Here is a 42,951-nt window from a genome sequence, read left to right on the forward strand (position 1 = left end):
CGCATGCGCAGCGTGAATGGGGGCTTTCAATAACCAATCCTGCGAAGCTCGTGAAAAAGCCGCGATTGCCGCCCGGTCGAAATCGCATATTGAAGCCAGCCGAGCTTGATCGCCTCTTGCATGAACTGCATGCGGAGCGCCACGAATTGCGGAGCAGGTGGTTGCTACCGCTCGCGAAGCTTGCGCTGGAGACAGCGATGCGGCAGGGCGAATTGCTGTCACTGGAATGGAGGCACGTCGATTTCGATCAGCGCACGGCCTATCTGCCGATGACGAAAAACGGCAAGGATCGGCATGTTCCGTTGAGCAGGGCCGCGATTGCGATTCTGGAGGAATTGGAGCGCATCGACGAGCGCGTTATTCCGATCAGCCAGAACGTCGTCTTGTGTGCGTGGCCGCGAGCATGCAAACGCGCTGGAATCGAAAACTTTCACTTTCACGATCTGCGGCACATGGCAACGACGAATCTCGCGAAAAAGCTGCCAAACGTGATCGAGCTTGCATCCGTGACCGGGCATTCCAACGTTCAGATGCTGAGTCGGTACTACCACACGTCGGCGAGCGAACTGGCGAAGAAGCTCGGATAAGCCGTGATAACTTGTGTATACCGTACACACGGGAAACCTCGAAAAACGGGGTTTTCCAATGACGAAGCCCTGTTCGATTGCGTACGAACAGGGCTTGTGTCTGCTTCAAACGTCGGTTTAACCGACATTCGCTGGATGTCGATCAGATCGGCTTGGCGTTGAGGTCGGCGAGCTGCTTCTTCGCCTTGTCGATGCGATGGGTCAAGTCGGCGCGCTTTGCTGCGACCGTCTGACGCTTGGCGGCCTGCGTCTGGGCTTTGATGCGCTGTTGCTCAAGGTCAGCGACTTCGTGTAGACCGGATTGGGTCAGGATTTCGTGGTATCTCATGGGCATCGTCTCCGTCGTTGGATGCCGATATTTATGCGCCCATAAATCGTGATCGACCTGGGTCGACATTCGGTTAATTCATTCGCCGATCAGCTTCTGGAGTTGCTGAGAACAGGTAACTAGGCAACATTTCCAATAAGCTGCGATACCGGTTGGCGGCGAACGGTGATTCCAAGTCGAGACAGATATTCTCGCCAATAGCTCATGATTTCATGAGTTAATTCATGCAGTAGCAGTACCGTATCGTCTGAAAGTTTGATGCTAATATCAGGTTTATCCACTTCAACGAATTCGAATTTTCCTTTGCCGTTCGAGTAGACGTCGACGAATTTGGACCTTCTCGGACGAACAGCCATGTTGGAAGGCGGTTTTCGGTTTGTGGTCTTCCGGTCACGAAGCACAAAATGCTTGGAGCAATTGGCAATGTCTTTCACGGCGACAAGCGCAGGAATTTTGCTCCATTCGTCATGAAATGGCTGCTGGTCCTTCCGTTTGATCTTGCCAAGGTACTCGAGAACATAGTCGCGCATGGCATGCGCAGTAACGCAAAAATTAAAAAAATGGTCTGCCTTATGAACGCGACTGTGTGAATGGAGTGCTCGATATGACTCACGTTCAAGTTTTCGATAAAGCGCGGTGGGTGAAGTTAAGGAAGGTGCGAGTGTCATTTTCTAACGCCCCGAACGTATTCAGGCTGATAATAGCCAAGTTGGCAGTGATCGTGTGAGGCATATGTATGCGCGCTCGAAGCGCATTGAATGCCCTTCGCCGCTATCCTCGGGCCGCTCCCGATGCTTCGATCTCCTGATTCAATAGCACTCGGCCGTAGTCCTTGACCTGCCAGTAGCGCGCTTCCTTCAGAGAAAAGCTGATTTTCTGATTCGCCCGGTCAATGATCCACGTACAGTCAGAATATACTTCGTCGCCGTCATTGACGACCAGACGGAGGTATAGATTCTCGCCGCGTCTCTCGGCAATGCGTTGCTGCTTGTGGCCGCCGGGCGGTTCCTGAGTTACACCCTGAAAGGGAAAGCCGATCTCGGTTCCATTCAACGTCAACATTGCGCCATCCTTGCTAATCGCTACCTTAACATCCGCGTGATAGGGTTCCTCACTGCCGCACTTGAGCGTCTCCATGAGACCGACAATACTGTCGGAGGCTTCTTGCACCTGCGCATCGGTCATGCCGTCGGTTAGGGCATACATCCATTGAGCCGAAGGATCGCGGGGGGAAATATTCTTTATGGGAAAGAGCGCTAGTGCCGCGCCAACATCCTTCAAGCGATCAAACACCTCGTCGATCTCTCCGTACCGGATTTTTTCGGTTCCGTCCAGATTGAACACGATGGACACATCACGCTTGGGCTTGAGGAAATTCAACAGCGACATGTCCTTCCTCCTGGCGACGCGGTTGCCGCCTCGCTGACGTTAGTCGTAGCAAAGTAAGGCGCGTACGTGCGCGAACGGGTGTTACAGAGATCAATATCGAAAAATATACCCGATTTACAGCTGATACAGGGATTTGCGCCCGGCCCACAAGCCTTGTTCCGTCCAAGAACGCATCTCAATCACGAACGGCCTCAGCGGCCAGCCTGATCGTCGGCGACCTGGCTCTCTCTGTCGATTGTCCGAAACTGGGCCGGTCTCTGCATGTCGGAAGTCACCCGAGTAAGAGCAGGGTACGTACTTACTGGGCCATGAGCAACATGCTGAGCGGACTGCTTGGGAGGCGCAGTCCGCAGTGCTTAGGTCACTTTTTGCCGACGAACCCCGAGCGCATCAGGCTGCTTGCGCCTTCGATTTGAGCATCGAGTTCACCGGCAGCAACTGCCGCCTTGAGCGTTTCGAGCGTTGGAATCAGATCGTCCAGCGTACCGACTTCGATAGCCTGCTTACCCTTCGCAAGTTCCAGCGTCTTAGCACCGTACTTGACGAACATGTGGACGCGGCCGTTCTCCGCGGTCCACCACCAAGCACGGACACGCTTCTGCACTTCAACGCTGCGACGTTCGCCGGTTTCTGCATTTTTCACAGAACGGAACTTCGTCGGTGTAAACGACGTTCCGGCCCGTTGAGCCTTCGCCAGTTCCGTTTGTTCCCAGATCTGTGCGATCAGCCGATTACGACGCTGTACGATCTGCGGCAGCGCACCGGGTCGTTTTGCGGCGACGATCTTCAGATTTGCGATTGCGCTCATGTACTTCTCCTATGTCGTTTCGATACAGAGGAGGATGTATTCGGCCACTGGCGAAATCAACAGAATTTCTGAGTTATATCGGCTGTTTTGTCCTGGCCGTAATAAATACGGCTATGAAAAATGATCAACAACGAATTCAGGAAGAGACCCGTAGCTGGATGCTCCAGATTGCGCCGAATTTCACCCATGCGGTAACGCTCACGATGAAGCAGTCACGTACAGTTATGACCGATAAAGGGCAGACGGTCCAGCGTCTGACGCAAATTGAGGCCAGCGCGAATTTTGCTCACTTCATGAAGCGTCTGAACGCGATGGTATATGGACATGCTGCGAAGCGATACGGGAAAACTGTTCATGTAGTGCCGGTTATCGAAGGCATTGCAACTGACAAGGGGCTTCACTACCACTGCATGATGGGTAACTTTTGTGAGGGTGCTGACGACGCGCTGATCACGGCTGCGATCCGCACTGCTTGGTTACAAACCGGATTTGGCAATGTCCAGATTGACGTGCAACCGATGTATGGCGATGGCTGGATCGATTACATCACCAAGGAAGTCGGAAAGGGTGACTCCGACAACGTGGACTACGACAACGTCCATCCACGTAAACAATAAAGCAGCTTATTTGCTCTGTTGCCTAGCTGTGTCGTTGGCCTAAGTGCCCTTCGCAGCTTTCATTGCGAAGAGTCTCTGCAGGCGAGGCTCTTTAATGATTTACTACGGTTATAGATTCCGATGAATAGCTCCTCTGATAGATCCCATGAAGAACGACCAGAAGAAATTACAGACACCTGCATGTGAGCAATACGGCGAACAAGGAGCGGATAGAGCATGCGATAGGAAATAACCAGATGCACATCACATCCGCTCCTCTCCTGCTTCCCTCCTTACTTCCGATCCCACTTCAACGGCGCTCCTTGCACGGAAATTTATCCGGTCAACCGACAATTTCAGCGGCAGCACACGCGTCACTTGTCGGTTTAACCGACATCTCATTTCTGCAACAGGTCGAAACAAAAGGTTTTTGCTAAAACCTTTTGTTATCGCGTAAGCGCTTGTTTTCTCTGACATCTACGTGGTGTCATTCCTTTGTTGATCCGTAAAACTAAAGAATACATCCTCTGGACATAGATTTTGTTTGTTCAGGGGCGAAATGAAGCAGGCCAAGACATTTACGGAAAAGGAACTCAAGCAGGTACTGACCTACGTCTCGTTGCGACGCCATGCGTTGCGTAACCGAGTGATGGTGCTCCTGACGCACTGGGCTGGCATGCGTGTAGGAGAAGTCGCCGCGTTGCTTGTGCGAGATGTGCTTGATACGGACGGTTCGATCAAGTCAGAAATTCGGCTTGCTCCCGAGCAGACCAAGGGCCGACATGCGCGCACGGTTTTCCTCGGGCAGAAATTGCGGCGCGAGTTGGCCGGGTATGTTTCGAGCTTGAAGAACCCGAAGCTCGACGGCCCGCTGTTTTATACGCAGAAGCGGGCCGGGTTCACGCCCAATACGCTCTGTCAGTATTTCCACTGGCTCTATAAGGAAGCGGGTATCCACGGCGCGAGCAGTCATTCAGGTCGACGTTCGTTCATCACGAATCTGGCGAACAAGGGCGTCGGCGTCCGCGTGTTGATGTCGCTCGCAGGGCATCGAGATATTTCAACTACGCAGCGATACATCGACGTCAACGACGACATGCAGCGCAAGGCCGTGGACCTCGTGTGATGAGGCGTGCGAATCCTGCTCAGTTAGAAGCGCGTCGCCGGTTTGCGCTAGCGTTCAGGCGCGAGAACAGACCTGACCTGACGAACGTACTCGGTAACGGCTGGTCGCTCGGACAGGACATGCGCCGGATGACCGATCAGCAATATTTCGCGAAAGCAGTCCAGCTATTCAATCGGCGCATTGGCATTGCCCGGTTTGCGTCGGCCGACAAAGCAGACCTGTTCAGGGTCACGAACGTATAGAAAACCTACGGAGAAAATCTCATGGCTAGTTGCGCAGGTCGTATTCTCAACCAAGCAGGACAGCACTCTGCGACCCTCTATCGGTGCACGAAATGCGGCGCTGTCGGATGCCGCGATCATCGCTGTACGAACCACAATTGGAGCAGCAACGACGGTTGCTTGCGTTGCGGAGGTCACGGCACTATGAAGCCTGTTCCGTAAGTTTCCGGAGCGGCGGATCGAATTGTCGGTTTAACCGACAATCCAGGGGGAAGTCAGGTACCCTTGGCGGCTCTGGCGAACGCCTCGGCGAGTTTATCGAAATGCTTTAGGGCGGCAGGAGTGAGTTCGATCTGTTTGCGCCGCGAGTCGTCGGTGTCGCCAAGTGTGAGCCACCCTTTTTCACGCATCGACTTGAGTCGGGCGTGCAGTGTTGCCGGCGAACCGAGATCACTCTGTGCCATCATGTCGCGTACGGAGAGGCGCTCGTTTTTTTGCGTCATGCGAGCAACGAACTCGAGGATCTTTTCTTCGAGTGGGTCAAGCGCCGGTAGCGACGGAAGTCCGCGTAAGGCTTCGGTAAGTTGCAGAAAGCGTAAGTAGATATCAGCTGGGCGTGTCATATCGAGTCCGACGCTCCGTTGACCAGAACGCTCACACCGCCGTACGGAAAACGAAGATCGACGCGTCGGCGGTGTACATCGGAACGGGGAATTGTACTTCAATGAGCAACTGGCGCTTACGGTTGGCATCGGTCATCGGCACTGCCTTGGTTTTCGTTGTTTCGCTCTGGGTGAATCAAGAGGTGTTCACGCATTCGGAGTTCGTGCGTGGCGTGAACTGGATCTACTTGCCGTCGGGCGTCAGGCTTCTTGCGACATTGCTGCTCGGTAGCGATGGCGCTATCGGCCTGCTTGTAGCAAGCTGGCTGGTGGACTTCCTGTACTTCTTTCCTAACGATCCGATCCGCTCGATAGCTGGTGGCATAATTGCGACGGTTGCTCCCTATGCAACATATCGGCTTGCAAGAGAGCATTACGGCCTGCATGCCTCGCTGACCAATCTCACGCCGAAGCGATTGCTTATCCTAGCCCTTGCCTTTTCCGTTGCGAACCCGCTGTTGACTAACATTTGGTTGGCGTTGCGCGGGCAAACGACGAACATTGGCGAACGATTCTTTGCCATGTTCGTCGGTGATCTGTCTGGCACTCTAATCATCCTGTACACCATCAAGATACTGCTGTCGGTACTTCCAGGCGCGGCCGAGCGTCGCAACATGACGCGGAAAGACCGTGCCGATGGGGACAAACGGATCGTATCAGGATGAGCTTTGATTGATATGTTTGCCTTCCATTGCGGACAGCGCTTCCAGGAAGATTGCCTGTAAAGCGGGCAGCGTTTTGTCGAAGGCATCAGACAAGCCCTGCTGTCGGCTTAACTTTTCCAGCTTTGTCCGGTAGAGCCGGGCAGCCTCGCATCGCTCATCGATGGGAACGAGGAAGTATTCCCCACTCTGGCTTTTCGTGGATTCGATGTCCTTGGCGAGTCCTTGTTCCTGCAGATCGAAAGCGCCGCCGATCGCCTGACCTCGGCTGCATCCTAGCAGCAGATGCAGCTTGTCGAGTGAGATAGCACCTGTCGCCAGCGCGATGTCGAGGGCACTTGCTGCGAACACCGATGTATTGAGGGTTTTCGCAAGGGCGGTTGCGAAGCGTCCTTGGTACAAGGACATGAAATTGTGAAAGTGGGTGATCGCGTACATATCTTGCCGTGGGTAGTCGCGCATGGCGTGGGCCGGATTAGGGTTGTTGCGATATGAAATTTATAACGATATAAAAATTATAGCACCAGAAGAGCAAGTACAAGAGCTCGCCCAAACAAATACACTGGCTTAGTCTGTCGATGGTGTTATCGTCTGCGTCGCCTTGCTTCCATCGCAGTCAGGGCTTCCATGAAGCTTGCCTGCAAAACAGGCAGCGTTTGTTCCAGAACACCATATGGGCCCATGTCACGGCAGAGTCGTTCCAGCTTGGCGCGGTACAGTCGGGCAGCTTCGCAGCGCGCATCTATGGGCGCGAGGAAGTATTCGGCGTTCCGGCGCTTCATGGCGGCCAATCCACGTTCGTGCAGATCAAACGCGGCACCGACCGCCTGCCCGCGACTGCAACCGAGCAGCAGATGCAGCTTACCTAGCGAGATTTCGCCGGTGGACAGTGCGATGTCGAGCGCCTTCGCCGCGAACACCGACGTGCCGAGCGATTTTGCAAGGGCGCTAGCGTACCGCCCTTGATACAGTGACATGAAGTTGTGGAATCGTGTGATCGCGAACATTTAACCCCAAGCTACGTTCTTTTATATCGAAACGGCATCAAGCCCGATGCCGGGATAAAAAGAGGGTAGCGAGGGGTTATTGGGTCATCAAGAAATATCTTGGCAAAATGTCTGGTCAACAGACATTTTATATCACCGTATTACAAATAGTCGTTGGCAGACGGTTTTTCGTCGTCGAGTCGCATATCGAATCTCGAGATCACAAAGGAGCCGTCAGTGGCCTGAGAAACAAGAATCGGCATCGACTCTCCTGCCGACGGAATGCCCCATTTCCCGATGACTTTAGAAAGTTCGTCTTTTTCCATTGACTTAATATAAACGACCAGTTTGGCGGCACGCATCTGCTTCCATGCGGCTAAGAAGTTCTCGCTAATCTTTCGCGTGTCAGGCTTCGTTTCTTCTTTCTTAGGTTGGTTTTTTCTGCGTTCTGCTGAAATTTTCTGGCGAATCTTGTCAAGCCCACCCTCACTCAATACCCATGCTGCAAAGGTCGGTTCCGACTGACCAGCGTTATTGGCGCGCTGAAGAATGAGTGCGTCCGAAGAGGCTTGTCGTCGTTCTTCCCCGCGATAAATTCGAGAAATCAAATGGTACTCCGTCGTGTTTTTGCGCTTCTTCTTGAATTCTTTGGTCGTTGCTTTTTTGTATAGAGCCGCATACATACTGTCATGCAGCAGAGTGTCATCAATCTTAAAATATTTCTGACGAAGGCCAAGACATTTTGCCAGTGCTTCAATTGCAGCCTGCTGGATCTTTCCGTGATAGGTGTCCCTATTTTTTCGAACTGACTCGCCATACTTCTTAAGCGCATCGAGCTCGCTTTCAAGGAGAGGGATCAGAATTTTCTCATCGAGCGGCAGTGGTTTGTCGCTGTCAACATGATCATCTTTTGCTTGTGATACGGAGTCTTCTGATTTTTTAGATTTCTGCAATGCATATTGAAGATTCGACTTTTCAATCGCATGCTCTTTTATATCGATGGTGTTTTCGGAGATGGTGCTTGTGATGGCTTCGGCGGCGTTAATACCTTGCATGTTTCACTCCTTGTAAAGTTAAGTTAATCGTCGTTCTGTGAATCGACGAAACGAACTTTATTTCGGAGCGAGACTTGAAAATAGCGGTCCTGCCCGCGGGAGCACACCGTCAGCTTGCAGAAGTTCCCTGTTTGCGCGCAAACGTCATGCCGCCAAGCCATCCGGTAATCGTTTTCTCCGCCTGCATTTCGGACATGTTCGCGCCAGTCTTGCGCGACTCTGCGATGATCCGGTCCTTGATCGAGAGCGCTGCATTCCGCTTGCTCTTGTAGTTGCCAGCCTCAGCCAACTCGCGTGCCAGTTTGCGAAGCGGTTCGTATTGTGTCGTATCGCGCACGGAAGCACTTGACCGGTTTTGTGCCGAAATGACGCTCGCCAAGGCGGGCTCCAGCATGAAGATACCCTCAGCGAAACCCAACTGGTAGTGTGCATTGCCGATATGGGACCATCCTTCGCTGTCCCGGCCATCTCTGTGAGCGTTTTCTGCTTCCTGAGCATAGGCGCAAGCTCGACTGATTGCTCGCATGTAAATGATGAACGAATGCTTGGTGTGGTTCTTGAGCGCCTGAACTTCGATCTGCGCTGGGTTTTCGCTAGATGACAGGGCTATTGGCATGAGGACTTCGTCTCGAAAGTCCTCCGCTGACTTCTCGGGCTGAATGATGATGTAAAGCCGAAACGCCGCTTTGACGATCGCGTCGTATGCTGCTTCGATCGATTCAAAGATAGGGAAGGGTTCGCCGAATTTTCGGGTGAGTGCGATGTCAGTCATGGGGCGCGGGCGAAGTTTGAGAAGGTCGAGCGTAGTGTGGCTAAATCGGTTTAACGGCGTTCTGGCGCTTCGCTTGAGCTTGAGGCTGCGCTTGTGTCGAACAGGCCAGCTAAACGCTTGGCGGCTCGTTAAGCCAAACCGTAAGGGAGTTGTCGGTTACACCGACAATTCAGGTTACTGCTGAGTCATGTCGGGTCGATCACGTCGATTTCCGGGCCCATCGAAATCGCGCCGTTCGGGCACTCGGGCTCGCAAACGTCGCAATTGTGCGGAAAACGTCTTGTTGCTCATGGCCTGGCGTGCTATCTCGACTTTGCGCGCTGCAAAATCTGCAACACCTATGCAACTCAGCCGCAACTCAAAAACATGGATTTCGGGGAATTTTGCACGACCGTGCGGAAGGCTGAAAAGCTATAATGTATTGTTTTTTCTAGGAAAGTTGGTGGCAGCATGGCTTTGATGATTACCGACGAGTGCATCAATTGCGACGTGTGCGAGCCCGAGTGCCCGAACGGCGCGATTTCGATGGGCCCGGACATTTACGTGATCGATCCCGGCAAGTGCACCGAATGCGTCGGCCATTTCGACGAACCGCAGTGCCAGCAGGTGTGTCCGGTCGAATGCATTCCGCGCGATCCGCAGCATGAGGAATCGCACGCGCAGTTGATGGAGAAGTATCACGCGTTGATCGCCGCGAAGGGCGACGGCGCGCAGTGATGTCGCGGTGACGCGGGCGCGTCACCGTTTCTTCGGCCGGCGCAGCCGCGCGCCGGCGTCCTTCCGGTGTTCAGCCGATCATTTCACGCAAGGCCGCGACGAGCGCGTCGCATTCGGCATCGGTGCCGACCGTGATGCGCAGATGCTGGTCGATGCGCGGCGCGCGGAAATGCCGCACGAAAATCTCCCGATCCTTCAGCGTGGCCGCGAGCGTGCCCGCATCGTGCGCCGGATGGCGCGCGAACACGAAGTTCGCGGCCGACGGCACGACGTCGAAACCGAGCGCCCCGAGCGCGTGCGTGAGCCGCGTCCGGCTGTCGATCACGCGACGGCAGGTCGCGGCGAAATAGTCGGTGTCCTCGTATGCGGCCTGCGCGGCGACCTGCGCGAGCCGGTCGAGCGGATACGAGTTGAAGCTGTCCTTCACGCGGTTCAGCGCATCGATCAGATCGACATGGCCGAACGCGAAGCCGACGCGCATGCCCGCCAGCGAGCGCGCCTTCGACGTCGTGTGCACGACCAGCAGGTTCGGATGACGATCGATCAGCGTGATCGCCGATTGCGCGCCGAAATCGACATAGGCCTCGTCGATCAGCACGACCGACGACGGGTTCGCCGCCGCGATTCGTTCGATGTCCGCGAGCGGCAGCGCGCGCCCGGTCGGCGCGTTCGGGTTCGGAAACAGCACGCCGCCGGCGTCGTCGAGATAGTCGTCGACGCGGATCGAGAAATCGTCCGCGAGCGGCACGATGGCCGTCTGCACGCCGTACAGCCGCGCGTAGGTCGGGTAGAAGCTGTACGAGATGTCCGGGAAGCGCAGCGGCCGGTCGTGCTTGAGCAGCGCGTGGAACGCGTGCGCGAGCACTTCGTCCGAGCCGTTGCCGACGAAAACCTGTTCGGGCTTGATGCGGTGATGGGCCGCGACCGTCTCGCGCAGCGCACGCGCGAGCGGATCGGGATAGCGGCGCAGCGTGTCGCCGGTGTCGCCGAGTTCGCGGGCGATCGCCGCGACGACGCGCGGAGACGGCGGATAGGGATTCTCGTTGGTGTTCAGCTTGACGGGGTGTGCGAGTGCGGGCTGTTCGCCCGGCACGTAAGGCACGAGTTGCTGAACGACGTCGCTCCAGTAACGGCTCACCGCTTGGCTCCTGACAGGCAAAACAGCCAGAGTACCGCATGTGAGCGCTGCGGTGCGCAATTGCGCCGACGGCGCACGGACGCGCGGCGCGTCAGCCGGGCCGCGCGTGGTGCGGCGCCGGTGCTGCGGCCGGTCAGTTGCGATGCAGCTGCATCGTCGCGCGCTCGAGCTCGCCCTTGACGATCATCGGCATCACGGCGAGCGCGCGCTCGATCGATGCGTCGATCACGTCCTGCTCCTCGCGTCGCGGCGGCTTCAGCACGAAGTTCGCGACGTCGGGCTTCGCGCCGGCACGTGCGCCTTCCGGGATCAGATCGCGCGGATGGCCGATGCCGATACGCAGCCGCCAGTACTGCTGCGACGACAGGTGCGCGGAGATGTCCTTCAGCCCGTTGTGGCCGCCGCTGCCGCCGCCGAGCTTCAGCTTCACGGTGCCGGGCGGCAGATCGAGCTCGTCGTGCGCGACGAGGATCTGATCTGGCAGGATCTTGAAGAAACTCGCGACCGCGACGACCGACTGGCCGGAACGGTTCATGTAGGTTTGCGGCTCGAGCAGATGCACTTCCTCGCCGTGCAGGCGCGCTTTCGCATAAAAGCCGTGAAAGCGGCGCTCGTCGCGCAGCGTCGTGCCGGCCTCGCGGGCGAGCTGGTCGATCAGCCAGAAGCCGGCGTTGTGGCGCGTCGCGGTGTATTCCGCCCCGGGATTGCCGAGGCCGACGATCAGTTTGATCATGACGTTTCGTAGGCGGCAGCGCCCGCCTGGGCGCAAAAAAGAAAAACCCGCCGGGCGAGCCGCGGCGGGTTGCGTCGACCGTTTCGTGAAACGGATCGAATGGCGCGTGGGCAGCCGTTAGGCAGCCGGCGTTTCGCCTTCTGCTGCGTCCGACACGGCACCAGCCGGGACCGTCGCCGAGGCGACAACCGGGTTTTCCGCGTCGATGTGCGCGACCAGCGCGACGCCGTTCGGCAGTGCGATGTCCTTCGCGTGCAGCGACTGACCTGCTTCGATCTTCGACAGATCGACTTCGAGGAATTCCGGCAGAGCCGACGGCAGGCACTCGACTTCGATTTCCGTCGTGACGTGCGAGACGATTGCGCTCGACAGCTTCACTGCCGGGCTGACTTCGGCGTTCAGGAAGTGGAGCGGCACCTTCGTGTGCAGCTTCTTCTTCGCATCGACGCGCTGGAAGTCAACGTGCAGCACCAGTTGCTTGAACGGGTGGTATTGCACGTCGCGCAGCAGAACCTGTTGCGACTGGCCAGCGATTTCCAGGTCGAGGATCGACGCGTGGAAAGCTTCCTTCTTCAGTGCGTGCCACAGCGCGTTGTGATCCAGTTCGATCTTTTGCGGGGCAGCTTCGCCACCGTAGACGATGCCCGTGGTCTTACCGGCGTTGCGCAGGCGGCGGCTCGCACCCGTACCTTGCTGTTGGCGCTCGAAAGCGACGACTTTCATGTGATTCTCCATTTGCTGCCCGCGACCAGGCAGTAAAACGGGGCCGGCGAAATGGCGGCCCCCGATAAAGCGGACGGGGTTTCGTCTATCCCGTCCGATTGTGCAAAAAGCGAAGCGTCACCGCTTCGCTTTCTGCGCATTCGTTACGTGTCGTTCCGCGATCAGGATTCCGCGAACAGCGACATCACCGAGTCGCCGCGGCGAATCCGCGAGAACGTTTCGGCCAGCAGGCTCGCGCTCGTCAGCGAGCGAATCTTCGAGCAGGCCAGCGATTCTGCCGACAGCGGGATCGTATCGGTGACGACCAGCTCGTCGAGTGCCGATGCGGCGATGCGCTCGGCGGCGCCGCCCGACAGCACCGGGTGCGTCGCATAGGCGAACACCTGCTTCGCGCCGCGATCCTTCAGCACTTGCGCGGCCTTGCAGAGCGTGCCGGCCGTATCGACCATGTCGTCCATGATCACGCAGGTGCGGCCTTCGACTTCACCGATGATGTTCATCACTTCGGCGACGTTCGCCTTCGGACGACGCTTGTCGATGATCGCGAGATCGCAGTTCAGCTGCTTCGCGAGCGCGCGGGCGCGCACCACGCCGCCGACGTCCGGCGACACGACGAGCAGATCCGAGTAGTTCTGCTTGCGCAGATCGCCCAGCAGGATCGGCGTTGCGTAGATATTGTCGACCGGAATGTCGAAGAAGCCCTGAATCTGGTCGGCGTGCAGATCCATCGTGATGATCCGCTCGACGCCGGCGATTTCCAGCATGTTCGCGACGATCTTCGCCGAGATCGCGACGCGCGCGGAACGCGGGCGGCGATCCTGGCGGGCGTAGCCGAAGTAGGGGATGGCAGCGGTGATCCGGCCGGCGGACGCACGCTTGAGCGCGTCGACCATGATCATCAGTTCCATCAGATTGTCGTTGGCCGGCGCGCACGTGGATTGCAGGACGAAGACGTCCTTGCCGCGCACGTTTTCCTGGATCTCGACCTGGATCTCGCCGTCGGAGAACCGGCTGACCATTGCTTTGCCGAGGGGAATACCAAGGATATTGACGACTTCCTGGGCGAGCGCGGGGTTCGCGTTGCCAGTAAAGACCATCAAGCCATCATGGCTGTGGCTGCTCATCGTGCACCTGCTTCAGGCTTAGGCGGGAAATGCGGGAAAATTTTTGGCAGGGGAGGAAGGACTCGAACCCTCGCATGCCGGAATCAAAATCCGGTGCCTTGACCAACTTGGCGACTCCCCTACACTTAACTGATAACTTCGCCGGACTCGTAGGCCATCCGACAAAGCGAACCTTCATGACGCGAAAGCGAAGAGCGGATGCTCGTTCAGGCTCTCGGCAACTGCACCATTCCAACCGGTGGGCAGATTGGCTTTCACCGCTTCTGCCTCGTGCCTGCTTCGAAACACCGCAAACACGCTTGCTCCGGAGCCGGTCATCCTTGAAGGGGTCACATTATACAACCATTTGACCACCTGTGCAACTTCCGCGTACTTACTTGTCACAACTTGCTGCATATCGTTCCGGCCGAAACTGTCTGGCCATCCCGCATCGCTGTTACGCCGTGCAAGAAAGTCAGCAATTGTGACTGGCTTTGTGTCCCTTGTCAACAGCTCGTCTGAAAAAATCTCAGCGGTGGGGACATGAACTCGCGGCGTCACAACCAGGAACCAGCGAGTCGGCAATTGTACCTCAGCTAATTCTTCTCCGATACCCTCTGCGAACGCATTTTTTCCGAAAACGAAGAACGGCACGTCCGCGCCGAGTTTCACCGCGAGCGACTGCAGCTCCGCACGCGAAAGGTCGAGTTGCCACAGACGGTTCAGCGCGAGCAGCGTCGTCGCCGCATCCGAGCTGCCGCCGCCAAGGCCCGCGCCCATCGGCAGGCACTTGTCGATCTCGATGTCGACGCCCGCGACGGTGCCGGTGTGTGCTTTCAGCAGGTTCGCCGCGCGCACGACGAGATCGCTTTCCTCTGGCACGCCCGGCACGTCGGTCGCGCGTGCGACGCGGCCGTCGTCGCGCAGCGTGAAGTGCAGCGTGTCGCCCCAGTTCAGCAACTGGAACACGCTCTGCAGATCGTGATAGCCATTCGGCCGGCGGCCGGTGATGTGCAGGAACAGGTTGAGTTTCGCGGGCGCAAGGCAGTTGCGCAGCGAGCGGGTCGAATCGGTCATGCGTATGTCGGGGCTAGGTTCACGTGCTCACTGGTCGAGCACGAGCTTGATGTCGAGTGGCGGCGTCGCGCGCACGAGGTTCACGCGTTTGACGCCCGTGGCCGGCGCGTCCGCGTAGGCGAGGTAGTCGATCGTCCAGCCGTCCTGGCGGATCTGCGTGACGCGCGCGGCGTCGGCCGGATCGCGCTGCGTCTGTGCGGGCGTCGTCGGTGCGGGCGTGGGCAACAGCCAGTAGCGCAGGCCGGCGAGCGGCAACGCGAAGCCGAGCGTGTTCTGCATCAGCTCGCCGACGTCGGTCGCATATTGCGGCTGACGGTTCGGCAGCTCGAGCGACGCGGCCTGCGGTGTCGATTTGACGACGGCGAGCGTCTGGCCGAGCGGGCTGCGCAGTTCCAGCGACACGTCGTCGCCGTGCTCCTGCCAGTCGAAGTTGCCGTACACGTTCTGTTGCCGGCCGAGGCGGTCGTTGTACTGCACCGCGAAGCGGCCGTGATACGCGTGCGTCGCGGCCGTCTGCAGCACGGCGTCCGACGGCGCGTTCGCCGCCGGCGGCGTGCTCGCGCAGCCGGCGAGCGCGAGCGCCGCGCCGGCCGCAGCCAGCGCGCGCTGCGCGCGGAAAGACGGGAAAAGCATCGGGAACATCCGCATCAAAGGCCGTTGACCTGCAGGCGCTTCAGCGTCTGCACGAGCGTCTCGTTGTCGGGCTCGAGCTGCTGCGCGGCACGCCACGCGTTGCGTGCGTCTTCCTGCGCGCCGCTCTTCCACAGCACTTCGCCCAGGTGCGCGCCGATCTCGGCGTTCGGCTGCAGCTCGTACGCGCGCCGCAGCACCTTGGTCGCGCCGGCCGTGTCGCCCATCCGGTACTTCACCCAGCCGAGGCTGTCCATGATGTACGCATCGTTCGGCGCGAGCGACAGCGCCTTGTCGATCAGCTTGTTCGCCTCGGGCAGCCGCTGGTTGCGATCGGCCAGCGAATAGCCGAGCGCGTTGTATGCCTGCGGATTGTCGGGCTGCGTGCGGATCAGCTCGCGCAGCTGCTTTTCCATCGTCGCGTAGTGGCCGGTCTTTTCGGCCGCCATCGCGTAGTCGTAGCGCAGGTCGGGATCGTCCGGGAAGTCCTGGACCGCCTGGCCGAGCCGTGCCTCGGCTTCCGTGTAGCGCTTCGCGGTGAACAGGATCGACGCGTCGGTGCGCGCGACCACGGCCGCATCGCGCGGATCGCTGATCGGCAGATCGTCGAGCACCTTGCGCGCCTCGTCGGTCTTGCCCTGTTTCTGCAGCAGCTGGGCGCGCGTGATCTGCGCGGGCAAGTAGTGCTGGCTCGTCTGGTCGACCTTGTCGAGCCACTGCGACGCCTGCGCGTCGTTGCCTTGCTCGATCGCGATCTGCGCGAGGTAGATGTAGCCCTGGCCGACGTCGAGGTTCGGCTGCTTCATGCCGAGCTGCACGTACTGTTTCAGGTACGCGCTCGCATCGTCGAGCTTCTTCTGCTGGATCTTGATCAGCGCGAGCGCCATCAGCGGCGTCGGATCCTTCGAATCGAGCTTGCGCATCGACTCGAACTGCTTTTGCGCGTCGTCGAGGCGATCGTCGGCGAGATACAGCTGCGACAGCGCGAGCCGCGCATCGCGCGACTTCGGATTCTGCTGAACGTATTTCTCGAACGAAGCGATGCCGGCCGCGCGCTCCGCGGGCCCCATCTGCGACAGCATCAGCGCGGCCGGCAGGTAGTCGGGGCGGATCTGCAGCGCCTGCTTCAGCGATTGCGCGGCGCCTTCCTTGTCGTCGACCGCGAGCTGCTGCCGCGCGATCGCGAGCTGCGCCTCCGGCCGGTTCATGTCGTTCTTCAGCATGTCCTTCAGCACCGCGAGGCCGCCGACGCGGTCGGCGCCGCGCACCAGCAGCGCCTGCAGCGCGAGGATCGCCTGACCGCGCGTCTCGCCGGTCGCGCGCGCCAGCTCGCGGGCGAGCATCGGCTGCGCGTCGGCGGGCTTGCCGGCGAGCACCAGCAGCGCCGCGTCGACTTGCGACGCGCGATTCGAATCCGGCGCGTACTGGAGCCACAGATTGGCCGCCGACAGCGCGTCGGCCGGGCTTTGCGCGCCCAGCGCGATCTCGGTCGCACGCTGCGCCATGCGCGGATCGCGCGTGTCGCGGGCGAGCGCGAGGTAGGTCTGGTAGGCCGGCGCCGGCTGGTTGCGCTGGAGCGCGACCTCGGCGGCCAGCACCTGGTAGACGATCTGGCTCGTCAGCGGAACGGCCGGGAGATTCTTCTTCTCGTCCGGCATCACGTGCTCGAACGCGCCCTGCGACTGCGCGTCGTCCGATGCCGGAGCCTGCGCGTGAGCCGGGAGGGCGGTGAGGGTCCATGCGGCGAACAGCGCGGCGCCGAGCGCACGGCGGACCGGGAAGGCGCGCGCGCCGCGCGCGGCGGCGGGGCGCTTCAGAAGCAGCTTCGAGGGCAGGGTCATGGAAATCCGTTCGATGTTTCAACCGATTGTAACGCGCTCGCTACAATACACGCACGATCGTGAATCCCGTCTCAGACCCGCAAAACATGCCAGAGTTGCCAGAAGTCGAAGTCACGCGCCGGGGCATCGCGCCCTTTGTCGCGGGCCGCCGCGTCGAGCGTGTCGACGTCCGCACCGCGATGCTGCGTTGGCCGGTGCCGGCGGACCTCGCCGAGCAATTGCGCGCGCGCGAGGTGCTCGCCGTCGAGCGTCGCGGCAAGTATCTGCTGTTCGAAGTCGACGCCGGCTGGTTCATCGTCCATCTCGGGATGACCGGCACGCTGCGCGTGCTGCCGGTGGCCGGCGTGCCGGTCGCGGCCAAACACGACCACATCGACTGGATCTTCGACGAATTCGTGCTGCGCTTTCGCGATCCGCGCCGCTTCGGCGCCGTGCTGTGGCACCCGCGCGAAGCCGGCGACGTGCATGCGCATCCGCTGCTCGCGAGCCTCGGCGTCGAGCCGTTCTCGCCCGCCTTCACCGGCGCGCTGCTGCATGCGCGCACGCGCGGGCGCACGGTGTCGGTCAAGCAGGCGCTGCTCGCGGGCGACATGGTCGTCGGCGTGGGCAACATCTATGCGTCGGAGAGCCTGTTTCGCGCCGGCATCCGGCCGACGACCGCGGCCGGCAAGGTGTCGCTGCCGCGCTATGAGCGGCTCGCCGACGCGGTGCGCGCGACGCTCGCCGACGCGATCGAACGCGGCGGCAGCACGCTGCGCGATTTCGTCGGCAGCAACGGCGAAAGCGGCTATTTCCAGCTCGACTGCTTCGCGTACGACCGCGCCGGGCTGCCTTGCCGCGTATGCGGCACGCCGATCCGCCAGATCGTGCAGGGGCAGCGCTCGACCTATTTCTGTCCGACCTGCCAGCGTTGAGCTGCGCGTCGTAACCTCTTTCCGAAACTTCGAACACTTGAAGCCGCCCCGCATCGCTCCCGCTCCGTTCCCCGTCACGCCGCTGCACCGCACCTTCGCCACGCGCCTCGTCGCCTGGCAGCGCGTGCACGGCCGCCATGACCTGCCGTGGCAGAACACCCGCGATCCGTACCGGATCTGGCTGTCGGAAATCATGCTGCAACAGACGCAGGTGTCGACGGTCGTTCCGTATTACACGCGCTTTCTCGAGCGCTTTCCCGACGTCGCCGCGCTCGCGGCCGCGCCGTCCGACGACGTGATGGCGCTGTGGGCCGGCCTCGGCTACTACTCGCGCGCGCGCAATCTGCATCGCTGCGCGCAGGTCGTCGTCGCCGAGCACGGCGGCGTATTCCCGTCGACGCCGGACGGGCTTGCCGAGCTGCCGGGCATCGGCCGCTCGACGGCCGCCGCGATCGCGTCGTTCGCGTACGGCGCGCGCGCGACGATCCTCGACGGCAACGTGAAGCGCGTGCTCGCGCGGGTGTTCGGCGTCGAAGGCTTTCCGGGCGACAAGCGCGTCGAGAACGACATGTGGGCGCTCGCCGAATCGTTGCTGCCGGATGCCGCGAATGCGGCCGATGTGAGCGCGTACACGCAAGGGCTGATGGATCTCGGCGCGACGCTGTGCGTGCGCGGCAAGCCGGATTGCGCGCGCTGTCCGTTCGCGGGCGACTGCGTCGCGCAGTCGACGGGGCGCCAGCGCGAACTTCCGGCAGCCCGGCCGAAGAAGGCGGTGCCGACGCGCAAGACCTGGATGCTGGTGTTGCGCGACGGCGATGCGGTGCTGCTCGAGCGGCGTCCGCCGGCCGGCATCTGGGGCGGGCTGTGGTGCCTGCCGCAGGCCGACGGCGATGCGGCGCTCGCGGCGCTGGCGCAGGGCTTCGGCGGCGGCGGCCCAGTGCCGCTCGCGCCATTCACGCACACCTTCACGCATTTCCGGCTGGAGATCGAACCGCGCCTGAGCGACATGACGCACGGCGGTCAGGCGCAAGCGGCGGCACTCGATGCCGACACCGCGTGGGTGCCGCTCGCCGGCCTCGATGCGTACGGCGTGCCGGCGCCGGTGCGCAAGCTGCTCGATGCGTTGAGCGGGCCGCTGTTGTGACGAAACGGTGACGAGGCGGCGCGTGCGTTCAGTACGCCGCGACGCCGCTCCGCGCGCTCGCGCCGCGGCTTCGATCCGCCACGTGAAGCCGATAGAAAACCGACGCGCGTCCTGCGCTCAAAGCCATCCGTGCCGATCGAGCACGTGATGCACGGCGTCGATCCGGGCGCCGACGTCCGGAAACTCCATCAATTTCTGCCGCGCGCGCAGGTCGAGCGGCAGCAGCTCGGCGAGACGGTTGGACACCCAGCTCGGGTCGTCGAGGCGGAACGGCTCGCAAAACGGCAGCTTGTTGTCGGGCTCGGACTTCTTCAGCGCGTCGATGATCCGTTCGAGCACCTCCGCGCACGAGCCGAACTGCGCGAGCGCCTGTTCGCCTTCGAGCGGGATGTCGTCGGGGAGCGCCTGCGCGATGCCGACCAGCAGCCCGTTGCCTTCGACGCGATACGACAGCAGCTCGAAGCGCTGCGTGCCGATCGCCTGCATGTAGAGCATGCCGAACTCGCCGGTGTCGCATTCGGTGATGCGCGCCATGCAGCCGATGGTCTCGGGCACCGACACGGCGCCGTCCTGCGCCACTTCGGGGCCGCTCTTGAGCAGGCACACGCCGAACGGCGCGTCGTCGCGCAGGCACGCGCGGCACATGTCCAGATAGCGCGCCTCGAACACCTTCAGCGGCAGCCAGCCGCCGGGGAACAGCACCGTGTGCAGCGGAAACAGCGGCAGGTCGATCAGGGTCGTCGATAAGGTGGACATGGCGCGCTGGCGAGAGAGGCGGTGTCGCTAAGGTCGGTGGACGTCGGCGACGAGCCGCGACGACGCGTCGACATCCACCGGCGCGTCACGATGCCGCACGATCACGTTCGCATCGTGCGCGAGGCGCGCGGCGAGCGTTTCCGCGATGAACACCGAGCGATGCTGGCCGCCGGTACAGCCGATGGCGACGGTCAGATAGCTGCGGTTGTCCTCGCGAAAGTGCGGCAACCATTTCATCAGGAACGCATGGATGTCGTCGATCATCTGATGGACGATCGGCAGTGCGTCGAGAAACGCGATGACCGGCTGGTCGAGCCCGGTGAGCGGGCGCAGCTCGTGGTCGTAGTACGGATTCGGCAGCGCGCGCACGTCGAACATCAGGTCGGCGTCGAGCGGCACGCCGCGCTTGAAGCCGAACGATTCGAACATCACCATCAGGTCGTTGTTCTTCTGCTCGATGAAGCGCTTGACCCAGGTGCGCAGCACGTTCGCGCGCAGCGTGCTGGTGTCGATCTGGTGGCCGAATTCGGCGAGCGGCGCGACCAGCTCGCGCTCGCGCTCGATCGCTTCCTCGAGCGACGACAGCAGCCCGACGTTCGCGTCGTGGGACGGCGAGCCGGACAGCGGATGGCGCCGGCGCGTTTCGGAAAAGCGCTGGATCAACGACTGCGTGCTCGCGTTGAGGAACAGCACGCGCACGTCGTGCTCGAGCGACAGCGCGCGGATCAGGCCGGGCATTTCGTCGAGCGACGCGCTCGAACGCGCATCGATCGCGACCGCGAGCCGGTGCTGGCCATCCTCGGCGAGGTAGCGGGCGAGTTCGGGCAGCACGTGCGGCGGCAGGTTGTCGACGCAGTAGTAGCCTGCGTCCTCCAGCGCGTTCAGCGCGACGGACTTGCCTGAGCCGGAGATGCCGGTGATGAGGACGATGCGCATGGGAAGCAGAGAATCCTGACGTTTCATCATAGCACCGGCTCGACGCGTCGGCGCTGCGTGGCCGGCGCGCGAACGCTATACGAGCTTGCCGGGGAACTGACTGTCGGGATCCTGCATCGCGAGCCGTTGCCGATCCATGAAATCGCGCAACGTGTCGATGCCGCGCAACTGCAGGATCGTGTTGCGCACGGCCGCCTCGACGAGCACCGCGAGGTTGCGGCCGGCCGCCACCTGGATCGTGACCTTGCTGATCGGCAGGCCGAGCACGTCGACCGTCTGGCTTTCGAGCGGCAAGCGCTGGAATTCGCCGTCCGGCCGGCGCACCAGCTGGACGATCAGCTTCAGCTTCATTTTCCGGCGCACGGCGGTTTCGCCGAAGATCGTCTTGATGTCGAGCAGCCCGAGGCCGCGCACTTCGAGCAGGTTCTGCAGCAGCGGCGGGCAGCGGCCTTCGACGAAATCGGGACCGAGGCGGACGAAATCGACGGCGTCGTCGGCCACCAGGCCGTGACCGCGGCTGATCAACTCGAGGCCGAGCTCGCTCTTGCCGAGCCCCGAATCGCCGGTGAGCAGCACGCCCATCCCGAGGATGTCGAGGAACACGCCATGCAGCGTCGCGCGCGGCGCGAGGATGCGCGACATGTAGAGCCGCAGGCTGTCGATGACCGCGGCCGCGGACATCGGCGTCGTGAACAGCGGCGTGGACGAGCGCGTGCAGCGCAGCACCAGCTCGGGCGGGGCGGCCGCGCCGCCGGCCACCACCAGGAACGGCGGCTCGAGCGCGATCAGCTCGGCCATGTGGCGCGAACGGTCTTCGTCGGTCTGCCGCTGGTAGTAGTCGATTTCAGCTTCGCCGAGCACCTGGATCCGGTTCGGGTGGATCAGGTTCAAGTGGCCGACGAGGTCGGCGCTCGACGTCGCGTTGCCGACCGTGTCGGCCGAGAAACCGCGCTCCCAGCCTTCATGCCCCGTCAGCCAGCTGAGCTTCAGCGTGGCCGCGTTGTCGTCGAAGATGCTCTGGGCGTTGATGCTGGACGTATCCATGACTCTCGTCACTCCAATGAGCCGGTGCATGCGCACGGCGACGGGCGTCGCCATGCCGGACCGGCGCCGGGCGGCCCTGGACGGCGGCGCGTGCCGCCGGGTTCTGGGGAATGTTCCGCCCGGATCAACTCAAGGTTGCCACTGAGTGAGCAGGCGATGCAACTCGGCGATATCCGTTTCGTTGTGCAGACGCTCGCGCGCGTCTCGATCGGACAGCAGCTGCGCGATCTCCGACAGGATCTCGAGGTGCTGCTGCGTGGCTTGCTCGGGCACGAGCAGGAAGATCAGGAGCCCGACGGGCTGGCCGTCGGGCGCCTCGAACGGGATCGCCTCGGCAAGCCGGACGAAGGCGGCGAGCGGATGCTTGAGACCCTTGATGCGCCCGTGTGGAATCGCGACGCCTTCGCCGAGCCCGGTCGAGCCGAGGCGCTCGCGCGCGAACAGGTTGTCCGTGACGGTGCTGCGGGCGATGCCGTTCTGATTCTCGAAGATCAGCCCCGCTTGCTCGAAGACGCGTTTCTTGCTGGTGACGGAGAGGTCGATGACGACGTTCTCAATGGGCAGGATTTTGGCTAGGCGATTCATGTTGGCAGGCGAGTGGGCGGCCTGGGGTCTCCTTGCTGCGGCAGACTGATTTTCCATGTTCGGCGATATCAAGGCGTTCGGCTTCGGCAGCCTGCAACGCAGCTACCGCGCGCCACGCCCCCCGGCGATAACCGGCACATTATAGAGCACAGCCGCGTGCATGGCGCAGCATGGACGGACCGGTCGCACCACGGCCCCGAGGGCACAAAAAAAGCCCGGCGAACCGGGCGATGTGCGTGTTGCGGTAAAGGTTATTGCGGCGGCAGTTCGATCTGGTCGACCGACGGCTGGAGCTTGATCGGGTCGTGCGCATGGGTCTGCAGACGCTCCATGTGCTTGACGACCTGGCGATCCAGCTTGTCGATCAGCAGATCGATCGCTGCGTACAGGTTGCCGTTCGCGCTTTCGACGAAGATGTCCTTGCCCTTCAGGTGCAGGTTGATTTCCGCGCGCTGCTGCTTGTCCTTTTCCTTGTGGTTGTCGACCGAGAGGATCACAGTGCCATCGATGACCTGATCGCTATGGCGTAGCACCCGGTCCAGCTTGGTGATCACGTATTCGCGAATTGCAGGCGTGACTTCGAGATGATGTCCACTGATCTTCAGGTTCATAGTGCTTCTCCAAGCGAGTGACCACCCGGCCGCATCGAGGCGGCGCTCCGGTCGACTTGCCCTGCCGCACATGGCGGCGTAATCGCGGACAGGTCGCCCGGCCTGTTCCCCGTATGCGCGGTGGCCGGAACACGCCTGCCGCCGGGCAGGCAGCAGGCTTAAAGAGATTTGCGCAGATTCACTGCCGGGATCCTGAGGGCTTCGCGATACTTCGCGACCGTGCGGCGCGCGACCACGAATCCCTGTTCTGCCAGCAGCTCGGCAATGCGGCTGTCCGAAAGTGGCGACTTTGGGTCTTCAGCTCCTATCAGTTGCTTGATCAGGGCTCGGATGGCGGTCGACGATGCGGCGCCTCCGGTGTCGGTCGAAACGTGCGATCCGAAGAAGTACTTGAACTCCAGCGTCCCGAACGGGGTCAGCATGTACTTACCGGTTGTCACACGGCTGACAGTCGACTCGTGTAGGCCCAGCGTATCAGCTATTTCCCGCAAAACCAAGGGGCGCATGGCAATTTCGCCGTGCGCAAAGAAGTTCTTCTGACGTTCGACAATAGCCTGCGCGACACGCAGGATCGTGTCGAATCGCTGCTGGATATTCTTGATCAGCCAGCGTGCTTCCTGCAGCTGTTGCTTCAACGATCCGGTCGACGGATCGCCGCGGCTGTTGCGCAGAATGTTCGCGTACAGGTTGTTGATCCGCAGGCGCGGCATCACCTCCGGATTGAGCTCCGCGAGCCAGCCCTGGCCGGCCTTCTTCACGATGATGTCGGGTACCACGTAGTCGGCCTCGGCCTTGCCGTAGGCTGCGCCCGGGAACGGCTCCAGCGAGCGGATCAGCGCGTGCGCGTCGCGCAGCGCGTCGTCGCTCGTCTTCAGTTGCTTGCGCAGCCGCGTGAAGTCGCGCGCGGCGAGCAGCTCGAGATGCTGCGAGACGATTTCCAGCGCGAGCGTGCGGGTCGGGGACGGATCGAGCCGCAGCAGTTGCAGCTTCAGGCATTCGGACGCCGAGCGCGCGCCGACGCCAGCTGGATCGAAGCTGTGCAGCAGCGCGAGCGCCGCATTCAGCTCGTCGCAGTCGACTTCCAGTTCGGGCGGCAGGTCGGCCAGCACTTCGTCGAGCGACGCGGTCAGATAGCCGTCGTCGTCGAGCGATTCGATCAGGAACATCACGAGCGCGCGATCGCGCGGGCTGGCCTGCGTGACGCGCAGCTGCGCGGACAGATGCTCGCGCAGCGACGTGGCGGCTTCCTGGACCTGCAGCGGCGGGAGATCGTCGTCGTCCGACGCGCCGCTCGAGCGGCCGAATTCGTCGAGATTCCATTGCGGGCCGTCGCTCGCGTCGCCCGAGCCATAGCCGTCGTATTCGTCGGTGGCGGCCGGCTCGTCGCGTTCGGCGCGCTCGCTCGACTGGCCGCTGCCGTTCATGCTGCCGGACTCGCCGTTCGGGGCGGGCGGCGTCTGCGCGATCAGCGATCCGTCGGCTGCGACGCGCAGCGGGCTCGCGATCCATTCGTCGTCGCTTTCCAGCAGCGGATTCTGCGCGACGGCCATCGCGACTTCCTGCTGCAGCTCGAGCGTCGACAGCTGCAAAAGCCGAATCGACTGCTGCAGCTGCGGCGTCAACGCAAGGTGTTGCGACAGGCGGAGTTGGAGGCTGGCTTTCATGGCGAGGAGGGAGTCATACCGGCAGTTTGCCACGACCCAGCCGCGTTGAGCCATCCGCGATTACGCGCGGCGCGGCGTCAGGCCGCGGCAGGGCCGCTGAGCGGGCACGCGGGCGCGGCCCCGCGCGGCATCGCCGGGCGGGGGCGGCCAGCCATGGGGAAGTTACATCCGGAAGTGTTCGCCGAGGTAGACGCGGCGCACGCTCTCGTTCTCGATGATTTCGCTCGGCGCGCCGGCGGCGAGCACCGAACCGTCGCTGATGATGTAGGCGTGATCGCAGATGCCGAGCGTTTCACGCACGTTGTGATCGGTGATCAACACGCCGATGTTGCGTTGCTTCAGGAACTTGACGATCTTCTGGATCTCGAGCACCGCGATCGGGTCGACGCCCGCGAACGGTTCGTCGAGCAGGATGAAGTTCGGGTTGGTCGCGAGCGCGCGTGCGATCTCCACGCGACGGCGTTCGCCGCCCGACAGCGACAGCGCGGGATTGTCGCGCAGGTGGCCAATCTGCAGCTCGTCGAGCAGCGCCTCCGTGCGCGCCGCGATGGCGTCCTTCGACAGGCGCTTGCCGTCTTCGCCGTGCTGCAGCTCGAGCACCGCGCGGATGTTTTCCTCGACGGTCAGCTTGCGGAACACCGACGCTTCCTGCGGCAGATACGACAGGCCGAGCGACGCGCGCTTGTGGATCGGCAGCAGGCTGATCGAGCTGCCGTTCAGCGAGATCTCGCCCGCATCGAGCGGCACGAGGCCGACGATCATGTAGAACGACGTCGTCTTGCCCGCGCCGTTCGGGCCGAGCAGGCCGACCACCTCGCCGCTCTTCACGTCGAGCGACACGTCCTTGACGACGGTGCGCGATCCGTAGCGCTTCTTCAGGTTGCGCACCACGAGCGAGCTCGTGGTGCCGGCCGGCTGGCGATTCGGAAGCGCGTTCATTGGGCGGGCGCTCCCTGGATCGTGGTCGACGGCGACAGCTTCGCCGGCGCGCCGTTCAGGGGACCGGGGCCGCCGTTCTTCGGCGACAGCATCGCGCGCACGCGGCCGTTCGGGTTGCCCGGCGCGGCGACGTCCTTGCCGCCCTTCGCGGTGTAGAAGTCGCGCTGGCCGTCGTACGTGATCACGCTGCCGTGCACGGTGTCCGCGATCGTCGACGTGCCCTGCAGGCGGCGCACGGTGGCGGCCGTCGTCAGCGTGGTCAGGTCCTGCTTGCCGTCGTAGTCGATGCGCTCGGCGTCGCCGTCGATGTATTCGTCGAGGCCTTCGCGCTTCTGGCGGAACGTCGCGTGCTTCTTGCCGCTGCCGAACGACGTCGCGTACTGATAGCCTTCCGGGTCCTGCCGCACTTCGACGCGGTCGCCGGTGATCTTGATCGTGCCCTTCGTGATCACGACGTTGCCGGTCGCGACGGTCACCTGCTTCAGGTCGTCATAGGTCAGGTTGTCGGCCTCGACGTTGATCGGCTTGTTCTGGTCGGCCTTCTCGGCATGGGCGAGCGGCGCCAGCCCGACGAGCGGGAGCGCCACGAGCGTCGCGACGAGCGCGGCGCGGACGGCGCGCGCAGCGCCGCCGGAATTCTGTCGAGGGAACGGTTCGTTCATGCAGTCACGTGAGGGATGCGTCACCTGGGTTGACCTTTCGAGCCGCCGGACGTGTCCGTGGCGGCGATCGTGCCGCGCACGTTGCCGTAAAGCTCGATGACCCGGGTGACGTTGTTGTACTTCATGCCGTCGGTCGCGTTGACGAGCGACAGGCCGCGCTGAAGTTTAACCGGCTTTTCGGTCTGGATCACATCGTCGTTGACCAAGATCCGGAAATGCTGCGAATCGGCCTGCATCTGCGGATCGCCGCCGCCGGCCACGCGCAGGATGCGCGCGTCGTCGTACAAGTCGACGATCGACACGTCGCCGTTGACCGTGCCGCGCTTCGCGGTGGTCGTGACGACCGGCTTGCCGGGCTGGAACGCGCGCATCGCCGGATCGGTCAGGTCGCTGTCGTCGGTGTCTTCGTAGTGGACCAGCTTCGCGGCCGTCAGCCGGTACTGGGTCGTGCCGGTCTGGTCGAGCTCGGTGACCGAGAAGTTGTCGGCGAAATAGTCGGGCGTATGGCGCTTCGGTTGCGCGGCGCCTTCGCCGGGCGGCGGCAGCGTCGCCTGCAGCAGCCACCACGTGATGCCCGCGAGCGCGGCCACCGCGACGAGCGGCAGCAGCTGGGTCCAGCGAAATTGCGGATTCATCGGTCAGACTCCGCACGCGGCGGCGAGCAGCGCATCGTAGCGGCGCTGCGCGCGCAGGATCGCGTCGCACACTTCGCGCACCGCGCCGTGACCGCCGCGGGCCTCGGCCACCCAGTGTGCGCGCGCGATCACCTCGGGGTGCGCATTGGCCGGCGCGGTCGCGAAGCCGCAGCGCAGCATCACGGGCAGGTCGGGCCAGTCGTCGCCCATGTAGCCGCATGCGTCGGCGCCGATGCCGAGCGAGCCGGCCAGATCGGCGAACACGGCGAGCTTGTCCTCGACGCCCTGGAACAGGTGCGCGATCTTCATTTCCTTCGCGCGCGCCGCGACGATCTCCGAACGGCGTCCGGTGATGATCGCGGTCGCGATGCCGGCTTCGCCGAGCAGCTTCACGCCATGGCCGTCGAGCGAATTGAACGACTTCATCGCGTCGCCGGCCGCGGTAAACAGCAGGCCGCCGTCGGTCAGTACGCCGTCGACGTCGAAAATCATCAGCTTCACGCGGCTCGCGCGTTCGGCCGCAGTCAGCGCTGCGCTCATCAGATCACCTTCTTCGAAAACAGGTCGTGCATGTTCAGCGCGCCGATCAGCATGCCGTTTGCATCGACCACCAGCATCTGGTTGATCCGGTGGCGCTCCATCAGTTCCACGGCTTCGACCGCGAGTTGGTCCGGGCCGATCGTGCGCGGCGCGCGCGTCATCACGTCGACGATCGGCAGCGTGCGGAAGTCGCCGTCGCGCGCGAGCACGCGGCGCAGGTCGCCGTCGGTGAAGATGCCGGCGACGCGGCCGTCGGGATCGACCACGGCCGTCATGCCCAGGCGCTTTTCGGTGATCTGGAACAGCGCGTCCGACAGCGTCGCGTCGAGCCCGACGCGCGGCACGTCGGCACCGCTGCGCATCACGTCGCGCACGTGCGTGAGCAGACGGCGGCCGAGCGCGCCGCCCGGATGCGAGCGCGCGAAGTCCTCGGAGCCGAAGCCGCGCGCATCGAGCACCGCGACGGCGAGCGCGTCGCCGAGCGCGAGCGCGGCCGTCGTGCTCGCGGTGGGCGCGAGGTTCAGCGGGCAGGCTTCCTTCGACACGGCGGCGTTCAGGTGCACGTCGGCGAGCTTGCCGAGGCTCGATTCGGCGCGGCCCGTGATCGCGATCAGCTTCGCGCCGATCCGCTTGACGAGCGGCAGGATCGCCACGAGCTCTTCCGATTCGCCGGAATACGAAATGCCGATGAAGACGTCGTCGGCGGTCACCATCCCGAGGTCGCCATGACTCGCTTCCGCCGGATGGACGAAGAATGCAGGCGTACCGGTGCTGGCCAGCGTGGCCGCGATCTTGCGGGCGATATGCCCTGATTTGCCGATGCCGGAGACCACCACGCGCCCGCGGCAGCCGAGCAGCAGTGCCACGGCCTGGACGAAGTCGCCGTCGAGCTGGTCGCGCAGCGCGCGCACGGCGTCCGCCTCGATGTCGAGCACGTCGCGGGCGAGCGCGAGCGCCCGATCATCATTGATTTTCGCTATCATGCGCGGAGTATAGCAAAGGCGTTTGTTCGCCGCGCCGCGCCTTCGGACTTGTCCGATGCCGCTTGCCTACCGCCACCACCCGCGCCCGCATTGCCGTGGCCCCGACGAACGAGGACGCTTCGCCTGTGATTTCCCCGCTCGAAATGACGCTGCTGCTGCTGCTGGCTTCGGTGGTGGGCGTCGTCGTATTTCGCTCGCTGAACCTGCCGCCGATGCTCGGCTATCTGACCGTCGGCATTCTGGTCGGCCCGCACGCGTTCGGCGTCGCCGCGGACCTCGAGCGCGCCGAGCATCTTGCCGAATTCGGCGTCGTGTTCCTGATGTTTTCGATCGGCCTCGAGTTCTCGCTCGCGAAGCTGCGGGCGATGCAGCGGCTCGTGTTCGGGCTCGGGCTGCTGCAGGTGGTCGCGACGCTCGTGCTGGCGGTCGTGCTCGGCGCGCTGTTCGAGCGCTGGGTGCACATCGCGTGGCAGGGCAGCGTCGCGCTCGGCGGCGCGCTCGCGATGTCGTCGACGGCGATCGTCTCGAAGATGCTCGCCGAGCGGCTCGAGATCGAGACCGCGCACGGGCGCAACATCTTCGGCGTGCTGCTGTTCCAGGATCTCGCGGTGGTGCCGCTGCTGATCGTCATCGCGGCGTTCGGCGCCGAGTCGTCGAAAGATCTCGCGATCACGCTCGGCTTCGCGGCGGTCAAGATCGTGATCGCGCTCGCCCTGCTGCTGATCGTCGGGCAGCGCTTCATGACGCGCTGGCTGAACGTCGTCGCGCGGCGCCGCTCGCAGGAGCTGTTCGTGCTGAACCTGCTGCTCGTCACGCTGGGCGCCGCGTTCATCACCGACCGCTTCGGTCTGTCGCTCGCGCTCGGCGCGTTCATCGCCGGGATGCTGATCGCCGAGACGCCGTTCCGCCATCAGGTCGAAGAAGACATCAAGCCGTTTCGCGACGTGCTGCTCGGGCTGTTCTTCGTGACGACCGGGATGCTGCTCGATCCGCGCGTGATCTGGGAGCACCCGTTGCTCGTGCTCGGCTTCTTCGTCGGGCAGATCCTGTTCAAGGCGACGACGATCGCGGGGCTCGCGCGGCTGTTCGGCGCGACGCCGGGCGTCGCGATGCGCACCGGCATCGGCCTTGCGCAAGCCGGCGAGTTCGGCTTCGTGCTGCTGAACCTGATCCTCGACCGGCACCTGGTCGATGCGACGCTGCTGCAGGCGATCCTCGCGTCGATGCTGCTGTCGATGCTCGCCGCGCCGTTCCTGATCCAGAACGCCGACCGGATCGTGATGCGGCTGTCGTCGACCGAATGGATGCAGCAGTCGCTGCAGATGACGCGGATCGCGACGCAAAGCCTCAAGCAGCGCGGCCACGTGATCATCTGCGGCTACGGCCGCGCGGGGCAGAACCTCGCGCGCATGCTCGAGCAGGAAGGCATTCCGTACGTCGCGCTCGACCTCGATCCCGATCGCGTGAGCGCCGCGGCGACGGCCGGCGAATCGGTCGTGTTCGGCGACGCGGCGCGCCGCGAGTCGCTGCTCGCGGCCGGCATCCATCGCGCGGCGGCCGTCGCGATCACGTATGCGAACACGCCGTCGGCGCTGCGCGTGCTGCACCACGTGCACGAGCTGGCGCCGACGCTGCCGGCGATCGTGCGCACCGTCGACGACGCCGATCTCGAGAAGCTGCTCGCGGCCGGCGCGACCGAGGTGATTCCGGAGATCGTCGAGGGCAGCCTGATGCTCGCGTCGCACACGCTGGTGCTGGTGGGCGTGCCGATGCGCAAGGTCGTGCGGCGCGTCGAGGAGATGCGCGACGAGCGCTACAGCCTGCTGCGCGGCTATTTCCACGGCGCGGACGATGCCGACGACGACGATCACGAGCAGGTGCGGCTACAATCGGTGCCGGTCGACGCGCGCGCCGACGCGGTCGGGCGCTCGCTGGAGGAGCTCGGGCTGTACGTGCTCGGGATCGAAGTCACGGCGATTCGCCGGCACGGCATTCGCGGCGTCGAGCCCGATCCGCAGACCAAGCTGCGCGCGAGCGACATCGTCGTGCTGCGCGGGCTGCCCGAGGCGCTCGCGATTGCCGAGGAGCGGCTGTCGCGGCTGCGGCGCGAGCCGCCGGCCGCGGTAGCCTGAAGCCTCGAAGCCTCGAAGCCTCGAAGCCTCGAAGGGCGACCCAACAACCTGACCCGCATTAATTCGAAACGGTGCGCGATCGTCGCGCACCGTTTTTTTCGGAGAGTTTCATGCCGCATTCGTCGTCGGGCGCGCCGCTCGATCCGGTCGCCTTCATCCACAGTCAGATCCGCACGGTGCCCGACTGGCCGCAGCCGGGCGTGATGTTCCGCGACATCACGACGCTGCTGCAGAGCCCGAAGGCGCTGCGCATCCTCGTCGACCTGTTCGTCGAGCGCTATGTCGATGCGAAGCTCGACTACGTCGCGGGCCTCGACGCGCGCGGCTTCATCATCGCGCCGATCGTCGCTTATGAGCTGAGCGTCGGCTTCGTGCCGATCCGCAAGGTCGGCAAGCTGCCGTACAAGACGTGCTCGGAATCGTACGACCTCGAATACGGCAGCGCGACGGTCGAGATCCACGAGGACGCGTGCCGCCCCGGCGACCGCGTGATCATCATGGACGACCTGATCGCGACCGGCGGCACGATGATGGCGGGACGCAACCTGCTGCAGCGGCTCGGCGCGGTCGTCGTCGAAGGCGCGGCGATCATCGACCTGCCGGACCTCGGCGGCTCGACGCTGCTGCGCAACGCAGGGCTGCCGATCTACACCGTCACCGAATTCGCCGGCCACTGAACCATCGAGCGCCGGCTCACGCCGCGAGGTCACGATGCCCAACTTCATGCTGTTTCTCGCCACGTCGATCGCGATCACCTTCGCGCCCGGCCCCGACAACCTGCAGGTGCTCGCGCGCGGCATCTCGCAGGGCCGCGCGGCCGGCTTCGTCGCCGCGCTCGGCTTCACGGCCGGGATCCTGTTCCATACGACGCTCGCGGCGCTCGGCGTCGCGGCCGTGCTGCGCTCGTCGCCGGTCGCGTTCCAGATCCTGAAGCTCGCGGGCGCCGCGTATCTCGTGTGGATCGGCATCAAGGCGCTGCGCAGCCAGGGGCTCGCGAACGCGCATGCGCGCCCGCCGCAGCCGCTCGGCGCGATCTTCCGGCAGAGCGTGATCGGCAACCTGATGAACCCGAAAGTCACGCTGTTCTTCGTCGTGTTCCTGCCGCAGTTCGTCGATCCGCACGGCGCGCAGCCGGTGACGCTGCAGATGTTCGAGCTCGGCGCGCTGTTCATGCTGCAGACGGCCGCGATCTTCTCGCTGTTCGGCGTCGGCGCGGGCGCGATCGGCGCGTGGCTGAAGCGCCGCCCGAAGGCCGGCGTGTGGCTCGACCGGATCGCCGGCGCGACCTTCATCGCGATCGGCATCCGCGTGGCGCTGAAGGACTGACGCCGATGACGTTCCCCTGCATTGCGGCCGCGCGCCGCTTCGATCCGGCCGCGCACCTGCGCTTCGAGATCGCCGGCCGTCAGGTCGGCTGGGTGCGGCGCGCAGACGTCGCGAAGCTGGCCCGCTGGCCCGACGTGTTCGAGCTGAGCGACGCGCGCGTCGTGCTGTCGGCGCGCTACGACACGGTCGACGCACGCAGCATGGCGCTCGCGAGCGCGATCGGCGCACTGGCCGCGGAAGGCGCGATCCCCGGCTGGCGCGACGAGATCTATGCGATCCGCAACCGCTTCGACGATCCGCCGCTCGCCTATATCGAGCGCGCCGCCGCGCGCTTCTTCGGCACGCAGACTTATGCGGTGCACCTGAACGGCATCGTAGAATATGCGGCCGCGCCGGGCGCGCCGGCCGTGCCGCAGATGTGGCTCGGCCGCCGCAGCGCCACCAAGGCCACCGACCCGGGCATGCTCGACAACGTCGTCGCGGGCGGCATCGGCTGGGGGCTGGGCGTGCGCGAGACGCTCGCGAAAGAGTGCTGGGAAGAGGCCGGCATGCCGGCCGAACTGGCGGCGCGCGCGGTCGCGGGCCGTGCGGTGCAGGTGTTGTGCTCGCTGCCCGAAGGCACGCAATCCGAACTGATCTTCGTGTACGACCTGCCGCTGCCGCGCGACTTCGCGCCGCACAACCAGGACGGCGAGGTGGCCGAGCATCTGCTGGCCGGCGTTCCGGAAGTGCTCGGCTGGCTGCGCGAAGGCCGCGCGACGATGGATGCGAGCCTCGCGATGCTCGACACGCTGCTGCGCCACCGCTGGCTGGCAGCGGCCGACGCCGACGGCATGGATGCGCTGTTCGCGCCGCCCGCCTGAGCCTCAGCCGCGTGACCCGCGCGATGCCGTGGCGGGCGCGGCCGGCGTCGCAGCCGAACCCACGGCCCAATTGACGAATACCGAAACGAAGGGAGTAGCGGTCATGTCGACCGATCACAGCTTTATCTTGAAACTGTCGTGCCCCGACCGGCACGGCATCGTCCACGCGGTCTCGGGCTTCCTGTTCGAGCGCAGCAACAACATCCTCGATTCCGCGCAGTTCGGCGACAGCCGCAGCGGCGAGTTCTTCATGCGCGTGCACTTCGAGCAGGATGCCGACGGCGTGGATGCCACGGCCGCGCTCGACACGCTGCGCCGCGAATTCGCGCCGCTCGCCGAGCAGTTCGAGATGCGCTGGGAGCTGCACGACGCGGCGGTGAAGCCGCGCGTCGTGATCATGGTGTCGAAGATCGGCCATTGCCTGAACGATCTGCTGTTCCGCTATCGCACCGGCCAGCTGCCGATCGAGATTCCGGCGATCGTGTCGAACCACAAGGAGTTCTACCAGCTCGCCGCCAGCTACAACATCCCGTTCCATCACTTTCCGCTCGTCGGCGGATCGTCGGACGCGGCGAAGGCCGCGCAGGAAGCGCGCGTGCTGGAGGTGATCGACGAGCACCGCGCCGATCTCGTCGTGCTCGCGCGCTACATGCAGATCCTGTCGCCGAACATGTGCGAGCAGCTCGCCGGCCGCGCGATCAACATCCATCATTCGTTCCTGCCGAGCTTCAAGGGCGCCAAGCCGTATTACCAGGCGTTCGACCGCGGCGTGAAGCTGATCGGCGCGACCGCACACTACGTGACGACCGACCTCGACGAAGGCCCGATCATCGAGCAGGAAGTCGAGCGCGTCGACCACAGCATGACGCCCGACCAGCTGACTGCGATCGGCCGCGACGTCGAGTGCGTGACGCTCGCGCGCGCGGTGAAGTGGCACGTCGAGCACCGGATCGTGCTGAACGGGACCAAGACCGTCGTGTTCCGCTGAGCGACGCATCGCGCCGGCCGCTTGCAGGCGCGCCAGCAAAAACGCCGCGCTCGGTCACGAGCGCGGCGTTTTTTTCGCAGGCCGGGCGGCGGCGCGCGGCGTCAGATCAGCCGCAGCATGTACAGCTCGCGCTTCACGTACGCGTAGAAGATCGGCGCGGCGATCACGCCCGGCAGCCCGAACGCGGCCTCCATGATCAGCATCGCGAGCAGCAGCTCCCATGCGCGCGATTCGATCTGGCCGCCGATGATCTTCGCGTTCAGGAAGTATTCGAGCTTGTGGATCACGATCAGGAACGCGAGCGACGCGATCGCGGTGCCCATGCTCACCGACAGCGACACGGCGACGATCAGCGTGTTCGAGACGAGGTTGCCGATCACCGGCAGCAGCCCGACGATGAACGTGACGAGCACGAGCGTCTTCGACAGCGGCAGCCGCTGCTGGAAGATCGGCAGCGCGACGAGCAGGTAGATGCCGGTGAACGCCGCGTTGATCGCCGAGATCTTGATCTGCGCGAACACGATCCGGCGGAACGATTCGGCGAAGCGCGACACGCGCGTGACGAGCGCCGTCGACAGCGGCCGGCGTACCTTGCCATGTTCGACGCCGATCGCGATCATCGCGCCGATGACCATCCCGAACAGCACGTGGCCGAAGCCGCGCGCGACGCTCTTGCCGCCTTGCTGGAGCTGGTCCATGTGCGAGTGCATCAGCAGCGCGGCCTTCGCCTTCATCTGCTCGACGTCGACCGGCAGCAGGTTGGCGATCCACGCCGGCGTGCGCGCGCGCGTCTGCTCGACGATCTGCATCAGCTGGCCGAGCAGGCTCTGCAGGTTCGGCACCGTGTGCTCGAAGTGCTGGATGATGCCGATCGTCAGGCCGGTGAGGCCGCCGACGATCGCGATCGACAGCAGCACGACGGCGACCCAGCGCGCGCGCATGCTGGTCGTATGCCGTTCGATCGCAGGCGCGATCGTGTGGATCAGCTGGTAGACCAGCAGGCCGGCCAGCAGCCCGCCGAGCAGCTTCAGCTCGATCACGGCCACCATCGCGACCAGCGCGAACAGGTAGCTGCCGATCTCGATCGCCGACAGCTTCGGCAGGCTGAAGTCGCTCGTCAGCCGCACGCTGCGCAGGTGCGGCTCGCGGTTCTGCGCGTCGCGCGACTCTTGTTGCTTCTCCATCATGGATTCCTGTCGTTCGTGTGGCGTGCCGCGCGGTGGGCGGCAGGACCGCGGTTGCCGCGCGCCGCACCGGATTGGTGCGGAGGGCGAACCTTACGACCGTAAAGTATAGCTGCCATTATGGTCCGCCACGGGACGGTTTGGCTCGTGGTGTAAACGCAGAAGGGAAAACCGCAGAAGGGAAAACGCGCAGGGCGCCCGGCGTGCGGGCCGCCGAGGGCGCGCGGCCGGGCGGCCGCGCGCGGGAACGGAACGTGTCAGCCGGCCGCCGTTTTGCGGGTCGGCCGCTTGAGCAGCGGCGCGAGATACTTGCCGGTGAAGCTGGCCTTGGTCTTCGCGACCTGCTCGGGCGTGCCCTGGGCAATGATCTGGCCGCCGCCCGCGCCGCCTTCCGGACCGAGGTCGATCACCCAGTCGGCCGTCTTGATCACGTCGAGGTTGTGCTCGATGATCACGACCGTGTTGCCCTGGTCGCGCAGCCGGTGGATCACCTCGAGCAGCAGCGCGATGTCGTGGAAGTGCAGGCCGGTCGTCGGCTCGTCGAGGATGTACAGCGTGCGGCCCGTGTCGCGCTTGGACAGCTCCAGCGACAGCTTCACGCGCTGCGCCTCGCCGCCCGACAGCGTCGTGGCCGACTGGCCGAGGCGGATGTAGCCGAGGCCGACGTCGAGCAGCGTCTTCAGCTTGCGCGCGATCACCGGCACCGCGCTGAAGAACTCGTACGCGTGCTCGACGGTCATGTCGAGCACTTCGCTGATGTTCTTGCCCTTGTACTGCACCTCGAGCGTCTCGCGGTTGTAGCGCTTGCCGTGGCACACGTCGCACGGCACGTAGACGTCCGGCAGGAAGTGCATCTCGACCTTCAGCACGCCGTCGCCCTGGCACGACTCGCAGCGGCCGCCCTTCACGTTGAACGAGAAGCGGCCGGGATCGTAGCCGCGCTCCTTGGCGGTCGGCACGCCCGAGAACAGCTCGCGGATCGGCGTGAACAGGCCCGTGTAGGTGGCCGGGTTCGAGCGCGGCGTGCGGCCGATCGGCGACTGGTCGACGTTGATCACCTTGTCGAAATGCTCGAGGCCCTCGATCGCCTCGTACGGCGCCGGCTCGGCCGACGAGCCGTACAGATGGCGCGCGACCGCGTGATACAGCGTGTCGTTGATCAGCGTCGACTTGCCGGAACCGGACACGCCGGTGATGCAGGTCAGCAGCCCGATCGGCAGCTCGAGATCGACGTGCTTCAGGTTGTTGCCGTGCGCGTCGGCGATGCGCAGCATCCGCTCGGGATCGGGCGCGATCCGCTCGTCCGGATACTCGATCGTGCGCTTGCCGACCAGATACTGGCCGGTCAGCGACTGCGGGTTCGCCTGCACCTGCTTCGGCGTGCCTTCGGCCACGATCACGCCGCCGTGCTCGCCGGCGCCCGGCCCCATGTCGACGACGTAATCGGCGGTGCGGATCATGTCCTCGTCGTGCTCGACGACGATCACCGAGTTGCCGAGGTCGCGCAGGTGCTTGAGCGTCGCGATCAGCCGGTCGTTGTCGCGCTGATGCAGCCCGATCGACGGCTCGTCGAGCACGTACATCACGCCGGTCAGGCCCGAGCCGATCTGCGACGCGAGCCGGATGCGCTGCGCTTCGCCGCCGGACAGCGTTTCGGCGCTGCGCTCGAGCGACAGGTAGTCGAGGCCGACGTTGTTCAGGAAGGTCAGGCGCGCGACGATTTCCTTGATCACCTTGTCGGCGATCTCGCGCTTCGCGCCCTCGAGCGTCAGGCCGTCGAAATAGCCGAGCGCGTCGCGCAGCGGCCAGCCGCTGATCTCGTAGATGCCGCGCGCGTAGTCGCCGGTGCCGACCCGCACGTGGCGCGCCTCGCGGCGCAGCCGCGTGCCGTCGCACGACGGGCACGGCTGGTTGTTCTGGTACTTCGCGAGCTCCTCGCGCACCGCGGCCGAATCGGTCTCGCGGTAGCGCCGCTCGAGGTTCGGGATGATCCCTTCGAACACGTGCTCGCGGATCGTCGTGCGGCCGCGCTCGTTGATGTACGAGAACGGGATGGTCTGCTTGCCCGAGCCGTACAGCAGCACCTTGCGGATCTTCTCGGGGAGATCTTCGAACGCGGCGTCGATGTCGAATTCGTAGAACGCCGCGAGGCTCTGCAGCATCTGGAAGTAGAACTGGTTGCGGCGGTCCCAGCCCTTCACCGCGCCGGCGGCGAGCGACAGCGACGGGTGCGCGACGACGCGCTTCGGATCGAAGAACGTGATCTGGCCGAGGCCGTCGCATTCCGGGCACGCGCCCATCGGGTTGTTGAACGAGAACAGGCGCGGCTCGAGCTCCTGCAGCGAGTACGAGCAGATCGGGCACGCGAACTTCGAGCTGAACAGGTGTTCGCGCTCGGTGTCCATCTCGAGCGCGATGGCGCGGCCGTCGGCGAGGCGCAGCGCCGTTTCGAACGATTCGGCGAGGCGCTGCTTCATGTCCGGGCGCACCTTCAGGCGGTCGACGACCACGTCGATCGTGTGCTTGTCGTTCTTTTTCAGCTTCGGCAGCGAGTCGACCTCGTAGATCTTCGCGACGCCTTCGTTCGCCGTGCCGCCGCCCGAGCGCACGCGAAAGCGCACGAAGCCCTGCGCCTGCATGTCCTCGAACAGCTCGGCGTGCTCGCCCTTGCGGTCCGCGACGACCGGCGCGAGGATCATCAGCTTGGTTTCCTCGGGCAGCGCGAGCGCGGCGTCGACCATCTGCGACACGCTCTGGGCCTCCAGCGGGATGTCGTGGTCGGGGCAGTACGGCGTGCCGACCCGTGCGAACAAAAGTCGCAGGTAGTCGTGGATTTCGGTGACCGTGCCGACGGTCGAACGCGGGTTGTGGGACGTCGCCTTCTGTTCGATCGAGATCGCGGGCGACAGGCCTTCGATCAGGTCGACGTCGGGTTTCTCCATCAGCTGCAGGAACTGGCGGGCATACGCGGACAGGCTTTCGACGTAGCGGCGCTGGCCCTCGGCATAAAGGGTGTCGAACGCGAGCGACGACTTGCCCGACCCCGACAACCCGGTAATCACGACCAGCTTGTGGCGCGGCAGGTCGAGATTGACGTTTTTCAGGTTGTGGGTGCGTGCCCCACGGATACGGATCTGTTCCATGAACCTGGCCAAATGGAGGGAACCAAACCTGCTACTATAACGGCTTTTCGAGGCCGTCGTTGGGGGTCCCAGCCTTTGCAGCAGCCGGTCGACGCGCTGCCCGCGCGGGTGAAAGCGGCCTTGCCGCACGGCTGCGCGGCGTCCTGCAAGGTGCGCCGGAAAGCTTCCCGAAAGCGCCTGCCCGGCTTGGCCGGGGCGCTGGCCCTGATCTTTCGCCGCCCGCCGCCGGGCGGACATTCCGATCATTCGAAATTCATTCCCGATGTCCAATCCGTCCGCCACGTCTTCCCGCATGACTGCGCCCGAACTGCGCGCGACCGCGTCGCTCGCGGCGATCTTCGCGCTGCGCATGCTCGGCCTGTTCATGATCATGCCGGTGTTCTCGGTCTATGCGAAAACCATCCCGGGCGGCGACAACGTGCTGCTCGTCGGGCTCGCGCTCGGCGCCTACGGCGTCACGCAGTCGCTGCTGTACATCTTCTACGGATGGGCGTCGGACAAGTTCGGCCGCAAGCCCGTGATCGCGACCGGCCTGCTGATCTTCGCGCTCGGCAGCTTCGTCGCCGCGTTCGCGCACGACATCACGTGGATCATCGTCGGCCGGGTGATCCAGGGGATGGGCGCGGTGTCGTCCGCGGTGCTGGCGTTCATCGCCGACCTGACCTCCGAGCAGAACCGCACGAAGGCGATGGCGATGGTCGGCGGCTCGATCGGCGTGTCGTTCGCCGTCGCGATCGTCGGCGCGCCGATCGTGTTCCACTGGGTCGGCATGAGCGGGCTCTTCACGATCGTCGGCGTGCTGTCGATCGTCGCGATCGGCGTCGTGCTGTGGATCGTGCCCGACGCGGCGCGGCCCGTGCACGTGCCGGCGCCGTTCGGCGAGGTGCTGCACAACGGCGAACTGCTGCGGCTGAACTTCGGCGTGCTGGTGCTGCACGCGACGCAGACCGCGCTGTTCCTGGTCGTGCCGCGCCTCCTGGTGGACGGCGGGCTGCCGGTCGCGTCGCACTGGAAGGTGTACCTGCCGGTGATGGGGCTCGCCTTCGTGATGATGGTCCCGGCGATCATCGTCGCGGAGAAGCGCGGCAAGATGAAGCCGGTGCTGCTCGGCGGCATCCTCGCTATCCTGATCGGCCAATTGTTGCTCGGCAGCGCACCGCATACCATTCTGATCGTGGCCGCGATCCTCTTCGTGTACTTCCTGGGTTTCAACATCCTCGAAGCGTCGCAGCCGTCGCTCGTGTCGAAGCTCGCGCCCGGTTCGCGCAAGGGCGCGGCCACGGGCGTCTACAACACCACGCAATCGATCGGGCTCGCGCTCGGCGGCATCGCGGGCGGCTGGCTGCTGAAGCACGGCGGCGCGAACACCGTCTTCTATGCGTGTTCGGGGCTCGTGGCGGCGTGGCTTATAATCGCGGCCAGCATGAAAGCCCCGCCGCGCAAGGCCTGAACCCTCTTTTCGGGCACGCACGGACGGCGCTCGGCGGCTTGCTCGGCGGGCCGCTCGGAGCACCTTCGCGAGCGGTCCGGCATCGAATTTATTGGAGAAACACATGGCATCCGTCAACAAGGTCATCCTCGTCGGCAATCTCGGCGCCGATCCTGAAGTCCGTTACCTGCCGAGCGGCGACGCGGTTGCGAACATCCGTCTCGCGACGACCGATCGCTACAAGGACAAGGCGAGCGGCGACTTCAAGGAAATGACCGAGTGGCACCGCGTCGCGTTCTTCGGCCGGCTCGCCGAGATCGTCAGCGAATACCTGAAGAAGGGTTCGTCGGTCTACATCGAGGGTCGTATCCGCACGCGCAAGTGGCAGGGCCAGGATGGCCAGGATCGCTACTCGACCGAAATCGTCGCCGACCAGATGCAGATGCTCGGCGGCCGCGGCGGTGCGGGCGGCGGCGGTGGCGGCGGTGACGAAGGCGGTTACGGCGGCGGCTACGGTGGTGGCGGCGGCAGCCGCGGCGGCGAGCAGGCGGAACGCGGCAGCCGTGCCGGCGGCGCATCGCGCGGCGGTGCGGGCGGTGCAGGTGGCGGCCAGAGCCGTCCGAGCGCGCCGGCAGGCGGCGGCTTCGACGAGATGGACGACGATATTCCGTTCTAAAGCGGACCGACGGCATCGCGTACCCGAAGGGGGCCCGGCGGCCCGAGTCGAGCGAATCGCTCGGCGCGGACCGCCGGGCCCTTTGCCGTATACGTGCCGCGCGCCCGACACGCCGCGGATGCCGCCCGCAATCGTGCGCAATCGCGCGCATCTGATCGATGTCACGCGGCCGCCATGATTGACCGGCTAAGCTCGTCTCTTCGACGTTCGATCGAAGGAGACGCAATGCGGCGGGTCGTATTCAACCAGAAGGGCGGCGTGGGCAAATCGACGATCGTCTGCAACCTGGCGGCGATCAGCGCCAGCGAAGGGCTGCGCACGCTCGTGATCGACCTCGACGCGCAGGCGAACTCCACGCACTATCTGCTCGGCGATCGCGCGGCCGATGCGCGGCCCGGCGCCGCCGAGTTCTTCGAGACGGCGCTGACGTTCAACTTCCGGCCGATCGACGTCGCCTCGTTCATTCATCCGACGCCATTCGACGGGCTCGACGTGATGCCCGCGCACGCGGACCTCGACACGCTGCACGGCAAGCTCGAGTCGCGCTACAAGATCTACAAGCTGCGCGACGCGCTGAACGAGCTGGACGGCTACGACGCCGTCTACATCGACACGCCGCCCGCGCTGAACTTCTACTCGCGCTCGGCGCTGATCGCGGTCGAGCGCTGCCTGATTCCGTTCGACTGCGACGACTTCTCGCGCCGCGCGCTGTACACGCTGCTCGAGAACGTGAAGGAAATCCAGCAGGACCACAACGCGGCGCTCGAGGTCGAAGGCATCGTCATCAACCAGTTCCAGCCGCGCGCAAGCCTGCCGCAGCAGCTGGTCGACGAACTCGTCGGCGAAGGGCTGCCGGTGCTCGCGTCGCGGCTGTCGGCGTCGGTGAAGATTCGCGAGTCGCACCAGCAGTCCAAGCCCGTGATTCATCTCGAGCCGGCGCACAAGCTCGCGCAGGAGTTTCGCGCACTGCACCGCGAGTTGGCCGGGTGAATCTGCGCCGGCAATAATCGGAATCATCCGATCATTTAAATGCGTATTAGTAATCCCGGCAACGGTTTCAGAATAAATCGAAAAAACGATTACATGATAAATGATCGCATTCGAATGCGATCATTTTTTTAATATCGGGAATAATGACGGGGTAAATGTTGCATCTCGTCATGGTGCGGCATACCGTAAAAAGGTAAAAGCGATCGTCGGCGTTGCGGTGCAACGCCGTCATGCAAGCCTGCAGGCCGCCTTGCAGCGCCGGTCATTTCGAGGCATAAGGGTTTTCACCTATCATTAATGCCATTTAATTGACAATTAAACGTTCTAGAATGGCCACCTCAACTTCTCGAGCTCAATGGAGTTGCGGGTTGTCAGTAAGGAAGCGGGCGGTCGATCTGCCTTCCATTTTCCGTTACGTCGTCTCTCGCATTGCCAACAGGAGCGTGCCCGATGTCCGTATTTGCCCCCGAAAAATTCGCCGCCGATTATCAGTCCGGTATCGCAACCTGGTTTGCGCTCGCGCGTCCGGCGATCAGCGGCTTCGAGGCCGTCGTCGAACTCAATCTGCAAGCGGCCCGGACGGCGCTCGCGGAGTACGAGGACAAGTTGAAGAACGCGTTCAACGCGAGCAACCCGGCGGCTGGTTTCGCGCAGCAGGTCGCCGCGCCGCAGGAAGCGGCCGGCAAGGCAGTCGCGTACGGTCGCCATCTGTTCGACATCGCGGTGTCGACGCAGGCCGAGTGGGCCAAAGTCGCTCAGGCGCAGTATGAGGAGACCGACAAGCGCGTGAAGGACGTGGTCGGCGAGCTGACCAAGCACGCACCGGCCGGTTCGGGCGCCGTGGTGGCCGCGCTGAATTCGGCGCTGTCCGCGGCGACGGCCGCGGCCGACTCGATGCGCGCGGCAACCGGGCAGGCGATCGAGGCCGCGCAAAGCGGTTTCGACGCGGTCAGCGACACGGCCGCGCGCGGCGCGAAGCAGACGGCCGCAGCCGCCCGCAAGGACGCCGCGTCGCGCGAATCGGCCGCGTGATCGCGGGTCGCGCGACACGAACACGATCGCTTGATCGCCACGGGAGCCTCGTGCCGGCCGTCGCGTGTGCTGCGCGGCGGCCGGCGCATGGCCGGCTTATGGCGCGATGTCCGGGAACGGGCCGAGCGCGCGGAAGTGCCGCGTATCGCTTTCGCGGTGTGCGACGCATCCGCTCTGACGGTCGCGCTGCGCGTCCGCACGCGCGGCCGCGCGGCGCCGAGGCGCGGCAGTCTGCGCGCCTCCCGCCCACCGCCGCGCATCCCCTATCGACCCATTGATTTCAACGCAGGAACAGAACATGACGGACGTAGTGATCGTATCGGCCGCGCGGACCGCGGTCGGCAAATTCGGTGGTTCGCTCGCGAAGGTTGCGGCACCGGAGTTGGGCGCGACGGTGATTCGCGCGGTGCTGGAGCGCGCAGGCGTGCAGCCCGATCAAGTGAGCGAAGTGATCATGGGCCAGGTGCTGGCGGCGGGCTCGGGGCAGAACCCGGCGCGTCAGTCGCTGATCAAGGCCGGGCTGCCGACGGCGGTGCCGGGCATGACGATCAACAAGGTGTGCGGCTCGGGCCTGAAGGCGGTGATGCTGGCGGCGAACGCGATCGCGGCGGGCGACGCGGA

At 63.9% G+C, this 42,951-nt stretch carries 46 protein-coding genes, 1 tRNA gene and 2 pseudogenes (1 of these 49 only partly in view); 18 read left to right on the forward strand and 31 right to left on the reverse strand.

Features of this window, described 5'->3' with window-relative positions; genetic code table 11:
• Positions 1-587 carry the 3' portion of a tyrosine-type recombinase/integrase gene (locus EX20_RS02000; RefSeq protein WP_034192553.1) on the forward strand. It extends 400 nt beyond the left edge of the window, so only the last 587 of its 987 coding nucleotides appear in the window; the start codon falls outside the window, past its left edge; the stop codon is at positions 585-587.
• Positions 588-729: 142 nt separating this feature from the next.
• Here EX20_RS02000 and EX20_RS02005 read toward each other — a convergent pair whose 3' ends face one another.
• From EX20_RS02005 to EX20_RS02015, 4 genes are all read right to left on the reverse strand, one after another.
• The gene (locus EX20_RS02005; protein WP_034192579.1) at positions 730-915 is read right to left on the reverse strand and encodes a hypothetical protein; all 186 of its coding nucleotides are present in this window, start codon (positions 913-915) and stop codon (positions 730-732) included.
• Between the two features lie 119 nt (positions 916-1,034).
• Positions 1,035-1,583, reverse strand: coding sequence for a hypothetical protein (locus tag EX20_RS31670; RefSeq protein ID WP_131929066.1), 549 nt, complete (start codon positions 1,581-1,583; stop codon positions 1,035-1,037).
• Between the two features lie 103 nt (positions 1,584-1,686).
• Positions 1,687-2,304 (reverse strand): hypothetical protein, encoded by a 618-nt coding sequence (locus EX20_RS02010; protein ID WP_034192554.1) that lies wholly within the window; start codon positions 2,302-2,304, stop codon positions 1,687-1,689.
• Positions 2,305-2,665: 361 nt separating this feature from the next.
• Positions 2,666-3,112 (reverse strand): DUF6641 family protein, encoded by a 447-nt coding sequence (locus tag EX20_RS02015; RefSeq protein ID WP_034192555.1) that lies wholly within the window; start codon positions 3,110-3,112, stop codon positions 2,666-2,668.
• 113 nt (positions 3,113-3,225) lie between these two features.
• Here EX20_RS02015 and EX20_RS02020 point away from each other — a divergent pair, with 113 nt between their 5' ends.
• Both EX20_RS02020 and EX20_RS02025 read left to right on the forward strand, forming a co-directional pair.
• Positions 3,226-3,729 carry a hypothetical protein gene (locus EX20_RS02020; protein ID WP_034192556.1) on the forward strand — a complete coding sequence of 168 codons (504 nt, stop codon included), beginning with the start codon at positions 3,226-3,228 and terminating at the stop codon, positions 3,727-3,729.
• Between the two features lie 538 nt (positions 3,730-4,267).
• Complete coding sequence (locus EX20_RS02025; RefSeq protein ID WP_034192557.1) at positions 4,268-4,834, forward strand: tyrosine-type recombinase/integrase; 567 nt, start codon at positions 4,268-4,270, stop codon at positions 4,832-4,834.
• 496 nt (positions 4,835-5,330) lie between these two features.
• Here EX20_RS02025 and EX20_RS02030 read toward each other — a convergent pair whose 3' ends face one another.
• Positions 5,331-5,678 (reverse strand): winged helix-turn-helix domain-containing protein, encoded by a 348-nt coding sequence (locus EX20_RS02030; RefSeq protein ID WP_012214169.1) that lies wholly within the window; start codon positions 5,676-5,678, stop codon positions 5,331-5,333.
• A 101-nt stretch (positions 5,679-5,779) separates the two neighbouring features.
• On the opposite strand from EX20_RS02030, the gene EX20_RS02035 reads away from it, so the two are divergent.
• Positions 5,780-6,382 (forward strand): MASE1 domain-containing protein, encoded by a 603-nt coding sequence (locus EX20_RS02035; protein WP_034192558.1) that lies wholly within the window; start codon positions 5,780-5,782, stop codon positions 6,380-6,382.
• On the opposite strand, the gene EX20_RS02040 is transcribed toward EX20_RS02035, so the two are convergent.
• From EX20_RS02040 to EX20_RS30110, 5 genes and pseudogenes are all read right to left on the reverse strand, one after another.
• Positions 6,374-6,841 (reverse strand): hypothetical protein, encoded by a 468-nt coding sequence (locus EX20_RS02040; protein WP_227747590.1) that lies wholly within the window; start codon positions 6,839-6,841, stop codon positions 6,374-6,376. The genes EX20_RS02035 and EX20_RS02040 overlap by 9 nt on opposite strands.
• A 122-nt stretch (positions 6,842-6,963) precedes the next feature.
• Positions 6,964-7,356 (reverse strand): hypothetical protein, encoded by a 393-nt coding sequence (locus EX20_RS02045; protein WP_230681370.1) that lies wholly within the window; start codon positions 7,354-7,356, stop codon positions 6,964-6,966.
• Positions 7,357-7,526: 170 nt separating this feature from the next.
• Positions 7,527-8,420: a hypothetical protein gene (locus tag EX20_RS31675; RefSeq protein WP_131929065.1), complete on the reverse strand. Its 894-nt coding sequence runs from the start codon at positions 8,418-8,420 to the stop codon at positions 7,527-7,529.
• A gap of 109 nt (positions 8,421-8,529) precedes the next feature.
• Positions 8,530-9,192, reverse strand: coding sequence for a hypothetical protein (locus EX20_RS02055; protein ID WP_034192561.1), 663 nt, complete (start codon positions 9,190-9,192; stop codon positions 8,530-8,532).
• 191 nt (positions 9,193-9,383) lie between these two features.
• Positions 9,384-9,458 (reverse strand): annotated as a pseudogene (locus EX20_RS30110) (ferredoxin); the annotation flags it as partial.
• 184 nt (positions 9,459-9,642) lie between these two features.
• Between EX20_RS30110 and EX20_RS02060 the strand changes: the two are divergent.
• On the forward strand, positions 9,643-9,909 hold the full coding sequence (locus tag EX20_RS02060; protein ID WP_011886070.1) for a YfhL family 4Fe-4S dicluster ferredoxin: 267 nt from the start codon (positions 9,643-9,645) through the stop codon (positions 9,907-9,909).
• Positions 9,910-9,979: 70 nt separating this feature from the next.
• Here EX20_RS02060 and hisC read toward each other — a convergent pair whose 3' ends face one another.
• From hisC to EX20_RS02100, 8 genes are all read right to left on the reverse strand, one after another.
• Positions 9,980-11,047, reverse strand: coding sequence for a histidinol-phosphate transaminase (gene hisC / locus EX20_RS02065; protein WP_034192562.1), 1,068 nt, complete (start codon positions 11,045-11,047; stop codon positions 9,980-9,982).
• Between the two features lie 133 nt (positions 11,048-11,180).
• Complete coding sequence (gene pth, locus EX20_RS02070; protein ID WP_034192563.1) at positions 11,181-11,780, reverse strand: aminoacyl-tRNA hydrolase; 600 nt, start codon at positions 11,778-11,780, stop codon at positions 11,181-11,183.
• Between the two features lie 117 nt (positions 11,781-11,897).
• The gene (locus EX20_RS02075) at positions 11,898-12,503 is read right to left on the reverse strand and encodes a 50S ribosomal protein L25/general stress protein Ctc (RefSeq protein WP_034192564.1); all 606 of its coding nucleotides are present in this window, start codon (positions 12,501-12,503) and stop codon (positions 11,898-11,900) included.
• A gap of 161 nt (positions 12,504-12,664) precedes the next feature.
• Positions 12,665-13,627: a ribose-phosphate pyrophosphokinase gene (locus EX20_RS02080; protein ID WP_011886066.1), complete on the reverse strand. Its 963-nt coding sequence runs from the start codon at positions 13,625-13,627 to the stop codon at positions 12,665-12,667.
• 44 nt (positions 13,628-13,671) lie between these two features.
• Positions 13,672-13,748, reverse strand: a tRNA-Gln gene (locus tag EX20_RS02085).
• 53 nt (positions 13,749-13,801) lie between these two features.
• Positions 13,802-14,683, reverse strand: a complete 882-nt coding sequence (gene ispE, locus EX20_RS02090) for a 4-(cytidine 5'-diphospho)-2-C-methyl-D-erythritol kinase (protein ID WP_011886065.1) — start codon at positions 14,681-14,683, stop codon at positions 13,802-13,804.
• Positions 14,684-14,710: 27 nt separating this feature from the next.
• Positions 14,711-15,331 carry a lipoprotein insertase outer membrane protein LolB gene (gene lolB / locus EX20_RS02095; RefSeq protein ID WP_011886064.1) on the reverse strand — a complete coding sequence of 207 codons (621 nt, stop codon included), beginning with the start codon at positions 15,329-15,331 and terminating at the stop codon, positions 14,711-14,713.
• Positions 15,331-17,154: a tetratricopeptide repeat protein gene (locus EX20_RS02100; protein WP_034192565.1), complete on the reverse strand. Its 1,824-nt coding sequence runs from the start codon at positions 17,152-17,154 to the stop codon at positions 15,331-15,333. Before EX20_RS02100 ends, lolB begins: the two co-directional genes overlap by 1 nt.
• Before the next feature lie 86 nt (positions 17,155-17,240).
• Between EX20_RS02100 and mutM the strand changes: the two genes are divergently transcribed.
• Both mutM and mutY read left to right on the forward strand, forming a co-directional pair.
• Positions 17,241-18,068: a bifunctional DNA-formamidopyrimidine glycosylase/DNA-(apurinic or apyrimidinic site) lyase gene (gene mutM / locus EX20_RS02105; RefSeq protein ID WP_011886062.1), complete on the forward strand. Its 828-nt coding sequence runs from the start codon at positions 17,241-17,243 to the stop codon at positions 18,066-18,068.
• A gap of 37 nt (positions 18,069-18,105) precedes the next feature.
• A complete protein-coding gene (gene mutY, locus EX20_RS02110; protein ID WP_011886061.1) occupies positions 18,106-19,212 on the forward strand; it encodes an A/G-specific adenine glycosylase in 1,107 nt (368 codons plus the stop codon).
• Positions 19,213-19,329: 117 nt separating this feature from the next.
• Here the strand turns inward: mutY and EX20_RS02115 are convergent, their stop codons facing one another.
• The 11 genes from EX20_RS02115 to kdsD all read right to left on the reverse strand — a co-directional run bounded on the left by EX20_RS02115 (position 19,330) and on the right by kdsD (position 28,567).
• On the reverse strand, positions 19,330-19,968 hold the full coding sequence (locus EX20_RS02115; RefSeq protein ID WP_011886060.1) for an LON peptidase substrate-binding domain-containing protein: 639 nt from the start codon (positions 19,966-19,968) through the stop codon (positions 19,330-19,332).
• A gap of 27 nt (positions 19,969-19,995) precedes the next feature.
• The gene (rapZ, locus tag EX20_RS02120) at positions 19,996-20,904 is read right to left on the reverse strand and encodes an RNase adapter RapZ (protein WP_034192566.1); all 909 of its coding nucleotides are present in this window, start codon (positions 20,902-20,904) and stop codon (positions 19,996-19,998) included.
• 75 nt (positions 20,905-20,979) lie between these two features.
• Positions 20,980-21,948 (reverse strand): HPr(Ser) kinase/phosphatase, encoded by a 969-nt coding sequence (gene hprK, locus EX20_RS02125; protein ID WP_006483133.1) that lies wholly within the window; start codon positions 21,946-21,948, stop codon positions 20,980-20,982.
• A 129-nt stretch (positions 21,949-22,077) separates the two neighbouring features.
• Positions 22,078-22,590, reverse strand: coding sequence for a PTS sugar transporter subunit IIA (locus EX20_RS02130; protein WP_011886058.1), 513 nt, complete (start codon positions 22,588-22,590; stop codon positions 22,078-22,080).
• Positions 22,591-22,784: 194 nt separating this feature from the next.
• The gene (gene hpf, locus EX20_RS02135; protein WP_011886057.1) at positions 22,785-23,144 is read right to left on the reverse strand and encodes a ribosome hibernation-promoting factor, HPF/YfiA family; all 360 of its coding nucleotides are present in this window, start codon (positions 23,142-23,144) and stop codon (positions 22,785-22,787) included.
• Positions 23,145-23,302: 158 nt separating this feature from the next.
• Complete coding sequence (locus tag EX20_RS02140; protein ID WP_034192567.1) at positions 23,303-24,808, reverse strand: RNA polymerase factor sigma-54; 1,506 nt, start codon at positions 24,806-24,808, stop codon at positions 23,303-23,305.
• A 162-nt stretch (positions 24,809-24,970) separates the two neighbouring features.
• The gene (gene lptB, locus EX20_RS02145) at positions 24,971-25,747 is read right to left on the reverse strand and encodes an LPS export ABC transporter ATP-binding protein (protein WP_011886055.1); all 777 of its coding nucleotides are present in this window, start codon (positions 25,745-25,747) and stop codon (positions 24,971-24,973) included.
• Positions 25,744-26,409 carry a lipopolysaccharide transport periplasmic protein LptA gene (gene lptA / locus EX20_RS02150; protein ID WP_011886054.1) on the reverse strand — a complete coding sequence of 222 codons (666 nt, stop codon included), beginning with the start codon at positions 26,407-26,409 and terminating at the stop codon, positions 25,744-25,746. Before lptA ends, lptB begins: the two co-directional genes overlap by 4 nt.
• A gap of 20 nt (positions 26,410-26,429) precedes the next feature.
• Entirely contained in the window at positions 26,430-27,044 is a 615-nt protein-coding gene (lptC, locus tag EX20_RS02155) for an LPS export ABC transporter periplasmic protein LptC (RefSeq protein WP_011886053.1), read from the reverse strand.
• A gap of 3 nt (positions 27,045-27,047) precedes the next feature.
• Positions 27,048-27,584 (reverse strand): KdsC family phosphatase, encoded by a 537-nt coding sequence (locus EX20_RS02160; protein ID WP_011886052.1) that lies wholly within the window; start codon positions 27,582-27,584, stop codon positions 27,048-27,050.
• Positions 27,584-28,567, reverse strand: a complete 984-nt coding sequence (gene kdsD / locus EX20_RS02165) for an arabinose 5-phosphate isomerase KdsD (protein WP_014723665.1) — start codon at positions 28,565-28,567, stop codon at positions 27,584-27,586. The genes EX20_RS02160 and kdsD overlap by 1 nt, the downstream gene beginning before the upstream one ends.
• Positions 28,568-28,692: 125 nt before the next feature.
• On the opposite strand from kdsD, the gene EX20_RS02170 reads away from it, so the two are divergent.
• The 5 genes from EX20_RS02170 (at position 28,693) to purU (ending at position 33,876) form a co-directional block, all read left to right on the forward strand.
• Positions 28,693-30,699, forward strand: a complete 2,007-nt coding sequence (locus tag EX20_RS02170) for a monovalent cation:proton antiporter family protein (protein ID WP_011886050.1) — start codon at positions 28,693-28,695, stop codon at positions 30,697-30,699.
• A gap of 110 nt (positions 30,700-30,809) precedes the next feature.
• Positions 30,810-31,376: an adenine phosphoribosyltransferase gene (locus EX20_RS02175; RefSeq protein WP_011886049.1), complete on the forward strand. Its 567-nt coding sequence runs from the start codon at positions 30,810-30,812 to the stop codon at positions 31,374-31,376.
• Positions 31,377-31,410: 34 nt separating this feature from the next.
• Positions 31,411-32,025: a LysE family translocator gene (locus EX20_RS02180; RefSeq protein WP_011886048.1), complete on the forward strand. Its 615-nt coding sequence runs from the start codon at positions 31,411-31,413 to the stop codon at positions 32,023-32,025.
• Positions 32,026-32,030: 5 nt separating this feature from the next.
• On the forward strand, positions 32,031-32,888 hold the full coding sequence (locus tag EX20_RS02185; RefSeq protein WP_011886047.1) for an NUDIX hydrolase: 858 nt from the start codon (positions 32,031-32,033) through the stop codon (positions 32,886-32,888).
• 103 nt (positions 32,889-32,991) lie between these two features.
• Positions 32,992-33,876 (forward strand): formyltetrahydrofolate deformylase, encoded by an 885-nt coding sequence (gene purU, locus EX20_RS02190; RefSeq protein ID WP_011886046.1) that lies wholly within the window; start codon positions 32,992-32,994, stop codon positions 33,874-33,876.
• A 101-nt stretch (positions 33,877-33,977) separates the two neighbouring features.
• Here the strand turns inward: purU and EX20_RS02195 are convergent, their stop codons facing one another.
• Positions 33,978-35,060 carry an AI-2E family transporter gene (locus EX20_RS02195; RefSeq protein WP_014723662.1) on the reverse strand — a complete coding sequence of 361 codons (1,083 nt, stop codon included), beginning with the start codon at positions 35,058-35,060 and terminating at the stop codon, positions 33,978-33,980.
• Between the two features lie 257 nt (positions 35,061-35,317).
• Positions 35,318-38,203, reverse strand: coding sequence for an excinuclease ABC subunit UvrA (gene uvrA / locus EX20_RS02200; protein WP_011886044.1), 2,886 nt, complete (start codon positions 38,201-38,203; stop codon positions 35,318-35,320).
• Positions 38,204-38,465: 262 nt separating this feature from the next.
• Here uvrA and EX20_RS02205 point away from each other — a divergent pair, with 262 nt between their 5' ends.
• The 6 genes and pseudogenes from EX20_RS02205 to EX20_RS02225 all read left to right on the forward strand — a co-directional run.
• Positions 38,466-39,653 (forward strand): MFS transporter, encoded by a 1,188-nt coding sequence (locus tag EX20_RS02205; RefSeq protein ID WP_014723660.1) that lies wholly within the window; start codon positions 38,466-38,468, stop codon positions 39,651-39,653.
• A 103-nt stretch (positions 39,654-39,756) separates the two neighbouring features.
• Positions 39,757-40,308, forward strand: coding sequence for a single-stranded DNA-binding protein (locus tag EX20_RS02210; protein WP_011886042.1), 552 nt, complete (start codon positions 39,757-39,759; stop codon positions 40,306-40,308).
• A 225-nt stretch (positions 40,309-40,533) separates the two neighbouring features.
• Positions 40,534-41,298: a ParA family protein gene (locus tag EX20_RS02215; protein ID WP_011886041.1), complete on the forward strand. Its 765-nt coding sequence runs from the start codon at positions 40,534-40,536 to the stop codon at positions 41,296-41,298.
• Between the two features lie 100 nt (positions 41,299-41,398).
• On the forward strand, positions 41,399-41,596 hold the full coding sequence (locus tag EX20_RS31680) for a hypothetical protein (RefSeq protein WP_131929064.1): 198 nt from the start codon (positions 41,399-41,401) through the stop codon (positions 41,594-41,596).
• A 152-nt stretch (positions 41,597-41,748) separates the two neighbouring features.
• Entirely contained in the window at positions 41,749-42,330 is a 582-nt protein-coding gene (gene phaP / locus EX20_RS02220) for a TIGR01841 family phasin (protein ID WP_034192568.1), read from the forward strand.
• Between the two features lie 298 nt (positions 42,331-42,628).
• A pseudogene (locus EX20_RS02225) lies at positions 42,629-42,951 on the forward strand (acetyl-CoA C-acetyltransferase); the annotation flags it as partial.

It is taken from the genome of Burkholderia sp. WP42 (genome assembly GCF_000745665.1).
Taxonomy (GTDB): Bacteria; Pseudomonadota; Gammaproteobacteria; order Burkholderiales; family Burkholderiaceae; genus Burkholderia; species Burkholderia vietnamiensis.

Coding starts and splice junctions, on each gene's coding strand:
- EX20_RS02005 (WP_034192579.1), bottom strand. CDS start 915: ATGAGATACCACGAAATCCTGACCCAATCCGGTCTACACGAAGTCGCT.
- EX20_RS31670 (WP_131929066.1), bottom strand. CDS start 1,583: ATGACACTCGCACCTTCCTTAACTTCACCCACCGCGCTTTATCGAAAA.
- EX20_RS02010 (WP_034192554.1), bottom strand. CDS start 2,304: ATGTCGCTGTTGAATTTCCTCAAGCCCAAGCGTGATGTGTCCATCGTG.
- EX20_RS02015 (WP_034192555.1), bottom strand. CDS start 3,112: ATGAGCGCAATCGCAAATCTGAAGATCGTCGCCGCAAAACGACCCGGT.
- EX20_RS02020 (WP_034192556.1), top strand. CDS start 3,226: ATGAAAAATGATCAACAACGAATTCAGGAAGAGACCCGTAGCTGGATG.
- EX20_RS02025 (WP_034192557.1), top strand. CDS start 4,268: ATGAAGCAGGCCAAGACATTTACGGAAAAGGAACTCAAGCAGGTACTG.
- EX20_RS02030 (WP_012214169.1), bottom strand. CDS start 5,678: ATGACACGCCCAGCTGATATCTACTTACGCTTTCTGCAACTTACCGAA.
- EX20_RS02035 (WP_034192558.1), top strand. CDS start 5,780: ATGAGCAACTGGCGCTTACGGTTGGCATCGGTCATCGGCACTGCCTTG.
- EX20_RS02040 (WP_227747590.1), bottom strand. CDS start 6,841: ATGCGCGACTACCCACGGCAAGATATGTACGCGATCACCCACTTTCAC.
- EX20_RS02045 (WP_230681370.1), bottom strand. CDS start 7,356: ATGTCACTGTATCAAGGGCGGTACGCTAGCGCCCTTGCAAAATCGCTC.
- EX20_RS31675 (WP_131929065.1), bottom strand. CDS start 8,420: ATGCAAGGTATTAACGCCGCCGAAGCCATCACAAGCACCATCTCCGAA.
- EX20_RS02055 (WP_034192561.1), bottom strand. CDS start 9,192: ATGACTGACATCGCACTCACCCGAAAATTCGGCGAACCCTTCCCTATC.
- EX20_RS02060 (WP_011886070.1), top strand. CDS start 9,643: ATGGCTTTGATGATTACCGACGAGTGCATCAATTGCGACGTGTGCGAG.
- pth (WP_034192563.1), bottom strand. CDS start 11,780: ATGATCAAACTGATCGTCGGCCTCGGCAATCCCGGGGCGGAATACACC.
- EX20_RS02075 (WP_034192564.1), bottom strand. CDS start 12,503: ATGAAAGTCGTCGCTTTCGAGCGCCAACAGCAAGGTACGGGTGCGAGC.
- EX20_RS02080 (WP_011886066.1), bottom strand. CDS start 13,627: ATGAGCAGCCACAGCCATGATGGCTTGATGGTCTTTACTGGCAACGCG.
- ispE (WP_011886065.1), bottom strand. CDS start 14,683: ATGACCGATTCGACCCGCTCGCTGCGCAACTGCCTTGCGCCCGCGAAA.
- lolB (WP_011886064.1), bottom strand. CDS start 15,331: ATGCGGATGTTCCCGATGCTTTTCCCGTCTTTCCGCGCGCAGCGCGCG.
- EX20_RS02100 (WP_034192565.1), bottom strand. CDS start 17,154: ATGACCCTGCCCTCGAAGCTGCTTCTGAAGCGCCCCGCCGCCGCGCGC.
- mutM (WP_011886062.1), top strand. CDS start 17,241: ATGCCAGAGTTGCCAGAAGTCGAAGTCACGCGCCGGGGCATCGCGCCC.
- EX20_RS02115 (WP_011886060.1), bottom strand. CDS start 19,968: ATGTCCACCTTATCGACGACCCTGATCGACCTGCCGCTGTTTCCGCTG.
- rapZ (WP_034192566.1), bottom strand. CDS start 20,904: ATGCGCATCGTCCTCATCACCGGCATCTCCGGCTCAGGCAAGTCCGTC.
- hprK (WP_006483133.1), bottom strand. CDS start 21,948: ATGGATACGTCCAGCATCAACGCCCAGAGCATCTTCGACGACAACGCG.
- EX20_RS02130 (WP_011886058.1), bottom strand. CDS start 22,590: ATGGAAAATCAGTCTGCCGCAGCAAGGAGACCCCAGGCCGCCCACTCG.
- hpf (WP_011886057.1), bottom strand. CDS start 23,144: ATGAACCTGAAGATCAGTGGACATCATCTCGAAGTCACGCCTGCAATT.
- EX20_RS02140 (WP_034192567.1), bottom strand. CDS start 24,808: ATGAAAGCCAGCCTCCAACTCCGCCTGTCGCAACACCTTGCGTTGACG.
- lptB (WP_011886055.1), bottom strand. CDS start 25,747: ATGAACGCGCTTCCGAATCGCCAGCCGGCCGGCACCACGAGCTCGCTC.
- lptA (WP_011886054.1), bottom strand. CDS start 26,409: ATGAACGAACCGTTCCCTCGACAGAATTCCGGCGGCGCTGCGCGCGCC.
- lptC (WP_011886053.1), bottom strand. CDS start 27,044: ATGAATCCGCAATTTCGCTGGACCCAGCTGCTGCCGCTCGTCGCGGTG.
- EX20_RS02160 (WP_011886052.1), bottom strand. CDS start 27,584: ATGAGCGCAGCGCTGACTGCGGCCGAACGCGCGAGCCGCGTGAAGCTG.
- kdsD (WP_014723665.1), bottom strand. CDS start 28,567: ATGATAGCGAAAATCAATGATGATCGGGCGCTCGCGCTCGCCCGCGAC.
- EX20_RS02175 (WP_011886049.1), top strand. CDS start 30,810: ATGCCGCATTCGTCGTCGGGCGCGCCGCTCGATCCGGTCGCCTTCATC.
- EX20_RS02180 (WP_011886048.1), top strand. CDS start 31,411: ATGCCCAACTTCATGCTGTTTCTCGCCACGTCGATCGCGATCACCTTC.
- EX20_RS02185 (WP_011886047.1), top strand. CDS start 32,031: ATGACGTTCCCCTGCATTGCGGCCGCGCGCCGCTTCGATCCGGCCGCG.
- purU (WP_011886046.1), top strand. CDS start 32,992: ATGTCGACCGATCACAGCTTTATCTTGAAACTGTCGTGCCCCGACCGG.
- EX20_RS02195 (WP_014723662.1), bottom strand. CDS start 35,060: ATGGAGAAGCAACAAGAGTCGCGCGACGCGCAGAACCGCGAGCCGCAC.
- uvrA (WP_011886044.1), bottom strand. CDS start 38,203: ATGGAACAGATCCGTATCCGTGGGGCACGCACCCACAACCTGAAAAAC.
- EX20_RS02205 (WP_014723660.1), top strand. CDS start 38,466: ATGTCCAATCCGTCCGCCACGTCTTCCCGCATGACTGCGCCCGAACTG.
- EX20_RS02210 (WP_011886042.1), top strand. CDS start 39,757: ATGGCATCCGTCAACAAGGTCATCCTCGTCGGCAATCTCGGCGCCGAT.
- EX20_RS02215 (WP_011886041.1), top strand. CDS start 40,534: ATGCGGCGGGTCGTATTCAACCAGAAGGGCGGCGTGGGCAAATCGACG.
- EX20_RS31680 (WP_131929064.1), top strand. CDS start 41,399: ATGATCGCATTCGAATGCGATCATTTTTTTAATATCGGGAATAATGAC.
- phaP (WP_034192568.1), top strand. CDS start 41,749: ATGTCCGTATTTGCCCCCGAAAAATTCGCCGCCGATTATCAGTCCGGT.